The following is a 57671-nucleotide window of genomic DNA, read 5'->3' on the forward strand; positions in this document are numbered from 1 at the left end:
ATGGACGAGACCGCACTCGATCGCGACGCGCTGTGGGCCCAGTGCCAGCAGATTTTGCGCGCCGATGACTCGGTGTCGAATCGCCACCTCGCCTACGTCACGCTCTCGAGTTTGCGCGGATTTCTCGAGGATACGGCCCTTATTGCGGTGCCAAACGCGACCGTGAAGGACCTGTTTGAGATGCGGATTCCCGAGCAACTCCGCTCGGCTCTCTCTCAGGCAATTGGGAAGCCCGTCACCTTCGCGGTCACGATCGATCCCACGCTTGGTCTCGATGATGCTCCCGATTCGCCCGCGCCGGCCCCCGCTCCCGCCGTTGACAACATTGTGGATAACTCTGTGGATTCATCGGGAACAATCGGCATCCCCCCACGTCACGATGGGGATAACTCTGTGAATGCGGCGCCGACGGGAGCCCAGCAAGCGTCGGACCCTACGCCCTACTCTCCCTACGCCCCGGCCGAGCCCGCCACGAAAACTGAGCGGACTGACGCGCCGCACGCTCCCTCCGAGCTTCCCACGGGCTCTTCGCTCGGGAACGATTCGCGACTGAACCCGAAATACACCTTCGCGACATTCGTGGTGGGTGCCTCGAACCGCTTCGCCCAAGCCGCCGCCTACGCCGTGGCCGAGCAGCCCGCCCTCGCCTACAACCCCCTGTTCATCTACGGTGGCTCGGGACTTGGGAAAACCCACCTCCTCCACGCCACTGGCCACTACGCCAAGCAACTGCACCCGAACATCCAGGTGCGCTACGTGAACTCCGAGGAATTCACGAACGACTTCATCAATTCGGTGCAGTCGGGTCAGTTCGGTAAGGCCCAGGAGTTTCAGCGGCGCTACCGCGACATCGACATTCTGTTGATCGACGACATTCAGTTCCTCCAGCGCGCCCCCGAAACCCTCGAGGCGTTCTTCCACACGTTCAACACGCTGCATAACGCGAATAAGCAGATCGTCATTACCTCGGATCTTCCGCCAAAACTTCTCGGTGGCCTCGAAGATCGCATGCGCTCACGCTTCGAAATGGGGCTCATGACCGACGTGCAGCCGCCGGATCTCGAGACCCGCATCGCGATCTTGCGTAAGAAGGTGGCGGCCGAGAACAACGAGGAGGTGCCACGCGAGGTACTCGAGTACATCGCTGAAAACATCTCCTCGAACATCCGCGAACTCGAAGGCGCCCTCATTCGCGTGCAGGCGCTGCACTCACTGTCGAAGCAGCCCATGGACGTTGCCCTTGCGCAAAGTGTGCTCAAGGATTTGCTCACGCACGACGGCGGCGCGGAAATCACCCCGAATCTCATCATTGCGGAAACGGCGGCCTACTTCGGCTTCGGAGTCGACGAGATCAAAGGGACGGCCCGCACGCGCGCTCTTGTCACGGCGAGGCAGTGCGCGATGTACCTGTGTCGCGAGCTCACGGAAATGCCGCTCATGGCGATCGGCGATGCTTTCGGCGGGCGCGATCACACGACCGTGATTCACGCTTACAAGAAGGTCTCGACCCTCATGAAGGAGCGCCGAGCCCTGTTTAACCAGGTTACGGAGCTCACGGCGCGGGTGAAAGCGAACGCTCAGGAACAGGGTCGGCGCTAAGCCTTCGATAGTTGCGGCAAGTGCAACGCTCCTGCTCACGAGCAAGGTATCCAGAATTGTGGATAACTTTGTGGAGAATGTGCACGCACGGCATGACTCTTGTGAGTAGGGAGCGAGAGTGCACGCGAAAAAATGCCAGTTATGCCCAACACTTCCACAGCACCTCGTCGTTACTCGCACCGAATCCGAAACTTGTAGTTTTCAGCCTGACCTGCAGAGATACCGGTTATCCACAGCATCAACAGCCGTAATTAAGAGGGTTGTTTAAACTTGGGACACGGGTGATGGGGAAAACTCGCGTCGCTGCGAATGCTCGAGCCTCGACGGATGTGGAAGCCTTGGGGACGAGAATGACAAACGTGTAATTTTGACCCAGGCGCGAAGTCAAGAATTTGGCTAAAGTTGGAAAGTACGCGCGAGGGCGCGGGAAGCTTTTTCGTAAAGGAGCCGAGGCGTGAAATTTCATCTTGATCGGGACGTGCTGAGCGATGCCGTGTCGTGGGCAACCCGCACTCTCCCGCAGCGCCCCGCAATGCCCATCCTCCAAGGCGTGAGGATCGTTGCCGAAGATGGCGAACTCAAGTTTTCCACCTTCGACTACGAAGTGAGCGCCCACATTTCCGTCGAGGCGGAAATCGACGAGCCCGGTGAGATTCTTGTGCAGGGCAAGATGCTCAACGACATCGTGCGCGCGCTTCCCCACAAAACGGTCTCCGTCACCCACGAGGGCCCGAAGGTAGAGATCCTGTGTGGGTCCTCGCGGTTCTCACTCGCGACCCTCCCCGTCGCCGAATACCCGGTCCTTCCCGAGATGCCGCCCGTGGTGGGCACGATCGATTCGGGAACCTTTGCGCGCGCGATCGCGCAGGTCTCGATCGCCGCAAGTAAAGACGACGTGGTTCCGCTCCTCACGGGTGTGAAGGTCACAATCGAGGGCGAGAAGGTCATGATGGCCGCGACCGACCGCTACCGCCTCGCGGTTCGCGAGTTCACGTGGAACCCCGCGAATCCTTCGAGCGAACTGAGCGCACTCGTGCGTTCGCGCACCCTTACCGACGTTGCCCGCTCCCTCAGCGGGGGTAACGTCGAGGTCGCCCTCAGCGAAGGCGACTCCGCGAACCTCATCGGTTTTGAATCTTCGGGCCGCCGCACCACCTCGACCCTCGTTGATGGCGACTACCCGCCCGTGCTGCGCCTGTTCCCCGATGTCACTCCATACACCGTGAGTGTCGCGACCGCCCCGCTCATCGAGGCCGTCAAGCGCGTGAGCCTCGTGGCTGAGCGCAACACCCCCGTGCGCCTCACCTTTAGCGAGGGCCAGGTTGCTCTCGAAGCAGGCGACGGTGACGAGGCGCAGGCGAGCGAAGTTCTCGAGGCCAACGTTGAAGGCGGCGACCTCGTGGTGGGCTACAACTCGGGCTTCCTGCTCGATGGTCTCGGCGCGCTCGGCACCGATTTCACGCACTTCTCGCTTCCCGATTCGGTCAAGCCGACGGTGCTGCGTGGCCAAGAGTCGCTCGAAGCGTCGCCGGAGGAGCACTACCGCTACCTCCTCATGCCCATGCGCATCTGAGCGCCTGATCCTCGATGCACCTCAAGGCGCTCGAACTCACCAACTACCGCTCCTACGCGCATGCCTTCTTGCGCTTCACACCCGGGATCACCGTGTTCGTGGGGGCAAACGGCCAGGGCAAAACGAACATCGTTGAAGCCCTCTGGTACCTCGCAACCCTTTCCTCGCACCGCGTGGCACACGATGCTGCCCTCGTGCGCCGAGGCGAGACAACTGCGATCATCCGCGCGATGTGCGAGCGTGCTGGACGCGATGTACGGATCGACATGCAGATCGCCCCCGGTCGAACGAACGAGGTGCGCCTTCACTCACAGCCGCTTGCGCGCCCCCGCGAAATCCTCGGTCAGGTGCGCGCCGTGATGTTCTCGCCCGAGGATCTCGCCCTTGTGAAGGGCGAACCCGAAGGCCGGCGCCGCTTCCTCGACGAAATCCTTTTCGAAATCGCCCCCCGTTTTGCGAGCATCAAATCCGACTACGACAAGGTTCTTCGCCAGCGCAATCACCTTCTCAAACAGATGCGCGCGATGAATAAGGGCCGCGGCGGAAAACACGCTGCAGACGAGATTGGTGGCATGGACCCGCGCGAGGCGGCGGAAACGACGCTCGACGTGTGGGATGAACAGCTCGCCCGCCGCGGTGCTGAACTTATGCGTGCACGGCTCCACCTCGTCAACCGCCTTCGCCCCCACGTGGGCTACTCCTACTTGCGCGTTTCGAGCGACGAAGGCGCCGACCCCAATCTTGGCCTGGGCCCCGAAGGGCGCGGTGCAGTGTCGAGTCCCGCGAATATCCGCTACGCCTCGAGCGTTCTCGAGGGAGGGCTCGCCGCCGCGTCCGATGCCGAAACGACTCGTGACGAACCGCCCCTGCCGAGCCTCCAGCAGCTCCACGACGCCCTCCTCGCCCACATCGCTGAGCGCCGCGACGATGAAATTGACCGCGGCGTGAGCCTCGTGGGGCCCCACCGCGATGACCTCGAAATTCGCCTGAGTGACTTTCCCGCGAAGGGATATGCAAGCCATGGCGAATCGTGGTCCCTCGCCCTCGCGCTGCGCCTCGGCTCCTACGACCTCCTCACGATCGAGGAGGGCGACCTTGGCGACGGCGAACCGATCCTTATCCTTGACGACGTGTTCAGCGAGCTCGATGCTCACCGTCGCGAGCGCCTGGGGCGCATCATCAAAGGCGCGGCCCAAGTGCTCATCACGACGGCAAACGATGCCGACATCCCCCGTTCCATTGGCGACGACGTGCATGTGGTGGACGTCGTGAAGGGCTCCGCAACCGTGCGCGAAGGCGGGCCGCGCGGGGCGAGCGACATGGGGGCCACGTGGTGAGTGAAACCAGCGGCGGTCACGATCGGCAAAGGCCATCACTGAATCCCTATGCCCTCGGAACGTGGCAGCAGGGTGGTGGTGCCGAGCAAGGGCACGGTGTTCCCGAACAGGTTGCGGGGCAGCCCCGTGGCGAAGGTGGGGGCGAGGGCAGCGAAGCAAACGTCGGACCGCGAATGACCGATGAACTCGCGCCCGATACCGACGCGAAACCTCGTGACTTCTCGCGCCCCGATGAGCTCGGCCGGCGCGCCCTCAACCAGGCTCGTGCCGCCGCGAAGAAACACGGCTATCGGCCGCGCGCGAGCCGTCTCACGAAACCCAAAGGTGATCCGCGTGGTGAGCGAGCCCAGGGTGCCGGCTATTCGGGGGCGCGGCCCGATCCGCGCGATCCACAGCGCCTGAACACCGTGCTCGAGAAGATGCTCGTGAACCTCGGGTGGGATCGCGGTCTGAGCGCGGGGCGCGTGCTCGCCGAATGGGACGACATTGTGGGGCCGGCCATCGCACAGCACTCCCACATCGAAAGCTTCGAGGAAGGCATGCTCGTGGTGAGCACCGATTCATCGGCGTGGGCGGCGCAGCTGCGCATGCTGGGGCCGCAAATCGTGACCCGAATCCACGAGCGCGTGGGAGCGCAGGTGGTGAGCGAGATCAAGGTTGTGGGGCCGAGCACGCAATCCTGGAAGAAGGGCCGGCGCACCGTACATTGGCGAGGGCCGCGCGACACCTACGGGTAGTGCAGCCGCGATGAAAGTGGTGAAAAATCGCCCCCTCACGTAGGCAGATGGCGCTTTTTGGCTCTTTTTCACCACTTTCGTGATTCGGGGGTGGTGATGGGTGGGGGTGAGGAGGGGTGATGGCGGATGTAGGGGAGATGAGGCGGGGTGGGGAGGTAAGGAGGGGCGAAGGCTGGTGCGGGTGAGATGCAAAAGAGGGCCGAAGCCACTTGGCTCCGGCCCTCCTTTTTACAGGGCACCTATGGGATCAGGCCCGACGCTTGCGAGCGATCATCGCGCCACCAGCTGCGAGCAGCGAGAAGGCGAGACCCGCAACGGTGAGGCTCTCGGCACCGGTGCGCGGAAGCGGGCCGCGCGCCTCAGCGGGAGCAGCGGGCTTCGAGTGATCGGCATCGTCGCTCGAATCGTTGATCGGAATCGTCTTGCCGCCATCGGAAGCATCAGCGGAATCATCAGCTTCCCCGTCAGCGGGCGCCTCGTCGTTCGGCTCGTCGACGGGAGTGCCCGAGTCCTCGGAAGGCTGCCCCACCTCATCGTCGGCGGGAAGATCAACCGCGGGCGCGGCCGACGTGCTCACGTCCCAGTTCTTCGCAAAGAAGTTCGCCGGATCGATCGTGCTGTTCTTGGTTGCCCAGTCGATCATGAGGTCACGGATGGCCATCTGCTCGTCGTAGACGATTTCGGCATCCTTGACGGCCGGATAGCCCGAGCCGCCCGACTGGCGATAGTTGTTGAGCGCGAGGATGAACTCGTCGTTGTCCTTCACGGGGGTACCGTCGGGCCACGTGAGGTTCTCGATGCGTTCCCCAACGGGCTTGGAGATGTTGATGTGGTAGCTCACGCCCGAGAGAACGTCGTAGGAGTAGTCGGGAATGCCGCGGGTCATGCCGTCGTACTGGGCGTTCGTGACGGTCGACCAATCGTCGATCTTCGCGCCCTCCTCCTGCTGCTTGTAGTAGCGAGCCGAGTGCTCGAGGTATTCCTTGAGCTCCGCGCCATTCATCTTCACACCCAAGAGGGTGTTGTCGTAGATGTAGAGCGAGGCCATATCGGCGATCGTGACATCGCCCTTCTTGAACACGGCCTCGCGTGAGAACGGCGAGGCTTCCGCAACGATCGGCAGGCCTTCGTTCTTGGTGCCCTTCATCGCGCGCTTGATCTCTTCGGTTTGCACGTAGTTGATGAAGTCGAGGATCGCGGTGTCTTCCCATGCCGAATCGGCGGCGGGCATGTCTTCGGTTGCCTGTGCAACGACCTTCTCGACCCATTCCTTGGTCTTCTCGTGCCAATCGGAAATGAGCTTTTCAATTTCGGGGTCGGCGGAGTAATCCGCGGCATTGAGGGCAACGGCGCTCGGCTTCTCCTTCTCGTTCCAGTCAACGACGATCTCGCCGCCCTTATCGAGGCTCAGCGGGATCGTGATGTTCGAAAGGAAACGCCCGTGGTAGCCGGGCTGCGTGAAGAGAACCTCGTGACCGTCCTTGTTGGTGTAGTAGTTCTGCACCTGGTCGGTCTGGTGCGAGTGGCCGCCGATCACCACATCAACGCCGGTCGTGTTCTCGGCGATCGAGCGCGCGGCGTTTTCCTGGAGGTCCTTCGGATCCCATTTGTAGCCCTCCGGGTCGAGGCCAGTGTGGGCGAGAACGACAACGACATCCGCGCCCTGCTTCTTCACCTCGGGAACGTATTTCTGGACAGCCTCGACCTGGTCACCGAAGTTGAGGGACTCAACCTTTTTGCCATCCCAGCCGGGGATACCGGGCGTGACGACGCCGATCACGGCGATCTTCACGTCGTGGCCGTCGGCGGTCTTCTTGTTCACGAAGGTGTAGGGCTCGAGGTAGGGCTCGCCGGTCTTCTTATCGGTGACGTTAGCGCCGAGTAGAGGGAATTCGAGAGCGCTCTTGTAGTCCTGGAGTTCGTCGAGGCCGTAGTTGAACTCGTGGTTGCCCACCACGCCCGCGTCGTACTTGAGGTAGTTGTAGATCGTCGCGATCGGGTCAACGTCGCCACCGGCGTGATCGCGCTTGTAGACCGTCTCGAGGGAGGAGCCCTGGTTGGCGTCGCCGTTGTCGAGGAGCGCAACGGCGCTCTCACCCTTTTCGTCGCGTACCTGGTTGATCGCAGTGGCGAGGTGGTCCATGCCGCGAAGATTCTTCGGGTTCTCAGAGGTGCCGAAGGGCTCGCCCGTGAAGTAGTTGTAGTTGAGCGCCGTGCCGTGAGTGTCGGTCGTCGCAAGAATCGTGATGTCGTCGATGTCGGTTCGGTCGCCGTCGGCCGCGAACGCGGGGGCGCCCGCGGTCAAAAAGAGTAGGCCGGTGAGCGCAGCTGCCGTTGCTTTGCGCATGGGATCTCCTGGTGAATGTGGAAGGATAACGGGATTTTCGGAATTTAAGCGCAGAAAGTTACGGGTGGGTGAACGGCGGGGCACGGCACAGGGTCACTTTGACAGGGCCGGAAGGTTCCGACGGCTGACCAGGCCTTTCATTTTTTCCGTGTCATTTTTTGAGCAACTGGCCACTTAAGTCCCGCATTGTGTCTAGGCTTCAGTGATAACTGAGTCACATACTCTCCTCTCGTCTCTTCCCCGGCTTCGAGTCTGGCGTGTTGAAGATCCCGGTGTTCTCGGTTTGTTTCCTCGCAGTTTTATTCAAAGGAGAACAGCGTGTCCCCAGGCTTTATGCGCAAGGTGCTTGCCGCGTTGTCGGTGAGCGCCGTCGCCGCGGGTTTTGCCGTCCCGGCAGCGCTCGCAGCACCTACCGATGATCACGAATCAGCGCCGGCGATCTCGCCGATTCAGCGCGCGGCGATTCAGAAGCAGCGTGAGAAGCGGGGCACTCGCCCCGTGTCCAATGAACGCGTGCGCGTTGTCGTCATGCTGAAGGAGCAGCCGCAAGCCCCGAGCGAATCCGGCGAGAAGAGCCGTCTTTCGCACCAGGCAAAGTTGCTTGAGTCGTGGAAGGCGAAATACGAGCTGAAGGTGGATCGACAGTTCGGGTATCTCGTCAATGGCTTCAGTGCCGAAATGCCCGTGGGCAAGATCCAAAACCTCGCGACCGAGAAGCAGGTTGCGTCGGTGCGCCGCGAGCGCGTGTACTACCAAAGCGAATACTCGGCACGTGAGCTTCAGGGTGTTCCCGCGGCATACAAAGACTTCGGCGTTGACGGCGAGGGCACGGTGATCTCGATCATCGACTCGGGTGTGTATGCGGGCCACCCGGATATGCGCCTTGACGACGGCGTTTTTAAGAACGCAAAAATCAAGAGCATCAATCCCGAAGCGGCCGGCAAGTTCAACGAGAAGGTGCCGACGGGCTACAACTACGCGGATGACAACTTCGAGGTCATGGACCTCACCGATTCGCAGCACGGCCAGCACGTTGCGGGTATTACCGCGGCGAATGGCTCCGAGGGGGACACCCCCGACTTTGCCTCGACGGGCCGCATCGATGGCGCTGCTCCGAACGCGCAGTTGCTGGCGATGAAGGTCTTCTCGAACGACCCGAAGAAGTCAGCTAGCGCGAATGATGGCGACATCATCGCCGCGATCGAAGACTCGGTGAAGCTCAAGGCCGATGTCATCAACATGTCGCTCGGCAGCCCGAATGGTGTTCCGGATCTTTCCGACGGCGCCTATGAGGCCATGAAGAAGGCCCGCGAAGAGGGCGTGATTACGCTCGTGGCCGCGGGTAACGAAGGCCAGAACTTCTCGCTCGAGGGTGGGTCGAACGACGCGCTCGGCCGCCTCGATGACGGCACGACGGGCAGTCCCTCGACGAACGATTCGGCATTCTCGATTGCCTCGGTGAACAACTCGACCCTGAGTGTTCCGCTCGCGTACTTTGAGGCGAACGGTGAGCGCACCGACATTGGCTATCTCGAGGGCGTGGGCGAGCCCGACGCCAAGCCTCACCCGTACGAGTACGTGGGTCTCGGCCGCCCGGAGGACTACAAGGACGGTATCGATCTCAAGGGCAAGTACGCGCTTATTTCGCGCGGCGAGATTTCGTTCGCGGAAAAGTTCCAGTACGCCCTTGATCACGGCGCCGAGGGCGTCATGGTGTTCAACAGCGACGGCGAAGAGGGTTACCGCGGCATGGCGGGCATCGACAAGTTCGAGACCTTCGGTGCTGCCCTCACGAACGAGCAGGGCCACCAGCTCATCGACGCCCTTAAAGCAGACCCGAACGCGACCGTGACGTTCACGGACGAGATCAAGCAGGATCCCGCCCCCGATGGTCTCGAGCCCAGCTCGTTTACGTCGTGGGGCACCCCGAACGACCTGTCGTTTAAGCCGCAGCTCGCGGGCATCGGCGGCAACGTGTACTCGACCGTCGGCGAAAACGAGTACGAGAACATGAGCGGCACGTCGATGGCGACCCCGAATGTCGCGGGCCTCAGCGCGCTTCTCACGCAGAAGTTCGCGGAGCGCTTCCCGGGCATCACGGGTAAGGAACGCGTCGAGCTCATCGAAACCTCACTCATGAACACCGCGAAGATCCTCGAAAACGAGGACGGCACCCCGTACCTTCCGCGCCAGATCGGGGCGGGTCTCGCGGAGGTCGATCGCGCGCTCGCCACTGACGTCACGGCCACCGTGGATGGCGAGGCAGCCGTCGCACTCAAGCAGATTAATGGGCCGACGACCTTCACCGTCACGCTCACAAACCGCGGCGATCAGGACCGCACGTTCAGCATCCCCGCGCAAAAGGTGCTCGGGGAAACCAATGAGGCGGGAAAGCCCACTCTTGCCACGGTCTCGAATGAGACGCTGGCGGCGTCGGCCTCGAAGGTAACCGTGCCCGCGGGCGGAACCGCCACGGTGCAGTTCACCCTCACCCCGCACACCGGTGCGGGCAATCACTTCATCGAGGGCTGGGCCCAGTTCAAGGGCGAGAACGGTGCGCTTGACATTGCCGTTCCCTACCTCGGTTTTGTGGGCGACTGGAACGAGGAGAACATCATCCAGGAGCCGGGCAAGCCGTGGATCGACGATGGCCCCGCCGACAACACGAACCTCGTGGGCGCCCTCGGTGAGGACACCGCCCAGTTCAACAACCCGGATGAAGAGCCGCTTGCGCTTTCGCCGAACGGCGACGGCGTTCTCGACACGGTGACGCCGGGCATGCTGCTCATGCGTAACGCGGATGAGGTCGAATACGAGATTCTCGACGCGAATGGCAAGGTCATCGCGAGCCTCGGCAAGGATGAGATGCTTCGACGCATGATCGGCTCGAAGGTGCCGACCGCGTTCGACGGCGACCTTACGTTCATGGGTCGCTCCTTCGACGGCACGCTGTGGGATAAGTCGACGGGTGAGCAAACACCACTTGCCGATGGCTCCTACACGTTCCGCCTCAAGGCACGCATTGCCGAAGGGTACGAGCCGCAGATCACGGACCTGCCGTTCACGGTGGACACCGCGGCGCCTACGGTCGAGATTCTCGACAAGGAACCGGGCCGCGTGCACTTCACGGCCGTGGATAACGACGGCGGTTCCGGCCTCCTCGACGATCCCATCGTGCTTGATGCGAACGGCGACCAGGTAGAGGTCGAGAAGCAGACCGATGGCAGCTTCGTGGCAACGTTCGACCCCGCCACCCCGTATGTGACGGTGGGCGCGCTCGACAACGGCTTCAACGAGGGCTCCACGATCGTCACCTTCAGCACCGAACCTCTGTTCGTGAACGTCAACGGATACAGCATCCCCGAGGGGGAGAGCGCGTACGTGGGTAAGGATTCCGACGGTGCCCTCGAAGTATCGGGTGTTGTGCAGGGAGAGGTTTCCCGCGTCACCGTGAACGGTGAGGAAGCGAAGATTACTGATGGCACGTTCGAGTACGTCGATAAGGCCTATAAGGGCCCGAAGCCGTACACGCTCGAGGTCATCGCCTACGACGCTTCCGGCAAGGAAATCGCGAAGCGCACCATCACGGTGGAGCAGGATGCGAAGGCGCCCACCATCACGATCGACAAGAGCGCGCTCAACGACAACGGCAAGCTCGTTGTGGCCGAGGACGGTAGCTTTACGCTTTCCGGCACGATTGCCGATGAGCGCGAGAACGCCGACCTGAAGGCGTGGATCTTCAACGAACCCGTCGAGGTCAAGCCGGATGGCACCTTCACGTACACCGGGACGGTCGATCCGAGTGTTCCCGTCGTGACCGTGGTGGCGAGCGATGGCGCCACGGAGGGCACCCTCGATGTCGAGATCGAGGGCCGCGAGGCGCCTGCGCCCGAAGAGCAGCCCGAGGACAACGGCTTTGCTCGCCCGACCTACGACATCGAGACGTGCGATGCGGAAGAGAACTGGTGTGACATCAGCTCGAAGAGCGAGGGTGTGAGTGAGGATGGAAAGACCCTCCACCTCACCGGCAAGATCCAGGATCCCGTGAGCTCGATCGAGTTCATTCCCACCTCGCGTGCGAAGGACGGCACGATCACGAGGAACGAGCCGATCGCCGCCACGATCGAGGGCGACACGTTTAGCGTTGACCTCCCGATCGACGTGGGCATCATCGATTTCCACCAGATCGTGAAGGACGACAAGGGTGAGGAGCAGTTCAGTGGTTCGTTCCGCCTGTGGGTGGATATCAAGCCGCCGAGCCTCCACTTCACGGAGCCGGGTCTCGTGGGTGGCACGCTCTACACGAACACCGATGACGTCACCTTCAAGGGATCGATCGGCGATGACGGCTGGGGTCACTACCTCGCGATCAACAACGAGTACCTGACCGACTTCGTGCGGTACAACCACACCGGTGAGGCGGTTAATCGCCAGGAGTTCGAGCGCCTCGTGACGGTTCGCGACGGCGACAAGCTCCTCGTGTACTCGAACGACTCGATGGGCAATGAGCTCGGCGCGGTCATTCCCGTTGTTGTCGATAAAGAGGCCCCCACCGTTGGCGTCGATACCGTCAAGGACATGGAGGTGATCCGCGACCAGCGTGAGCTCGAGGCGTGGGGCGAGGATTCCAACCTCGCCAATGTTGCGGTGAGCCTCAACGGTAAGGAGATCTACAACGCGGACACCGAGCTGACGAGCAAAGCCGCAACGATCGACGGCGTGCTCGCGCCGCCCGAGACGACCGACGGCGACAATGCGGAGGAGGTCACCCCGAACAGCGAGAATGCTGAAGAGGCGGCTTCCGATGCAGGCGACAGGAGTGCGCCTCGGCCAACGACCGTCGTGGATGGCACCGAGACGAGCACCGCGCAAACCCGGCTCGGCACGAAGATCACGACGGCAGATCTCCCGGCTGGTTTCTACACGGCCAGCGTGAAGGCGACCGATCTTGCCGGCAACGTCACGACGCACACCACGACGTTTATCGTCGACGACGACGCCGTGATCGAAGGACCCGACACGGTGGCCTTCGAGGTCGAACACGGTGCGCTCGCTGACCAGGCAGCCGCCGCGAAGCAGGTTCTCGACCACTACACGGTGACCGACGACGGCTCGGCGTTCAAGGACGGCGACACGACTCTCGCGCTCGCGCCCGGCACGGTCCTCGTGCCAGGCGAGCAGAAGGTCACGCTCGTCGCCACGGATGCCGACGGCCGCGCGGTTGTGCGCGTCGTGACGGTGACCATTACCGAGAAGCAGAAGGCCCCCGAGCCGAGCACGCCGGAGAACCCGGCGAACCCGGGCGATGACGCTCCAGAGCGCCCCGCGAACCCGGATACGGATGGCGGGAGGAACCCCTGTAAGCCACCCGTGAATGGTGGCGGCGAGGGTTCTCAGGCACCGGGGAAGTCCGACGGTTCCTCGGCCGAACGTCCGTCGAGGATTCCTTCGCGGGATGCCTCCTCGCCTCGTGGCTCGCATATGCCACGTACGGGTGCGGAGATTGCGGCGACCGCGGGCGTTGCAGCGCTCATTGTGCTCGGCGGCGTGGCGATCGTTGTGCTAGCGAGGAGGCGAGGCAAGAAGTAACGGATGGGCATTCGAAGGCATGTGCTCTCGAAGCAGTGATGCCCTGAGGTAGGCCCGGGAACGGGCCAAGAATTGGTGGGGTGCTGAAGGCCGGCAAGCGTCGGACTTCGCGCCCCACCTTTTTTCCTCGAATTGCATAGGGGTTGTGGGGGTTATTCCGCCCCGGCTTCCTTGAATTGCATAGGGGTTGTGGGGGTAATTCTGGTTTGGTCCGGTCTGGTCCGCCCCGCCCCTTTGGATTGCATAGGGGTTGTGGGGGTAATTCCGTTCTGGCCCGGCCCGGCCGCCCCGGGTGGTTCAAACCCCCGCTCGCCCTATGCAATTGGAAGGTGGGAGCGCTTTAAACCCCCGTTAGCCCTATGGAATCCGGGGGCTGCGATCGCCCAAACCTCCACAACCCCTATGGAATCCGGGGGAGGGGGCTGTGCTGACCGACACACGAGACCGCGATATGCACACATGAACCCATTTCTGGGGTTCCCGTGCGGTAAAATTTGAGGGTTGAGAGTGGTCGAGTCCCGCTCAGCGGCCCGCAAATGGCCCTGAGAGGCCACGGGCCCCCGATATGGGCCCCGCCCCGTACCCAGGGGTTGCGATGGCTCACGGGCCCTCGATCCTCACACCCGGGTTCAACCGACCCGGCATTGACCATCAAGGAGATTCCTTCGTGAGCGAAGCCCAGGAAAACGCACCGCATTACGACGCCTCGGACATCACGGTCCTCGAAGGCCTCGAGGCGGTTCGCAAACGCCCAGGCATGTACATCGGTTCGACCGGCGAGCGCGGCCTGCACCACCTCGTGTACGAAATCGTCGACAACTCGGTTGACGAAGCGCTCGCGGGCTACGCGAGTGAGATCACCGTGGACGTGCTCGAGGATGGCGGCGTGCGCGTGATCGACGACGGCCGCGGCATCCCGGTGGCGATGCACCCCACCGAGAAGAAGCCCGCCGTTGAGCTAGTGCTGACGGTGCTCCACGCGGGCGGTAAGTTCGGTGGCGGCGGCTACGCGGTTTCGGGCGGCCTTCACGGCGTGGGCTCCTCCGTGGTGAACGCGCTGTCGAAGCGTCTCGAGGTTGAGATTAAGCGTGACGGTTACGTGTGGCGTCAGCAGTACACGCACGGCGTACCGAACGCCCCGCTTGAAAAGGGTGAGGAAACGACCGAGACCGGCACGAGCGTGACGTTCTGGGCCGACGGCGACATTTTCGAGACCACCGAGTACGAGTTCGAGACGCTCCGCAAGCGTTTCCAGCAGATGGCCTTCCTCAACAAGGGCCTCAAGATCACGCTCACCGACCACCGCCCGGTGGAGGATCCCGTTGACGACGATCTTCCCGATCTCGACAATCTCGACCAGGACGTCGACGAAAACGACGGCATCAACGATGCGGCGCGCCCCACCGAAGCCGGCGTCGACACGGCCGAGAAGCCCAAGACCAAGTCCGTGACGTTCCTGTACGAGCAGGGCCTTGAGGACTTCGTCAAGTACATCAACAAGCAAAAGCGTGCCGAGGTGATTCACCCGGAGATCATTAGTTTCGAAAGCGAAGACACGGACCACATGATCTCGGTGGAGATCGCGATGCAGTGGACCTCCGCGTATTCGGAATCGGTGCACACGTACGCGAACACCATCAACACCCACGAGGGCGGTACGCACGAAGAGGGCTTCCGTAGTGCCCTCACGGGCGTGATCAACCGTTACGCGCGCTCGAATAACCTCATGAAGGAAAAGGACGCGAACCTCACGGGTGAAGACATCCGCGAGGGGCTCACGGCGGTCGTGTCCGTGAAGCTCGGCGAGCCGCAGTTCGAGGGCCAAACGAAGACCAAGCTCGGTAACACGATCGCGCGCACGTTCGTGTCGAAGGTGATGACCGACAAGCTCGGGGACTGGGCCTCGGCCCACCCGAACGAAATGAAGACGATCGTCACGAAGGCGCAATCGGCGGCCGCAGCCCGCGAGGCAGCCCGCAAGGCGCGCGATGCGACCCGCCGCAAGTCGCCGCTTGAAACGGGCGGCATGCCCGGCAAGCTTCGCGACTGCTCGAGCCGCAACCCTGCGATCAGCGAAATCTTCATCGTCGAGGGTGACTCGGCAGGCGGCTCGGCGGTTTCTGGTCGCGACCCGAAGACCCAGGCGATCCTCCCGATCCGCGGCAAGATTCTCAACGTGGAAAAGGCCCGCCTTGATCGCGCTCTTGACAATGCCGAGGTGCGCTCGCTCATCACGGCATTCGGCACGGGCATTGGCGAGGATTTCGATCCCACGAAGCTGCGCTACCACAAGATCATTCTCATGGCCGATGCTGACGTTGATGGCCAGCACATTTGCACGCTTCTGCTCACGCTGCTGTTCCGCTACATGCGCCCGCTCATCGAGCTCGGGCACGTGTTCATCGCGATGCCGCCGCTGTATCGCCTCAAGTGGACGAACTCGCCGCACGAGTACGTGTTTAGCGACGAGGAACGTGACCGCAAGCTCGAAGAAGGCCGTGCCGCCGGCAAGCGCATTCCGAAGGACAACGGCATTCAGCGCTACAAGGGCCTCGGCGAGATGGACTGGCGAGAGCTGCAAACGACCACGATGGACCGTGACCTGCGCACCCTCAAGCAGGTGACGATGGCTGAGGCTGCCGACGCCGACGCGGTGTTCAGCGTGCTCATGGGCGACGACGTTGATGCGCGCCGCCGGTTCATTCAGGAAAACGCGAAGGACGTGCGCTTCCTCGATATCTAAACCGGCGCCCCGAGGGGTAAGCCGCGGTTATTGAGAGAGCATTCACGCGAGGAAGACTAGGGGAGAAGACATGAGCGACGAGAACATCGAAGATCAGGGCCCGCGAAGCGCCGAGGATCTCGAACACGCGATTCCGCAGGGCCTCACCACAACCGTTGACGCGATCGACGAGGACGAGGGCGATCAGATCTTCCAGGTTGATCTGAACAAGGAGATGCAAAAGAGCTACCTCGATTACGCGATGAGCGTGATCGTGGGGCGTGCACTCCCCGATGTGCGCGACGGCCTCAAGCCGGTGCACCGCCGCATCGTGTACGGCATGTACGACGGTGGCTACCGCCCCGAGCGTTCCTTCAGCAAGTGCGCGAAGGTCGTTGGCGAGGTCATGGGTACCTACCACCCGCACGGCGATTCCGCGATCTATGACGCGCTCGTGCGCCTCGTGCAGCCGTGGAACTTGCGCTATCCGCTTGTGCTTGGGCAGGGCAACTTCGGTTCGGCGGGTGACGACGGCGCCGCAGCCTCGAGGTACACCGAGTGCAAGATGTCGCCGCTCGCCCTCGAGCTCGTGCGCGATATCAACGAAGACACCGTGGACATGGTGGGCAACTACGACAACACGGTTGATGAACCCGTGGTGTTGCCCTCGCGTTTCCCGAACCTCCTCGTGAATGGCTCGGCGGGTATCGCCGTGGGTATGGCCACGAACATCCCCCCGCACAACCTTCGCGAGGTCGCCTCCGCGGTGCAGTGGCTGCTCACGAATCCTGAAGCCACGAAGGAAGAGCTTCTCGAGGCGTGCATCGAGCGCATTCAGGGCCCGGATTTCCCGAACGGCGCGACCATCACGGGTCGTAAGGGGATCGAGGAGGCGTACCGCACGGGTCGCGGTTCGATCACGCAGCGTGCCGTCGTCAAAACTGAAGAGATCAACGGCCGCCTCGCACTCGTGGTGACCGAGCTTCCCTACCAGGTCAATCCCGACAATCTCGCGCGTAAGATCGCCGAGCTCGTCAAGGCCGGCCGCATCCAGGGCATCGCCGACATCACCGACGAAACTTCCGGTAAAACCGGTCAGCGCCTCGTGCTCACCCTCAAGCGTGATGCCGTGGCGAAGGTTGTGCTCAACAACCTGTACAAGCAAACTCAGCTTCAGGAGAACTTCTCCGCGAACATGCTCGCGATCGTCAACGACGTGCCGCGCACGCTCTCGATCGATTCGTTCGTGCGCGAGTGGACGAAGCACCAGATCGACGTCATTGTGCGCCGCACCCGCTTCCGCCTGCGCAAGGCGGAAGAGCAGATCCACATCTACCGCGGCTACCTCAAAGCACTCGACGCGCTTGATGAGGTCATCGCGACCATTCGCCGCTCGCCCGACGTGGACGAGGCCCGCACGGCTCTTATCGCCCTTCTCGACATCGACGAGATCCAGGCGAACGCGATCCTCGCGCTCCAGCTTCGCCGCCTCGCCGCGCTTGAGCGCCAGAAGATCACCGAAGAGCACGATCGCCTTGCCGCGTTGATCCTCGAGTACGAAGAGATCCTTGGCAGCGAGCAGCGCCAGCGCGAAATCGTGAGCGAGGAGCTCGAGGCGATCGTCGAGAAGTACGGCGATGAGCGCCGCACCCAGATCGTGCCGTTCGACGGCGATGTTTCCGTTGAGGATCTGATCCCCGAAGAGGACATGGTCGTCACGATTACGCGCGGCGGCTGGGTTAAGCGCACCAAGACCGACGAATACCGCGCGCAAAAGCGCGGCGGTAAGGGTGTGCGCGGCGCGAGCCTGCGCGAGAACGACGTGGTCGACCACTTCTTCACGACCACGACCCACAAGTGGCTTTTGTTCTTCACGAACTTCGGCCGCGTGTACCGCATCAAGGGCTACGAGCTGCCCGAGGCGCCGCGCGACTCGAAGGGCCAGCACATCGCGAACCTTCTCGAATTCCAGCCGAACGAGTCGATCCGTTCCGTGCTCGTGATCAGCGACTACGACGAAGCTGAGTACCTCGTGCTCGCCACGAAGCACGGCATCGTCAAGAAGACCGCGATGAGCGCGTTTGACTCGAACCGCAGCGCTGGCTTGATCGCGATCAACCTGCGTGAGTTTGAGGGGTCCGACGGTTCCCTCGTCACCGATGAGCTTGTGGCGGCCCGCGCTGTCAACGGTGACGATCACCTGTTGCTCGTTTCGAAGAACGGCCAAAGCGTGCGTTTCCCCGCTTCCGACGACGTGTTGCGTCCCATGGGCCGCGTCACGGGCGGCGTGACCGGCATGAAGTTCCGCGGTGACGATGAGCTTCTCGCGATGGATGTTGCCCACCCCGACACGTTCGTGTTTACCGTGACAGATTCCGGCTTCGCGAAGCGATCCTCGATTGATGAGTACCGCGTGCAGGGCCGAGGTGGCCTGGGGATTAAAGTCGCGAAGCTGCCGAACGACCGCGGTCACCTCGTGGGTGCCGCGATCGTTGAAGAAACTGACGAAGTTTTCGTGCTCATGGAAAAAGGCAAGGTCGTGCGGTCCTCCGTCGCGGGCGTGCCTTCCAAGGGCCGTGACACCATGGGCGTTGTGTTCGCAAAGCCCGACCAGAAAGACTCGATCATCCTCGTCAATGTGTTCAAGGAAAGCGAACCGGATGACGAGGCGGAAGAAGCTGGCAGTGATGATGCCGGCGATGCCGTAGTCTCGGACTGATCGAATGAGCGAGGAGAACACCGTGAGTTCCACTAGCGACGACAAGACCCAGCCGATTGCGAAGCAGGGCGGGCCCGAGCAGAGCGCCGAGTCCCGCAACGCCACCGCCGCGCTCTCGGAGGGCGTCACGAGCCGGATCGACGCGATTAAGAGCGGCGAAACCGACGAGCCGAAGTCGACCTCCCGCACCAAGAAGAATGCTCAGGCACAGGGTGCGAAAGAAGGAAACGCGGCAAGCGAGCAAGCGTCGGACCGCGCTGCTGCCCCCCAAGCCGGGCAGAGCCACGGCGCAAAAGCCGGTGGCCAGAGCCGTGGCGCGCACGATGCCCAGGCAAACCGCGCGCAGACCGGTGCGCAGCCGGTGCCGCGCAGCCGCACAACCCACCAGCCGGCCGCACGGCCCGTGCCCGGTGCACACGAAACGGCACCCGCGCAGGAGGCACCCCGCCAGGGTGGCCGCCGCGTCAAACTTACGCTTTCGCAGCTCGACCCGTGGAGCGTCATGAAGCTGTCGTTCCTCGTGGCGATCGCCTTTGGTATCGCGCTCATTATCGCCGTGGCGATCCTGTGGCAGATCGTCGATGCGATCGGCTTGTGGGATCAGATCTACCAGATCGGTTCTGACCTCAACAGCGGCAAGCCGCTGCCGTTCATGGAGTACTTCGAGTTCTCGAAGATGCTTTCGTACTCGGTGATCGTGGCCGTGCTCAACGTCGTGATCATTACCGCGCTCGGCACGCTGTTCGCGTTCCTGTACAACATCGTGGCCTCGCTGCTCGGCGGCTTGAAGGTCACGCTGACGGATAACTAATTCTTGTCGTGAGGAAAGGGCCAGGCTTTTCGGAGCCTGGCCCTTTTGCAATGCTTCGCGCGGAGCGTCCTCACGTACGATAGGAGCATGATTCAAGGCGAGCTACGCAGCAGAATTGACCGGGTGTGGGACGCATTTTGGTCGGGAGGTATCAGTAATCCTCTTGAGGTGATCGAGCAGATCACATACCTGCTGTTTTTGCGGCGCCTCGATGATCTTCAGGACAATGCTGAGCGGAAGGCACGCTTCACGGGTAGTCCCATCGAGAATCCTGTCTATTTGCCGGGTCAGGAGCATTTGCGGTGGAAGAACCTGAGAGAGCTTTCTCCCGATCAGATGTTTGCGCGCATGAGCGGGGAGGTTTTCCCGTACCTGCAGAACCTCGGGCATCAGTTCTCCGGTGGGGATTCCACGTTCACCCAGCACATGAAGGGTGCCCGGTTCACGATTCCGAATGCGCAGCTGCTCACGAAGGTCGTGGACATGCTCGATCAGGTGCCTATGGAGAACCGGGATACGAACGGTGACCTGTATGAGTACATGCTCAGCAAGCTTGCGACGTCGGGAACAAATGGCCAGTTCCGCACCCCTCGGCACATCATCGAGTTGATGGTCGATCTGATGGCGCCGAAGCCGGGGGATCGGATTGTTGACCCGGCGTGTGGAACGGCGGGTTTCCTCGTGGCGGCCTCGGAGTATCTGCGGGAGCATCACGAGGAACTTTTCCGCGATGCGACGCACCGCAAGGCGTTTCACACCTCGATGTTTAGTGGCTTCGATTTCGATTCGACGATGCTGCGTATTGGCAGCATGAACATGCTCATGCACGGGGTTGAGAACCCGGAGATTGCGTACCGTGATTCGCTTTCGGAGGGTGCTGCGGGCGAGGAGAGCCGGTACACCCTTATTCTTGCGAATCCTCCTTTTGCGGGGTCTCTTGATTACGACACGACCTCGAGTGACCTGCTGCGCATGGTGAAGACGAAAAAGACGGAGCTGCTGTTCCTTGCTCTTTTCCTCCGCCTTCTTGAGCCCGGTGGCCGGGCGGCTGTGATTGTGCCCGACGGCGTTCTTTTCGGGTCGAGCAGGGCACATAAGACTCTGCGCAAGACGATCGTGGAGGAGCAGAAGCTCGATGCCGTCATCAAGCTTCCCTCGGGCGTTTTCCGCCCCTATGCGGGTGTTTCCACCGCGATTCTTTTGTTCACGAAGACCGATTCGGGTGGTACCGAGGACGTGTGGTTCTATGACGTGAGGGCCGACGGTTTCTCGCTTGACGATAAGCGCAACCCGATCGACGACAGCGATCTTCCCGACGTTCGCAAGCGCTGGGCCGAGCGCCACGGCAGCGAGAAGGACCGCGCCCGCACCGAGCAGTCGTTCTGCGTTCCCAAAGCCGAGATCGTCGAGCAGGGCTACGACCTCTCCCTCAACCGCTACAAAGAGATCGAGTACGAGGAAGTCGAGCACCGCGACCCTGCCGACATCATCGCCGACATCAAACAGCTCAACGCCGAGATCGACCGCGAGCTCGCGGAGCTGGAGGAGATGCTGCGATGAGGATGGTGAAGCTGGGCGAAATAAGTAGTCCTAAGCAATGGCGCTCTCTGCCTAAGTCAGCGATGACAGCGACGGGATATCCCGTCTACGGAGCAAATGGGCGTATTGGGTGGTATTCCGAGTACACACACGAGCATCCCGTCATTGCTATAGGTTGTCGGGGGTCTATTGGGAGCGTTCACCTATCTGAGCCACGCAGCTACATCACGAGTAACGCAATGGCACTGGATTCTTTGCGAACTGATCTAGTAGATCGAAATTTTCTTCTTAGATTCCTCTCCTGGCGTGGATTCCGGGATGTAACAAGTGGTTCGTCGCAACCGCAGCTAACGCGTCAAAATATTGTCAAAATCGATGTCCCCCTGCCTACGTTGACTGAACAAAGACGGATTGCGGCGATCCTGGACAAAGCCGACGCCATCCGTACCAAGCGCCGACAGACGCTCGCTCGACTCGGTGAGCTCAAGGTCTCACTGTTTGACTCTATGTTCTACGGAAAGGGGTATGCCACCGCGCCTTTGAACGATGTATGTCTCAGGCGTGGAGAGTACGGTTCTACCGTTGCCAGTACTGAAATCAGTGATGATCTTCCTCGATATGTCAGAATTACTGACATTCAAGAAGACGGAAATCTCTCAGGCGAAGCTCGTGGGCCAGCGGGTGCGTCTTCGGAATGGAATCGTTACCTGCTGAACGACGGCGATATTCTCTTTGCAAGATCAGGCGCAACAGTTGGCAAAACATTTCTTTATCGAAGCTCGGACGGCCCATGCGTCTTCGCCGGCTATTTGATTCGCTTCGTCCCGAATACTAAATTAGTCGACCCAGCGTTTCTCTTTTCGTTCACCCGCACCTCAAGGTATAAATCCTGGGTTGCTGCCCGGCAGAATGTTGTGGCGCAGCCGAACATTAACGCCAAGCAATATGGATCTGAGCTTATGGTTCCTTTGCCCCCAATCGAATACCAAAAAGAATTCGCTCGTCGTGTTAAGGCGATAGACAACATAAGCGCTAACGTCAAGGAGATCCTTGAGCAAGACGATGCTCTCTTCGCCTCCCTCCAATCCCGCGCGTTCAAAGGAGAACTCTGATGGGCAACTTCGACTTCTTGCGGGCTGAGTGGCCGCAGATTCATGAGAGCTGCGCGAAGGCGGAGTCGTATGTGACGAACGATCCGTCGACGGCGTGCATTCTCGCCCGCAGGTCGATCGAAGTGCTCGTGATGCACCTGTACCGCTTGCTCGATCTGCCGGAGCCATACAAGCGCGACCTTGCGGCGCATATCGCGGATCCTCGCTTCAAGCGGATCACGGGAGATGGCATCACCACGAAACTGATGCTCATCAAAAACGTGGGCAACAAGGCCGTGCACTCCCCGCAGCCAATTCCCGCGGGTGCCGCCCTGCAGGTCATGAGGGAGCTCTACCTCGTCATGGTGTGGGCCGCGTTTCGCTACTCGGCCTCGCCCGATGCCGTGCCGATGGGACAGCAGTTCGACCCGAAGCTCGCTGCGCAGGCTGCGCCGCTGTCCCGCGCGGACGTCGTGAAACTCGCCGAAAAGTTCAGGGAACAAGACGAAGCGCACGCACGCGCACTCGAAGAGCGCGACAGCCTCATCGCAGAACTCGACGCGGAAATCGAGAAGATGCGCGCCGAAGTCCGGGCCGCGCAAGCAGAAAAAACCCGCAGCGACACCCAGGACTACCGGGAAGACGAAACCCGCGACCAGTTCATCGACCTGCTGCTCAACGAAGCCGGATGGCCGCTCGACAAGCAGCGCGACCGCGAATACCCCGTCACGGGAATGCCGAGCGCAACCGGCAAGGGGTACGTGGACTACGTGCTGTGGGGGTCCGACGGTCTCCCGCTTGCCGTCGTCGAAGCAAAACGCACGCGCCGCTCACCCCTCGAAGGCCAAGAACAAGCCCGCCTATATGCCGACGCCCTCGAACGAGAATTCGGGCGAAGGCCCATCATCTACTACACCAACGGCTACACGCACGAGATCTGGGACGATGCCTCGGGCTACCCGCCGCGTGCCGTGCAAGGGTTCGCGACCGCTGAACAGCTTGAGCTTCTCATCCAGCGCCGCTTGACCCGCCGCCCGCTCGCCACTGAACCCGTGGATCCCGAGATCGCGGGCCGTTACTACCAAGTGCGTGCCATCAGCGCCATAGGTAACGCGTTCGACAGCAAGCAGCGCCACGCCCTGCTCGTCATGGCGACCGGCACGGGCAAGACCCGTACGTCCGTGGCCCTCGTCAAACAGCTCATGAACGCTGGGTGGGTGAAAAACGTGCTGTTCCTCGCCGACCGCACGGCTCTCGTGGACCAGGCGCATAAGGCGTTTCTTGCGCACTATCCCGAATCGGGGCCCGTCAACCTCCTGAAGGACCCCGATAAGTCGGGCCGAGTGTCTTTCTGCACGTACCAGACGATGCTCGGGCTGATTCAAAAAGTCGACGGCGAGCAGCGACTCTTTGGCCCCGGGCACTTCGACCTCGTGATCATCGACGAGGCCCACCGCAGCGTGTATGCGAAATACGGCTACATCTTCGAATACTTCGATTCGCTTCTGCTTGGCCTTACCGCGACCCCGAAAGACGAGGTCGACCACAACACCTACCGGCTGTTCCAGCTCGAAGACGGTGTTCCCACCGACGCCTACTCCCTCGACCAGGGCATCACAGACGGGTACCTCGTGCCGCCGAAGGGTGTGTCCGTGGGGACGACGTTCTTGCGCCGCGGCATCCGCTATAGCGATCTCAGTGAAAGCGAAAAAGACGACTGGGACATGATGGACTGGGGCGAAGACGGGCCGCCTGACAGCATCGAGGCCGATGAAATCAACCGCTTCCTCTTCAACGAGGACACGGTGGATAAGGTTCTCGCGCTCCTCATGGAATCCGGCCACAAGGTTGCCGGAGGAGACCGCCTCGCTAAAACCATCATCTTCGCGAAGAACCAGCGCCACGCCGATTTCATTGCCCAGCGATTCGATGCTGGCTGGCCGCATCTCGCGGGGGAGTTTGCGCGCGTCATCACGCACGGCGTTTCCTACGCGAGCTCGCTTATCGAAAGTTTCGAGAACGCGGATTCCGCTCCGCATATCGCGATCAGCGTGGACATGCTCGACACCGGCATCGACGTTCCCGAAGTGGCGAACCTCGTGTTTTTCAAACCCGTGCGCTCGAAAACAAAATTCTGGCAGATGATCGGCCGCGGCACCCGCCTGTGCCCCGGCCTCTACGGCGAAGGTGAAGACAAGAAAGACTTCTACGTCTTCGACTTCTGCGGCAACCTCGAATTCTTCAGCCAGAACCTCCCTACCGTCGAAGGTTCTCTTCAAAAGTCGCTCACCCAGCGCATTTTCGAGCACCGCGTGGCGCTCGTGCGCGGCATTGACATGTCGAACGGCGACCCCGATCTTCGCCGCGACACCGCCCAGCTCCTCCACGAGTTCGTCACCGGGATGACTCTCGACAACGTGCTCGTGCGCCCACATCGTCGGCTCGTGGAAAAATTTAGCGACGGCAATGCGTGGGACGATCTCAGTGCCGAAGACGCCCACGACGTGCTCACACTTGGCGGCTTGCCGAGCAAAGCAAACGTCGGACCCGAGCCCGCCAAACGCTTTGACCTGCTGATCCTGCGTGCCCAAGTGGCCCTTCTGGACGGTGACACCGCTGGTGTTGACCGCATTCGCGAAACCGTGCAGGCCATCGCGACGGACCTGCTAGGCCGCACCAGCATCCCCCTCGTCGTCGCCCGCGCCGATCTGCTCGAGGACGTCGCCGGAGACGACTGGTGGGTGGACGTCACCCTGCCAATGCTCGAACTCGCCCGCGTGCGCCTGCGCGACCTCGCGGGGTTTGTGGTGTCCGACGGCGGCCGCAACCCGGTGTACACCGACTTTGAAGACACCCTCACCGATGCCGTCGACATCGATCTTCCCGGCACAACGCCCGGCATGAACTGGGATAGATTCCGCGACAAAACCAGGGCCTACCTGCGCGAACACAGCGACCACCTCGCGATCCAAAAGCTCCGCCGCAACAAGCAACTCACCGAGACCGACCTTGGTGAGTTCGAGAAAATGCTCCAACAACTCGGGGCAGAACGAACCCACATCGACAGGGCCGTTCACGAAAGCGGAAGCCTCGGCCTGTTCCTCCGCTCCCTATCGGGACTCGATCGTGCCGCAGCGGTTGAAGCCTTCGCACAGTTCCTCGACGAGTCCACGCACACCGTCGAGCAGATTCGCTTCGTCGACATGATCGTTTCCGAACTCACCGTGAACGGCATCATGGAGCCGAGCCGAATCTTCGAATCCCCGTACACGGACGACTTCCAACCCGTCGATACTCTCTTCCCTGAAACGGACGTCGAGAGCATCGTGACGAGCCTCCGAGTGATCCGCGCGAACGCTGATCCTGAACAGAAACGCGCCTGACCGTAGGCGCCCCGGAGATCGCGTCGTGTGGCGTGCCCTACACGTGCCACTAAGCGTTTGTGTGAGGGGCCTGAACTGGGTTAGAGTGTTTCCTCGTTGGAGTTGCGCAAGTTGCTCCAGGAGGGCCTATAGCTCAGTCGGTTAGAGCGCTGTCCTGATAAGACAGAGGTCGCTGGTTCAAGTCCAGCTAGGCCCACTCAACGAACGGAGGCACCGTGAAGTATCTACGCGCACTTCTCATGCTCATCGCCTCCGCCGCCGTCGGCCTCATCGCCTGGCGGAAAGTTGAAGAAAAACAGTTGAGGGATGATCTTTGGCAAGAAGCCGAAGAGCAGACTCGCTGATATACCGGGGGCTATGGCGCAATTGGTAGCGCACCTGCTTTGCAAGCAGGGGGTTACGGGTTCGAGTCCCGTTAGCTCCACATAGGACGAGATAATCGGAACTTGCCCCGCCTGGTGGCGGGGCAGTTTTGTTTCTGCGGTCACGTGGGCCGCAGTATCGATGTTGATGTAGACGAGAACGGTGTCGGTGGTCTGCTCGAGGGTGCAGGTGGCGAGTTCTTCGTCGTCGATGGTGATCGGGGGACCGAGCGCGGTCGAGGATGCATCGTTTGGTTTCGCGTGTAGCGCTAACTATCCACGACCAAGAGATACGAGACGGCCAGTAGCATTGCCAGTACCCCGCACTTCAGCGGAAGACGCGTATGTTTCCTGTTCAACACGATGCTGGTCGGCATGTGCGGTGCGAGAATTTGCGCGTGTGGACGTTGGCAAACTAGATCGGGCAAAACTTGAGTTGGGTCCCTTCCGTGTCGCCGTCGACAACGAAGCAAGAAGGATCACTCAGGCTGAAGCCACCAGGCCGATAAACGTATCCAACGATGAGCCACAAAGGTTAAATGGGCCCATACCGGTCGTCTTTGCCCTTTGCAGAACGACGGTGTTCGGTTCCGATTCGCCTCGATTTCAGAGATACATGCGATGCTTAGATGGGACGACCATCAGGAACAGGAAGTGGTGCGAGCATGGCAAACGGGTTCAAGATAAACAAGAAAGTTATGCGAAATTTGACGCGTGAGATTGAGCGCGACTTTGCCAAAAACCCTGTCCGGGTGCCGTTAAGAGCAGACCACAGTACCGTCGCACTTCCCGCTGCTAAGACTGTCAACAACTACCACGGGCCGGTCGTCTTTACCGTAAACGGCGATAACGCCCAGGTTGCATGGGGCAACCAGAGCTCCACGCAGGTTCAGAAGCACGCTGATCAGGTTGCCGCTGGCTACGAGCAACTAGCAGAACTACTTACCGACATCCTTGCGAACCTGCCGACCTTTCAACTTGATGGGACTGATGGGGAAGTGCTTCGCGAGAATGCCAACCTCGTCCTTCAGGAAGTGGTTAAGTCCGAACCTGACCAGAGCGTCGTGCGCCGCGGAGTCACTTTAATCAAGGGACTGCTCGCTCCGCTCAGCGCAGGTATCGGAAAGGCTGTGACCGAGGAGGCCGTCGAAGCCGCACGCCAGGCAATCTATGCTCTAGGGTCCTCATTGCCTTTCTGAGAACCTGTGTGTCATGACCGCGAATCTCTAATTACGACAGACGGTTCTGAGAGACAGTAGCTACACCCGATGCGGTGTCCGGTTCGCCTTTAGAATGCGAAGAGTTGATTTCGAGCAGCTCACTAGGTACCAGGTTCAGCAGGGACGAGATGGCGCCCAGGAGATCGGGCAATTGATGGTCGTAGTTTCGTTAGCCGTGCTGGTCGGGTGTGTATCGCGCATTTTTGGGTAGTGGCGTTCCTTCGCGGGTATGTAGGGCCTGTGAGGCATCAAGCCTTGCTGTCACTGTTAGTACCAGGTCGGACAGTGGTTCCGTATGTGGTAGAGGCGTACATGCTGTTAAGTTGAAGGATGGCCATTGCGCTGATGAGTTCCTCAGCCTGGGTGTCGAAGGGGAGGCCAGTGACTGGCCTGAGTATTACTTCGGACAAGTACGTGGAAACGGTACCCGCCTCCTCGGCCTCTACGTGTTGCTGGAGGAGGGACAGTGCGGCTTGGATGTCGGCTGATTCACGACTTTGCGGCCGGTCCGTGGCGCGCCGCTGCGCATCTGTAACGGCGAAGGAAGGTTGCTGGTCGCCTTGTGCAGTGACTGGTTGGGGCAGGCGTCGCATCCTGTGCCGTGCTGCTTCGTGAGATCGGTAAATGAGTTGCTCAGCGAGTGTCGCTGAAGACGTGGTGTGGTCTAGTTGGTCTAGGCCAGCTGCTTGAGCCCACTCCGCTGCGGAGTTGGGTGGGATGGGTAGAGCAGGGCGTGCGGCGCTTGAACTGAGTTGGTAGCCGAAGCCGAGGGAAACGCGTTGATCTGAACCAGCCGGAGTGGCGGCCGCGGATGTGTGGACAGCGTCGAAGGTGCACAGAACGACGAGGTGGGACCCGAGTTGTTCGCGTGCGGCGTCGTCCAGAGTCTCCAGCAACGCAAGCGTGTCGTCGAGGACGTGCGTTGGCGCCATGACAATCCAGCTTCGCGAATCGAGCGCCCACGAAGCAGGATTGGGATCTTCGACGAGTTTGTAGGTTACTTCCGACACGGGTTCGAGGAGACTCTGCAAGACTGCCTCGGAACGGCTCTGTTCCATGTCTGTGACCTTCTTCCATATCTCGGTGGCTGAGGGGAGAGGATCTTTGGCGCTAATGAGTCGTGCCAGTTCCGGATGGCGGTGAAGCGCGGTAGCTAGGTCTGCGCTGCGCCGCATCGCGTCACTGAGGTCGTTAGGCAGAACTGACCCGCGGCCCTGTAGGAAAGTGCGGGTGTTTCGACGAGCTTGGTCGATCTTGTCCGCGGCCGCCCGCAGAGCGATGGCAATAGCTACGAGATTCTGGCTACTCGTCTCGTCGCCTGAACAAGCATTGTCCATCGCATCGGCGGAGGCGCGTAGCACGCGTGTTGTCTGGTCTTCGCCTCGGTCTGCGGCGTCTTCGAGAGCGTGCACGGACGCGGGCCCAGAGTGTGCGGGAAGCGGGGGAGGCTGGAGGGCGCCGAGACGCCTGCGGACGTCGGCGAGCTGGGCGCGCCAGGCAGCCCGGCGCCGCTGGTTATCATGAGGCTTAAACCGGAGCGGTAGATCTCTGGCGGCAGTTGTCAGGTCGGCTGCAGCACTGATCTGGGCAGTAATCACTTCCGTCCACGTCTGGGATGAGATGGCGCGGCGAAGGGCCGCCTGATAGCCAACAGCTTGGCGTACGGCAGTACGCTCAGGAAACCTAGCGCGCGACATGTCCTTATGGCCGGGCTCGGAGTCCCGCACTCGGTACGGGATTCCGGACGCAGTGACAGTCGTGATTTTAAATCGCTGCAATTCGGGGCAGGCATCCGCGAGTCGTGTGAGGCAAGCGATAGTGGATTCGTTGAGGTCATCCTTTGTGTCGGCTCCCGGTATGTCCCATGGCAGGCGTACTTGCGGGACTTCGTCGAAGTCTAAGGGCAGCAGTCGCGTGACGCACACGGATGACATGTCTTCATCAACGACGGCATCGAGAATCGACTGGTCTGCTGCGCAAATGAGGGTGACTCGGTTGTCTAGGGGCCCAAGAATCTCGATGGTCTCTGTCTGTGAGAGATGAGCGTGGCAGATAGCTGCCAGGCGGGACCAGATGGTCGCAGTCCAGACGTTGTGCGGTGTTGGCATTCGTTTGAAGAGAGAGCGGACGAGATCGATAGGAACACTGAGGTGCGGATGGCCAGCTTCTAGGATGCGGATAGCATCGAGCAGATCCGCATCTGTGAGGATGCTGTGGAGCCGTTCACTGTCGATTCCAGTGCAAGCCGCCTGCAGGGTCGTTTCGTAATCAGATCGCGCCGGCAGTTGATTCGCGATGTTCTTGATGCGGCGGGCCATGTTGTCGAACTGCTTCACGCCTATCTCGTCGAAGCGTAGATTCTGGTTACGCTGTGAATAGACGAAAGTTGCGAGCATCTCAAGCGGTAGACCTGAAGGCCGTGCTCGTTCGAGGATCGGCAGCGTTGCTCGAGCATATAACGCGTTATCGGCGCGCTCGGCACCTTCGAGGAACGCAGCGAGGTCACTTGCCCTATTGCTGTAGATGCTGAGAGAGTGCCCGAGAGCTTCAACGACTTCGTCCACGCAATTGGGATAACGCTCGGCGACGCGGCGCAGCATCCATCCTGCCTGCTGAGGATGGATCAAGGCAGCGACTCGCGCGAGTGTGTTCCCAATCCGAGGGGGAGGGTTGTCGTGAAGCAGCTCACTGATCGTTGTGGAGCGGAGTTCGTGAAGCCCACGCCAGTTGTCGCCGTCCCTGACCGCGATGTGCTCGTCACGTAACACGCCGAGCGCGTCACCCACGCTTGCGCATTCGGTGACGGATCGATCATCAGCAAGTGCAGAACCAAGGCGATCTGCGCTCAGTGTGAGACCGAGTGTGTGTGCTGTGGTGACCAGGCGTGCTGCTTCCCTCTGGATTCGACGGTCAGTGGACTGGAGGTCGGCAACCTGGGTAGCCAGCACCTGCCGCAACCGTTGCCCTGTGGTCAGCAGTGCGATGTACTCCATTAGCAGACCTTCGGATCGCTGGAATGCTTCGTCCGGATCCATGCGGAGTGGGATGCTTTGCTCGCGTATCCGTTTGCCCAGCGTAGCAGCCAGAGTTGCATCGAGTTGCGGTTCGATCAAGCGGGTGGAGCCGACGAGCAGCGCTGGTGAGAAGTCCTCAGCGCGCGCGGCGCCGAGGAGCAGCGCCGAGGGGATTTCACGCAGTAAAGCTGCAGCATGCGGCCATCCGGTGGTATGTGGTCGGCCGAGATCATCAGCGACTACCACCACCGGTGACGTTTCGCTCGGACGTAGAAGCCGTACGTGCCGGGCAAGCACTCTTGCGTCGTCCTCGCCCTCGACCCGATTGACCCGCAAAACTCTTGCCGCAGGGATCAGGTCACGCGCAGCGCGCCAGAGAAGCACTGACTTGCCCGCGCCCGAGGGGCCGACGAGCAGGACGCTTCCCTCTTTCCTGAGCCCCTCAGCGCAGGCAAGTAGTTCACCACGTCTGATCACGTCCAGGTTCGCTGCGATGTGTGCTGGACGTCCGTCGACGCCAAGGTAGAAGACCCGAGCCGGAACCTCTTCTGCTGCCAGGAAGCTGACGGGCGCGCAGACGCCCGAGGCAATGGCCACGTCGAGGCCGGACACGTCAACGGCATCTTGGACCTCGACGATAATGGCGTCAAGGTCGCTTACCCGCACCCGAGCTGCAGTCTGACTGGTCGCATGTCGCTGATCACCCGAGGCTCGTGCCAGCACATCCGTGAGGCGATTGACAGCGATGCCTGCGACGCTGGGATGGACATTCACTGCTTCGGACAGTAGGGCTTCGCTAGCCTGGCCGATCCTGTAGGGGAGGCGCACAACACGGGCGCGGGCAAGGACGCTCAAAGCGTCAACATCGTCGTACCCGCGGTCGATCAGCTCGGCCAGAACCTTGTCCACGCTTGGGCCGGATTGATCGCTGAGCACGCTGTCCCATCCGGTGAAGGAAAGACCGGAGCCGAGTGAGCCATCAGTGAGAACAACTATCTCCGCGCCCCTAGCGCTCACCTCTGCGTGGGCAAGGGCCTCGGCTAGCTTCCCAGGCCCCATCTTGCCACGGCCACCATCGAGTTCCTTCATTTGGACGAAGGTGCGCGTTCCGTCGGCCGCGACGCAGTCCGCATCCTCATACCCCTCGGGAATTAGCTCGACGAAGGGCAGCTGCCCGGCGCGTGAAGCGGCCAGCAAATACCCGCAGACAGCGACTTGCCAGTTGACGCCAGCTACGTTGCGCGACCCTTGCCGAAGGTCGAACCACAGGTCGTCCGTATCCATCTCGCGACGCCTATGGAGGGTCTTCTTTGACTTTGCGGACGGCGCCACAGACCGCTGTGACACTCGGCTAACACGATCGATGCTACGGTTGTCGCTACGCCGGTTCCGCCGATTACTCATAGAGATTATTCTGCCCGACGTATGCCGTCGGCAATTAAAACCTCAGTCCTCTTTAAAGTGTCTCGGCTGTCGATGGGCCGGCAGATCGCTCCTTACTCGGTACGAAATCTAAACAGCTCTGCCGCATAAGCATGTGTTAGGGTGCACTGCATTGTCATCGCCAGCCGATGTGAGGGTGTGGCGAAATTTCGCGTGTTTGGCCGACCCCTAGGTCGTCCTAGCACCCCTCGCGTGAGGTTGGGAGCCATGCAAGCGACCCCCTTGGATATAGGGCTGTGATCGAGGCCGGGGTCTGCTTTTTCGATCCGCACGCCCGGTGAGGCGTTGGCGATGGGCACTGCTGACTGATCCAGCTAGCCTTGAGACTTGTGGCGACCTAGAATGATCAGGTCCCCTCCACGGATGTTGCGGCATCGGCCGAGTTTTTCAGGTCCGCTTTCTGGGTTGAATATCTTGCCTAAGGAACGCAGTACACCGATTTGCAGATCGGTGATAGGCAGACTCTTGGCTTCCAAGACGACCTGACAGGCGTCCCTCGGGACCCTTGAGAGTGTTCGAGGTCGACGACCTGAAGCGCGCCCGCGCCTGCATTGAGTCGGCCGGAGCCCTGTCACGTGCGAGCCCTTCTCGCTCCCCGATGGGCGTCGGTGCCATTTCCGTGAGCCCGGCGGCAACAAAATTGCTGTCTGGGTGCGCGGCTGAAAATGCTGGTCTGATGGCTGCAGCGTTAGTAGAGATGTCGAGAGAAGAAGCTCTAGGCCGCATCGACTGTTGACAGATCCACCATTGCCCCCGATCGTCCATTTGGAAGACCCCCGTCATCCCCTTCGAACTACCTGCGTAGTTTCATATGGGTTCCCCGGGTGTTAAGCAGGCTGTGCTAGCCGAGTTGCTGCACCCCGTGGTCAACATACCGTGGGCCCACCAGACGCAGCGAGGACGAGTAGTAAGAGCAGAGCATTTATGCTGCGACGTAACTAGCTAGCTCGATTGAGTCTACTTCGAGAATGAGCGGGCCAAAAGCGACTGTTGTCAGTTGGATTCCGCAGGTGCACGGCTGAAATACGTCATATTTTGGAATCAGCGAACTTGAACGATAGATCCCCACCCATCGCGACCTTCTCCACCAGCGCGCAGAGTCTCCGTGCTACGGTCCGACGAGCCCGCGCTGTTTTCCAAACCAACTCCGGTTCTGATCCTCTGGAATCCTGGTACCTAGCAGTCCGACATGGTTACCGGCCCCCGTCCATGACTGGCGTGCCTTCTCTGACCAGTACAAGCAATGCCGCTAACCGCACCGGTGCCGAGCTTCTTCATGGCTGCCCGGTTTACTTTGGGGTCAAGAGGAAACAACGCTTGTCTTATGTGGTGCGTACCTGCCGCCTCCGTGAGTTGCGTGAGGAAGCCGAAGCGCAACCGTGGGCCCAAAGCGCCCCGCAGTCGAGTGAAAACCTGGCAATCCACCCGCTGTCCGGCGAGAGACCGCGGTAGGGTCACGTTCTCCTCGAACCAGAGGTAGTTCACGAGGTTGTATTGCTGGAACATGAACCGATCCGCTACCACAGGGACGGCTCCCGCGTTCGGCGACACGTAGCATAGAAGTCCCCCAGCCGGCACTTGATGACCCTCGGTTGGGGCATCCAACCTGCTCAAGCTGTACATCAGTGACATCTTCTCAGCTTTGATGGCACCTACAATCGCCATCTACAATCCCGGAGGGAAGATTACAAACACTATTGCAAAACCCAGTCGTGTCTGGCGATCAACTGGCCCATAGCAACAACGAACGCCGCGCTGGCATCGTTTGTCTACGTCCCCCACTCTTTCGACATTAGCTCTCCCTTCGAAGATCTATGACGACCAAAGCCGCGCGTGCCCCTGGCTTCGGGCTAAGAGTAGACATCTTCATCATCGTTGGGTAGGAACAGTGCTTAGATCCGCGCAGGTAAACTCAGGACATCGTAGATGTCTCTCACCTCAAGCGAGGCGTTGCCCCCAGAGCCACGGCGGCATCTGCCACCCAGCGACGAGAGCGCGGCTCGCTTCGCCCAAGGCTCAGTAACGGATTGGATGAGTGTCCTGGCGGCGCATATTGCAGTTCAGCGACGGCTCTGCATAGTCGTCAGGCCTTCTCCACGCCTGTGCGTTTCTCGTGTCACGACGCTGAGGATAGTGAAATGCTAGCGGACTGTCCCACTGCGTCGCTGAACCTGCTGCCCCGCGCGCTGAAGTGAAGCCTAGCGCGCACACATAGATCGCATTAGCCGAATCCAAGCTGGTCGACAGTGAATGACTGCTGAGGACGACACCGTGTTCGCGCAGGAAACTAGACGGGCGTTAGTGCCAACGCCGGCGTGCCAAGCCACAGATTTGAGCGACCGGACGGTAAAGTGGGTAGCTTCCGCTTGCTGGAGGAAGTTTTCGGATCGTCTCGGCGCCTGCAGTGGTGGCGCAGCTCGCGATGTGACGTGTGCAGTCGGTGCGGTCGACCGGTGCGCTCGCACCACTTGAATCTTCGGTGGGGCAGTTTTGACAAACTTCCTGCTAGGTTCCGAGGGACCCCAGGAAGGCCTCGAGCCCGCCTGGGGTTTCTTCATGCCCTCAAACGCGTGACCGGTGCTGCCAAACCGAGGTGGCGAATCCCCGGAAATGGGGTGGCAAATCCCCGCGCTGAGGGTGGCGAATCCCCGGAAATGGGGCGGCAAATCCTCGCTTTTTATATGGGGCGGCGCTTAGAATGACCGCATGAACTCGGTAAACGCCCACATTCCCCGGCATGCGGTGTCAATCGCGCGGGAGATCCTCGAGGACTCGCCCCTGCTCGTTGTTCAAGGCGCGCGCCAGGTGGGGAAATCAACGCTCGTGGGGCAGGCTGTCGATCCACAACGCGCTCATATGGTCACCCTCGATGATCCACTTGAGCGAGCGTTCGCGGAAGCGGACCCGGCATCGTTTTTACAACAGGCCCAAGGTAAGACTCTTGTGGTCGATGAGGCGCAGCGCGTTCCGGCGCTCGCACTTGAGTTGAAACGCACAATCGATGCCGACCGGCGCCCGGGACGATTCGCGATCACCGGGTCGTCCGATCTGCTGCGCACCCCTGGTGTCTCTGATTCTCTCGCGGGTCGCGCGGAGTTTCTTCGCGTGTATCCGCTTACCGCTGGCGAAATTATGGAACGGCCAGAGCCCGAGGATTGGGTCTCGTGGATTCTTGATGGCGCAGCGGGAGCAAATGCTGGCAAGGTCTCCTACTGCGGCGGGGATGAGCTTCGAGGCATGGTCCTCGCTGGTGGCTATCCGGTTCCCGTGCAGCGTGAAGGGGAGCGTCGCAAAGCACGGTGGTTCGATTCGTATGTCACTTCACTCATCGAGCATGATGCGCCTCAACTCGCGGGCGGCCAGTTCCCTTCCCAGTTGCGAGCACTCTTGCGGCACGTCGCGGAGCAGGGCCAATCGGAACTCGTGAAGGCGAAAACGGCACGTGCTCTCGGGGTTGGCGAGACGGCACTCGGGGACTATCTCGCTCTCGCTGAGCGCATGTACCTTCTTGATGTCACGCCCGGGTGGGGAGTGGGTTTCACCAATCGCGTGGTCAAGCGCCCGAAAGTCGCCGTGGCTGATTCGGGCCTTGCCGCGTTTTTGTCGGGGCTCACGCTCGAAAAGACGCGCGTCGCGGGAGGCGCGGAGCTTTTCGGGGCAACACTTGAGTCGTTTGTGGGGGAGCAGCTGCGCGCGCAATCGACCTGGTCACGGGAGCGATTCAGCCTCCACCACTATCGCGAACGAGATCGGGAGATCGACGTTGTTGTTGAACTTGCCGATTCTCGCTTGATTCTCATCGAAGTAAAGGCGGCCGAAACCGTGACGGAACGCGCGTGGAAAAACCTTAATGCGGGGTCAGCTCCCTACAAGGATCGAGTCGCGGCGCGCGTGGTGCTGTACTCGGGAACACGCGCAGTCACCATGAAAAACGGAGAAGTCCCCCTCCACGTTCTGCCGGTCTCGAGTCTTTGGCAGCACCCTTAAAACGACGCATTTCTCCAATTCGCGGAGCTTGAAGACAAAGCCCTAGCGCACAAGCTCACCGAAGGTCGCTAAGGTACGCCAGGGCTTTTGTGCCGCGCATCAGGCGGCATGCCTCTCAATTAGAAGTAGGTCACGCACCACGGCTCGCGGCGGCGCTGCAGGAGGATGCCGAGCTTGTCGACCGCGTCCTCGTCACCGCGCACCCAGCCCACCGTTTCGAGGGCCTGGATGTTGACGCCGCCAAGGAGAGTTGAGCCGAGAGCCGGAACATCGATCTCCACTTGTGGCTCTCCCTCGTACGGCTCGCACGTGCCCTTGCCATCTTTCACGGTGAGGCGCCAGGTGCCGTCGGCAAACCCCATCGAATCCACCACGCGGAAGGTGACGTCACCTTCGGTGTAGTAGTTGCGGGCCTCGAGCAGCGCGGCCGGGTCGATCACGCGCAGCCACAGGAAATCATTGTGCTCGTTGATCTGGTAGCGGCGGCGATCGGCGAGAGCCCACGGGAGATGCTCGTCGTTGCGGGCATTGTCGAAGCGGACTCGGCGCACGAGATCGAGGGAGCCGAGGAACTCCCACATGGCGATGCTCGCGTCGGTCGTGCAGGGCACGAAGTCGATGACGTCGAGGGCGCCGCCGCGGCTTTCAAGGCGCCACGTCGCGTAACCGTCGAGTTCGCCCTTCTCGTTCCAGTGGCCGATCGCGCGGGTCTTGTTGTTCGTTTCGCGCGTGGGCTTGTCGATGGAGCCGTTGCGGATCTCCATCTCGGGCGCGCAGCGGCTGATCGAGCCGGTCTGGCGCGCGTGGAACTTCTCGAAGACATGATGGGAGGCTTCGGCGAGCTGGGTGACGTCGATGTATTCGCACGTGCCGGTGATGGGTGCGGACACGCTGAAGCCGGAGCCGGCGTGCAGCTCGACGGAGGTGCTGAAGATCGCGGGGCCGAAACCGAAACGCCCGTAGATCGCCGCTTCGGTCGCGGTGAGGGCCGCAACGGCGAGCCCCTTTTCCTTCGCGTCTGTGAGCGATTCCGTCATGAGGGTCGTGGCGATGCCTTGGCGGCGATGGGAGGCGAGCACGGTGACTTCGCTGATCTGGTGGCAGTCGATGACCTTGCCGCCAACGTTCAGTTCACCGGTCCAGTCCATGAAGGTGGCAACGGGAATATCGTTGCCGAGGCCGTAGGTGCGTCGTTCGGAATCGAGAACGGTGCGCGCGGTCGCTTGGCGCTCCGCGTCGATTTTCAGTTGATGCTCGAGAAATTTCTGCGAGGGGTAAGGATCGTGAAATCCCTGCTGGACGGCGGTGAGCCAGGCGGGATACCAGGGATGGTCGTCGGGATTTGAGCTCGTGACGTGATGGGTTTCATATTTGAGATTCACGCCTGGAACACTAGCAAGGTAGGGTTTGGGGGAGCTGTGCCTGGGGAGAGGAGCGTGCGATGTCTGCACTTGTGTTCGATGCGGTGTCGTTTTCGTTCACGTCGCGCCCCCTCCTTGATCGGGTGAGCTTTCGGGTGGGGGTAGGCGAGCGTGCATTCCTGGTGGGCCCGAACGGCTGCGGAAAAACGACGCTTTTGAGGCTCGCGCTCGGGGAACTTCTCCCGGATAGTGGCGCGGTTGTGTGGGAAGGAATGAGGTCCGACGCTCGCCAGCCTCCGTCGGCAGAAAATTTCACGGGGCGCGTAAGTGAGTATTTTGATGAGGCATTCGCACCCGTTCGTGCCCTTTCTGCGAGATTCGAGCAAGTCACGGCGCACATGGCGCAAGCTGCGGGTGAAAGCTCCGGTGACGTGCGCGAGTATGACGCGCTGCTCGCGGAAATGACCGCGCGCGATGTGTGGTCGCTTGAGTCGCGCATCGATGAAGTGCTTGCGGGGCTCGGCCTTCCGATGCTCGCTGGGGAGGGCCGCGATCGTGAAGTGGTAACACTTTCCCCCGGTCAGCGCGGGAGGCTCCCGCTCGCGGCGATGCTTATCGCGCGACCCGAGGCGCTCATTCTCGACGAACCCACGAACCACCTCGATGCGAAAGGCGTGGCCTTCCTCGCCGATACGATTCGCGCGTGGGAAGGGCCGGTGCTGATGACGAGCCATGACCGCGCCTTCATTGAGGAGACCGCGACCGCGATTTACGACCTGGACATCGCGACCTGGCAAGCCCTTGCGACGGCCGAAGGGCACGATCTGCACGGCGTGTATCGCACCAATGGCGCGTACTCCGCGTTCCTCGAGGCGAAGCAGAAGGCTCACCGGGCGCACGCCGACATCCACGCCGAGCAGCAGAGCGAGAAGCGGGAGATTCGTGCACACAGGAATGCCGCGCAATCGATCGCACGCGGCGGGGTGCGGCTCTCGGAAGCTGAAGGAATGGCGAAGAAGTTTTTTGCCGATCGTGCGCAGGCAACCTCCACGCGGCGAAAGCGAAGTGACGACAGGCGCCTAGAGGCACTCGAGGAGCGGGAGGTCCGTCGGCCTCGTTCCTACAATCTGACGTTCCCACTGGCGCCCGCGAACCACGCCCCCGGTCTCGCCCTTTCGGCGCGTGAAGCCGCCGTGCACGGGCGCTTGGCGCCGCTTACCCTCGATCTTTCGCGCGGGGAGCACCTACTCGTGACCGGCAGCAACGGTGCCGGGAAAACAACCTTTCTCAATTGGATCGCATCGGGAGCCCCGCCCGAAGGAGCAGGGGCGAGCGGCAGTATTTCGAGCGACCGCCCCGTAGGGTTTGTGCCGCAGCGACTGCCGCGCGTTGTCGACCCCGATTTCACGCGCGAGGTATGGACTGAGGGGGTGGGGGAGCGCGGCGCCGGAATGCTCCACCCCTCGATGTGGCACACACGAATCGAGGAGCTTTCAGCGGGCAATCAACGACGCGCCCAGCTTGCCCTCGCGCTTGCCGGGGCGCCGTCGTTCCTCGTGATCGATGAACCCACCAACTTCCTCGACCTTGCCACCGTCGAAGCGCTTGAGCGGGCCTTCAATGAATGGACGGGGACCCTCATCATTGCGAGCCACGATCGCTGGCTCATTGAGCATTGGGCGGGGCGGCGGCTCAATCTCGCACCTGCGCCCGCTATTGGTGCTACCGGGTGAGGGTCTAGCTGAGCCGCCGGGTGGAAGTGGTGAAAAATCGCCGTGTCGAAGCCGTATTCGGGTCTAACCGGGTCGTTTTCACCACCTCGGCCACAGCCGCTCCGTAAGGAGCCAGATTTAGGAGCCAGAGGTTAGGGGCGCCAGAAGGTTGCGACGTCCTTCTTCGTGGCAATTTGGTAGTCGATGAATGCCGCAATCAGCTCGTAATCGACGGGCGTATTCCACGGCTGGCGGGCAAGCATCGCGGTGCGGTCGGTGCCCCGCTCTTCCATGAAATCTTCGAAATGCTGCATTGTCGCTTTCTCGGGGGACACGGACATATGCATCTTCGCGGCTGAAAACCCCACGATGAACGTGCCGTGATGCGTGAACATCGGCGTGCTCCACGCGATCCGCATCTCCAGGTCCGGGTACGTCGCCTGCACCCATTCGAGCACCTCGATCATGCGCTCGCGTTTGGGGCCGTCGGGGATGGTGTCGAGGAATTCATCCAACGTCCTGATCGTCATGACTTCACCCTAGCCGTCAAGGCGAAATAGAGATACGCGGGGGACGAGTAGGATTGTTGGAACTACGGTTCGCAGGGGCCTCGGGAAGTGGCACTTTCTAGAATGATCGCTGACCATTCATTCCTGCGAGGAGGAGAAGCATGAATGCACCAAGCGTGCTCTTCGTGTGCGTGAAAAATGGCGGCAAGAGCCAAATGGCGGCAGCACTCATGCGTCACCATGCACACGGTGCGATCGAGGTGCATTCAGCGGGCACGAAGCCGGGAACGGCGCTCAATGAAGCTTCTCGCGCGAGCGTGGCAACCGTCGGAGGAAATTTTGACGGGGAATTCCCGAAGCCGATCGACCCACGCATTCTGCGCGCTGCAGACCGCACCGTCATTGTGGGTGGAGATGCGCACGTCGAACCGATCGAGGGAATGCGCGGCACGATTGAAAAATGGGATATCGACGAACCATCCCTGCGCGGAATCGAGGGGGAGGAGCGCATGGCCCTCATCCGCGACGATATTGATCGACGCGTGCGGGCCCTGCTTGCAGAGCTGACCGCAAGCGCCGAGTAAGCGAAAGGAATAATTGTGCAGGATAGCGCCGCACCCCGACTGTCCATCCTTGACCGCCTTTTGCCGCTTTTCATACTTGCCGCGATGGTCGTGGGAATTGCGCTGAGCGTGTGGGTTCCGCAAACCGCGGAGGTGCTCAACCACGTAAAAATTAGCGACATTTCGCTTCCGATCGCTCTCGGCCTCCTCGTCATGATGTACCCGCCTCTTGCGAAGGTGCGGTTTGAAAAAGCGAGACAAATCGTCCGCGACAGGCGGCTCATGATCCTCTCGCTGCTCCTCAACTGGGTGGTGGGCCCACTCGTGATGTTCGCACTAGCGTGGGTGTTCCTACCGAATGAACCAGAGCTTCGAACGGGCCTTGTGATCGTGGGTCTCGCGCGCTGTATTGCAATGGTGCTGGTGTGGAGCGATCTTTCGTGCGCGGACCGTGAAGCTACGGCCGTGCTCGTAGCGATCAATTCCGTGTTCCAGCTCGTCATGTTCTCGGTTCTCGGCTGGTTTTACCTGCAGGTCCTGCCCGGGTGGTTGGGGCTAGATACCGCCAGTGTGCACTTCTCCTTCGCGGCGATCGCGAAAAGCGTGCTCATTTTCCTCGGCATCCCGCTCGCCCTCGGCGTGCTTTCACGCATCCTCGGTGAGCGATACAAAGGCCGGGAATGGTTCGAGCACTCCTTCCTCCCGAAGGTCTCGCCACTCGCGATGATCGGGTTGCTCTACACGATCGTGGTGCTGTTTTGCCTCCAGGGCCGGCAGATCTTGCAGCACCCCTGGAGCGTCGCAAGTGTTGCCTTGCCACTGCTCGCCTATTTCGTGCTCATGTTTGGAATCTCGCTTATCGCCGCCCGCGCATCGGGCATGAACTATGCGCAGAGTGCCTCCACGGCTTTCACCGCCGCCGGAAACAATTTCGAGCTCGCGATCGCCGTGACAATCGGAACCTTCGGGGCGGCATCCTCCGAGGCTCTCGCGGGCACGATCGGTCCGATGGTGGAGATTCCCGTGCTGGTCGCGCTCGTGTACGTGATGCGCGCTGTGGGGCCTCGCCTTTTCCCTGGGGATCCGACGCTACCGCGCGTCTCGCACGGCAGTCGGGCTTGAGCGCCCGGAGCCTGTCGCCGCGGCGCGGTTAGTGGGTGGAGTTGGCCTGGATTTCGCGCAAGCTGTGCATGAGGGAGCGTTGGTCGATCCCGAACGTGTCGTGAATTGCGCGGTAGTGGGTGTAGATCTCGTTGTAGGCCTCGTGGGCGGTGGGGTTGGGCCGGTAAACGGTCGCGATCGCTGACTCGGCTTTGCCGGCGCTGTCCCAGGTCAGTTCACCTGCGGCGATCGCGCCGTGGAGGGCCGCGCCGAGGGCGGAGGTGTTCGCGGAGGAAGACACCTCGACCGGCATTCCGATGACGTCGGCCAGGATCTGCATGAGTAGGGGGCTCTTGGCGGGGATTCCGCCGCATACGATGAAGCGGTTGATAGGAACCTCAGCCTCTTCAAATGCTTCGAGGATGATCCGTTGACCGAAGGCCGCACCTTCGAGGAGCGCACGGTAAATGTGGTAGTCGCGCGTGTCGAGGGTGAGCCCGACGATAGCCCCGGAGAGGTTCGAGTCAATGAGCGTGGAGCGGTTGCCGTTCATCCAATCCAGGACGATGAGGCCAGAGCCGCCGGGTTGCAGGGCCTGGGCTTTCGACTCCAGGACCTCGAAGGTGGAGGTCGCGGAAATGGAGGCAAGGTCGGCGATGTCGGCCGAGGTCATGTTGCGGGCGAACCACCCGAAGGTGTCGCCGAAGCCCGCTTGGCCCGCTTCGTAAGCCCAGTGGTTAGGCAGGATGCCGTTCTTGACGACTCCCTGGATTCCCCGCGGGGTGCGGTGTTCTTTGGAAACGACGAGGTTGCACACGCTCGTACCCATGACGGCGACCATGGTTCCGGGCAGGGCGGCGCCAGCACCGAGGAAGGCGGCATGCGCATCGATGTTGCCGGCGGCAACGGTGACGTGAGTGTCGAGCCCGAGCCGCGTGGCCCACTCAGAGGTGAGCGTCCCGGCGCTTTCGCCCGGGTTGAGGAATTCGTGCCCCAGTTTGTCGAGAACGCCCGCGAAGCCGGGTTCGAGCGAATTGAGGAACTCGGGGGAGGGGTAGCCCCCTGCTTCTTCGCGGTAGTTGCCTTTGAAGCCTGCGACGGACGCTCCGCGCACCTCCGTGCCCACGAGCGTCGAGACGATCCAATCCTCTTGCTCGATGATGCGCGAGGTAGCGTCGTACACCTCTCGATCGTCGCGGAGGGTTTGCAGAGCTTTCGGAAGCACCCATTCGGATGAAAGGCGCCCACCGTATTGCGGCAGGAAGAGGCCACCTTCGGCTTCGGCAGCGCGGTTGATTTCTTCGGCGTGGCTTTGCGCGGCGTGATGCTTCCACAGCCGCGCGTAGGCCAGCGGGTGCTTCTTCCAGCGCGGGGAGCGCGAGAGTGGAGCCAGGTCGTCGTCTGTCAGCACGATCGTGCAGGCGGTGGTGTCAACACCGAGGCCAACGATCTTCTCAGGATCCACCCCGCTTCGGTCGACAACGGCGCGCACGACCTTTTCGAGGGCGACGAGGTAATCGTCGGGATCCTGCAGTGCGGTGTTGGGGGCGAGCTTTTCCCCCGAGGCGGCGAGCGTTTCGGTCATCACGCCGTGTTCGTAGAGGTGGGCCGCGGTTTCGATTTCCGCGCGATCGGCAAGCCGCACCAAGACTGAACGTGCGGATTCGGTTCCGAAGTCGACGCCGATCGCGTATGTGCTGCTTTCTGCCATGTCACTCCTCTTCGAGTGGGTGTGTGCGGGGGCCTCGGGCGGGTGGCCCGCTGCCCCGGCGTAACGTATGCTCAAATGAGCGCCCTCGGCTGCTCACATGAGCACAGTAGTCCTTAGTGTGACCCATGTCAATCACGGTAAAGTGCGTGGAGCAGGCCAGGCGCCTGACCAGACCAGGACGTTTGAGGAGAGAGGCACCGATGGATGCCGAGTTGCCCGAGCCGCAATTGATTGCGTCTCTCGCGCGCCGCCACTACCTCGAAGACGTCTCCAAGGTGCAGCTCGCCAAAGAGTTCGGCATCTCGCGGTTTCGCATCGCTCGGCTCCTGGCCAAGGGCCGCGAAGAAGGCATCATTCGCCTTGAGATCATCGATCCTTCCACTGACCTGCCCATGCTCTCCGAGCCCCTCGCGAGCCACCTCGGCCTCCGCTACGTGCGGGTAATCGGCTCCAACGGCACAGACACCGACGTGCGCACGCAGCTCGGATCAATGGGAGCGCAACTGCTCGGCGAACTCGTGAAACCCGGGGATAACCTGGGCCTCGGGTGGGGGCGGACGGTGGCCGAGGTCGCGAAGAACCTCCGACACCTTCCTCCCATCACCGTCATCCAGATTTCTGGCGCCCTAGCGGCCGCACATGCGTCGTCGCCAATCGACAACATCCGCGAGGCTGTTCTCAGCGCCAACGGCTACATCCACGACCTCCCGGTTCCCTTCTACGTGCGTTCGCCCGAAATGCGCCGCCAGCTCTTCGAAACCCACTCCTATGTGCGCGGGCAATTCGAACACCTTGACACGGCCCTCGTGTCGATCGGCTCATGGGAACACAAAGAAACGCAGCTCTATCGCGAATTCCCGCCCTCGGTGAGGGCACGGCTCGATCAGGTCAAGCCCGCCGGCGAACTCGCAGGCATCTGGTTTGACGAGACCGGCAGGGTCCTCGCTCCCGAAGTCACCAGAATGTGCATGACTCTCGAAACTCACCACTTGAGCCAAACCCCCCGCGTCATTGCGGTCGCCGCGGGGGCAAAGAAAGTGTCGGCCATTCTCGGTGCGGCTCGCACCGGCCTCATCACGGGCCTTGTGACCGACCGCGACACGGCCGAGGCTCTTCTCGACGCGCATTAGGGCGAGCGAGGCTGCCCGGTAACGTAGATGCAGACAGTATCGTTACCGCGCCCTGGAGCTGCCATGCCGAAGCCTCTCGTTCTTTCCGATATCCGCAATCGCGCGGGCGCGTTTGTGTCGGATTGGCGTGATGCGGAGGGTTATGAGAAGGGCGAGGCTCAGGAGTTTGTGCGCGGACTTCTTCGATGCTTCGGTATTAGTGGCCGTACGGCCGCCGTATACGAGAAGCGCGGTGGACCTGCCCTGAAGGGCATTCGTTCAAGGCTCGCATCCTAGATGTCACGAATGACTATTTCTCCTGTCCTGAGTGTCAGGAGATCCGGCGGGTCGCCTGGGAAGAGAAAAGAGCTTCTTTTGCAGGTAAGACTATCGCTGATGTACCCGAGCTGTTGGCCGCTTGGGACGACGACCTCCCTCCTGAGGGTGTTCGAGTCGACGAGAACCACTGGGGTTCGGGTTATAGATTCCGGTGTCCTGCTGGTCACCGAAACACGCGTCAACCTCTCAGCTATCTGTTTGGGGGCTGTTCTGCTTGCAAGGCAATTAAGACCAGGAAAGCAAATGCGGATGCTGCGGCAGCCGATCCCTCCGCGAGTAGGTTGACACCAGAGATCAGCAGCCAGTGGCACCCCACCAAGAATGGCAATTTGCGCCTTGCGGACGTCTCTCCCGAGTCCCGTCGCATGGTCTGGTGGCGTGACCCCGTCTGCGGACATGAGTTCCAAGCCACTCCCCGAGAACGCGATAAATATGAGCGGTGGCGCTGCCCGGTGTGCCATACAATCCTTGATTCGCTGGCATACCACTATCCAGAGGTTGCCGAGGAATGGTCGCCAGACAATCCGCTCTCGCCGTGGGAGATCCGTCCGAACACCTCGCAACTGGCTGAGCCACCCCTTTGGGTATGCAAAAACGATCCGGCTCATGTGTGGCGAGCCATGCCCGCAGCGCGAGTCAATGGGTCGCAATGCCCGGAGTGCATCGAAACAGGAAAATCACGGATCGAGACCGAGTACTATTCAGCAGCTCTTGCGCACTGGGGAAATGCGAAATCTGGTTCCCGCATTCATTCCGCAAAGTTCCAGACTCACTCCTCCTGGACTGTTGATATTTGCGTGGATCTTCCATCCGGGAAACGATTCGCCATCGAATATGGCGGCTCGTACTGGCATCGCAACAAAGCGGACGTTGATCGCGTCAAGACCTTAGATCTCCTAGCAGATGGGTTCCTTGTTGTTCGACTCCGTGAAGCCCCACTCCCTTCGCTGAACATCGCACACCCGAACTACCGTGAAATCACCGTGTACTCCGGCGCCCAAAACCCTGTACACAATGTCGCAGTTATTGCTGAGACGATCAGTTCTTGAGTGTGATCGCCTGCGACCTTGCGTCCCTGAATGTGGAGGTAATGGTGGAGTCGACGCTGATTTTGGCGTGGTCGACGAGGGTGTGCCATAGGTATGGGGTGAACTCGATGTGGTCGATGTCGAGTTTGTCGAGTTCTTCCTGGTAGTGGCAGTAGGCGGCTTGCTGGTTGTCGAGGTCGCTGATCTGGTCGAGGAGCCGGTGGTACTCCTCTAGGAGGGTGGCGTGTTTGCTGGTGAGTTTGTCGAAGCGGCTCTGGTATTCGGCCTGGTCTTGGGCGATGCGGGCGTTGCGGGCTATCAGCGCGTCGATCGTCTCGGCGGTCGCACCGACGCGCGCGAAGAGTTGGTCGGTTTCGATATGAAGGTCGGTGGAGTCCAGTTCGGCTCGTACGGCCTTGTCGACCAGCTCGTCGACCTGGTCCCGGCTGGCGAGGAAGTGGTGGACGGCGTCGAGGAACGCGGTGGTGATTTGTTCGTCGCTGACGTGAGGGGGTCGCACACGGGGTTCCACCTGCGTATTTGTGGTTGCACTGCCAGATGCGTTTTTCGTATTTGGTGCCGGCATGCCAGGTTTTCGACCCGTACCAGACCCCGCACTAGGCGCACCTGATTTTGCCGGAGAACGTGGGGTCTGCTGAGGGGTTGGTTGACTCCTGTCCACTCGTGCATGCGGGTGGGGTGAAGGAGAATGATTAGTGATGAAGTACGCAGAAGAGTTCAAGTAAGATGTCGTCGCGTTGGTGCGGGCAAGTGCCACGCAACGCGAGGTGTGTCGCGATCTTGGTATCTCGAGATCAGCAATGTCGAAATGGGTCGCTGATGCTGACAGACGTGACGCTGGCCTGCCGGTAGCAAAAGACGTGACCCCGGGGCGAGGATGCGCAGATTCGTGAATTGATGCGTCGGAACCGGCTCCTCGAGCAGGAGAACGAGGTACTCAGGCGTGCGGCGGCGTATTTGTCGCAGATTCATATCACGCCCCCAAAATAGTGTTCCCACTCGTCCAAGAGATGGCCGCGCCCGGTGCCCGCATTCGAGTGCCGGTGGCGGTGGCGTGCCGGGTGCTGGGGTTTACGAAGCAGGCGCATTACCAATGGCTGAAACAGCCGTTGTCTGCCCGAAAGATTGCTGACGCGCAGATCATTCAAGTATTGGGTGAACTCCACGAGGACGACCCCGAGGGCGGGTGCCGGGTGCGCGATCGATTCCCGCATGAAAGCGTCGCTCGCGGTTCGAGCGTTGGAGAACGCGCTCATGCAGCGTGGCTGGGTAGAAGGCGTGGTGGCGCGTAGCGATAGGGAAAGCCAATTTCGGAGTCGGAAGTTCCAGAAGGCGCTTAAGAAGCACAAGTTGAAAGGTTCGATGGAGCGTGTGGGGATAACGCAGCCATGGAGTTATTTTTCAGTTTGTTGCAGAAGAACGTGCTTGATCGGCAGCCGTGGCGTACCCGGCAAGAGCTCAGGCTCGCCATCGTGCACTGGGTTGAAGCGAAGTCTCACCGTAAACGCAAACCACGGGGCCTGGGAAAGTTGACACCGGTCGAGTGTGAGGGTATAAAGAGAGATGTAGTCGGTTTGGCTGCCTAATAGTGGAAACCCGAGTCAACCAAACCTTCAGCAGATCCTAGTTAGTTTTTTTCAAACCTTCAGCAGATCCTAGTTAGTTTTTTTTGCAGTACCCCTTGTTGGGTGACTATTATTTGTTATGCGTTGATGGGGTTGCGTTGTCGAACCTTTTTGGCGGTCCTCTCCAGTACGCTTCTTGACGGTTGACGGACAACTGAAAGGGGGGGATGCTGAGTGGTACGGTCAATCTCGACAAAACTTCAGCAGTCTCCAACGCGTAGAATCGCGCTCACGGTTCTTGCCGCGTTCATCGCGGTCATCATGGTTTTCTGTTCGCAAGTGGTATACGCCTTAGGTAGTGGCGATACAAACGGCGACACCAAGGCTTATGAGCTAGAAGGTGTATGGAAGAACCAGCCAGAGGTTGTTACCTCGGGTCTCGATGTTCTTTCGATGGTGTGGCACCTGGACATCAACGATTCGGCGCCAGCGCCAGGCAACAAGCCCACTGCTGACAACCTCCTGTCTGTCACGGTGAAGAATGCGCACTTTGGCGAGATCCCCGCTGAATGTCTCAGTGGAGATAAGGGTGCTTCAAAGATTTCAGAAGATAAGCGCACTCTGACTTGTGACATCGGTGAGCGCGATGAGGGTACAGCTCAGATGGTGCTATCGGGTGTCAAGGTTGATGGCCCGGCTGAGTCGAAGGTCTCTGCGAAGGCAACCTTCCGGGGTCTTGAAGCTGAGCTGCCAGAGATCCCGATCGTCGCGCCGTTCATCATGGACGCTAAGTTTGATGCTGGCGCACCGAGCTCATTGACTGGTCAGCCAGACACGTACCAGGTCATGTCTTTCCCGTTTTCGTTGGCGCATTCAACGGGATCCGCGGCGGGCCCGGAAAGCGTGAGTTATGACATCACGATCAATGGTGTCCGCGGTGAAAGAATCACTACGCAGGATGTAGCGTGTGCGCCTATCGATCGTGTGCATTCCGGCTACCCGTACTCCGCTCCCGGTAAGCCGCAGGAACAGACCGCGAAGTTCCCTACGTGTGAGTTCACTCTGGTTGATCCTGAGACGAACACTTTCCGACTGACGTTGTCTGATCTGGATTATGTTTCGAAACGTCCTGAGCTTGACTCGAATGGTGTCCGTTTGCCGCAGGTTCAGCCGAAGCATCCGCGCGAAGTTATCGCCGCTGGAGAGCTGCGCATCAAGGTTCCGTATAAGGCCTCCGGATCTGATTCGAACCGAAACACCAACGTGACGCTGAAGGCATCGACGCCGACGTACACCGCCGTCGACGGTTCAACGAGTGAGGACGACCCGTCGAACAACCAGAACCGCGCCCCGATGATCCGCGGCAACTGGACCGGTGCGTGGGTTGTTGGGTCACAGTACCCGAAGGCATACCCAGGTATCGGATGGTCTGATACGTCTCGCGCACCCGTGGGTGCCACTGTGATGTCGGTGTCCGGAATCGCCCCTCCGCGCGTTGAGGGCTTTTCTGACAACTGGATTTGTAACACCCTGGATACCGAGCGCGTCGATTTCGTCAACGCCCGTGTTGTTGCTGACCCCTACGCGAAGCCGAACGTCTACTATGGCGAAAACGTGGACGGCCTTAAGATCCTCTACTACACGGGTGAGGTTGAGGACCCTAACCTTTTCAAATGCGGAACCGAAGAAACCCCGTTTGATGAAGGGAAAGATGAAAAAGACGGCTGGAGCTACACCAAGCCTGCAGATCTTTCCACGGTGAAGGCTGTCAAGTTGCGTGTGCCTCGCGATAAGGGCCACTTGTCGAAGCTCCCGCAGTCGTACTTCTACCTGGTTATCGAACAGAAGATTCACGATGACGTAGAGATTGGCGCAGACGTGTGGGCGTGGACTTCTGTTCTCAACGAGACACGAACCGACTGGACGATGGGTCTTGACGCGAAGATTGCTTATGACCGCGTCACTAACGAACGGGAGATCACTCCTGGGTTCGCATCCCCTGGCGTTATCACCGACGGGGTCCGCTATCCATATGCAGGCCCGGGGCGTGACCTTCTACGCGTGGTTCCCTCGCTGCCTGTTGTAGTCAAGGACGTCGCCCAGCCGGAGTATGGTCCGGGTGAGGAAGCTGACTATACGATTCGTTATGGCCTCGAATCCGAGGTTGCGAACATGCCTAAGGATCAGGTGGTTATTGAAGACACCCTGCCGGCGGGCATGGAGTATGTTCCGGGTAGCGCTGACGTTGAGCCTGACGTGAAGACCAACGCTAACGGCCAGCAGGTTTTGACGTGGACGAAGGATGGCGTTGAGCCTAATATCCGCGTCTTTGAGGACGGCAACGCTTACGTCATTAACTACAAGGCGAAGTTGCCTAAGGACGCAAAGCCTGGAGCGGTTTACACCAACGAGGTCGCGGCATCGAGCCAGGGCCAGACCCGCAAGGCGACAGCTAAGGTGACGGTGCCGCGGGCCGGCTACACGTCGCTGAAGAAAAACGTTGAAACGCCTGTTGTTGAGACGACTCGGAACGGTGTTGCGGCTAACGAGTGGACGCTTAGCCTGACGTCGAATGACCCGACACGTTCGAACCTCACTGACGTGATCGATGTGCTTCCGTCAAACGATGATTCCCAGGGTTCGAAGTTTGATGGCACACTCAAGGTGACCGGAGTTGAAGGTGCTGAAGGCGCGAAGGTCTACAGCACCACTGTGGACCCAGCTGAGATTGATGAAGACCCGAATGCCAAGGTCAATGGTGGCACCGGAACGCCGTCTGACATCTGGGAAGAAGGCGTGAAGGAGGACGCAACCGCGCTCCGCGTTATCACCAAAGCCCCGCTGGCATTTGGGGATAGTCAAACGATTACTGTGAAGACTGAGCTGCATCAAGCCCAGCATGGCGATGTTGTTGTCAACAAGGCCGTGGGTCGTGCTGAGAACACGAAACTGCGGATGCGTACGTCTGCGCAGTTCACGGTGCGTACGCCTGTCGACGTCAGCGTTGAGAAGGTGTGGAAGGACGAGAACGGCGAAGCCCTTACGGAGACTCCGGACTCGGTGCAGGTGCAGTTGATGCGCCAGCAGGGAGATAAAAGCACCCCGGTGGGCGAGAAGGTTGTGCTTTCGGCCGCAAATGGTTGGAAGCACACGTTCGAATCGCTACCAGCCACGGTCGACGATGAGCCGGTCAGTTATACGGTGCAGGAAGACTCGGTTGAGGGCTACACCTCGCAGGTCAAGGTGGCGGACGCCGGTAGCGTCTTCGAGGTGACGGTCACGAATACACGTGAACCGGATCCGACACCGGATCCGACTCCTGAGCCGACTCCTGATCCGACTCCTGAGCCGACACCGGATCCGACTCCTGATCCGACTCCTGATCCGACACCGGATCCGACTCCTGAGCCGACACCGGATCCGACACCGGATCCGACTCCTGAGCCGACTCCTGATCCGACTCCTGAGCCGGCGCCAGAACCAACACCGGAACCAGGTGAGGAACCAACGCCGGAGCCGACGCCGGAGAAACCGGGGGTTCCTGAGAAGGGGCTGCCTCGAACTGGTGTGGAAGTTGCAGGCTTCCTCGCGATCGCGACCACGTTGCTCGGTGTTGGATTGTTCCTCAGGAGGCGACCACGTAAGCAGTGAAACTGCTGTGGTGAGAACCTGGAGGGATAAAACGAACTGACGAGTATACCTCTGCAGGCTACAAAAGGGCTGGGCATGGACTTCAAAATCCATGCCCAGCCCATTTCGTTGTTAGCCGATTGGTTCTAGCATTGGTTTGATGGTGTAGGCGATCGCGATGGTGTCGTCGGTGTCTGGGTTGGTCATCGCCACGCGCCATGCGTTCGCGAACTGGTTGACCTCGCCATCTATAGGGATGGCGCCGGAGATCAAGATGGTGCCTTCTTCCGCGTCGCCGCGTTCGGTGACTTTCTCGATCCAATACTTTGGTGGCAGAAGCTCTGCGAGGGTTCCGTTCTGGATCTGTTTTCCGTTGCGGTCAGCAGCGGTGACGAACGCTTCAAGGCGGATCGCGTCGAGGTTTTCTTCAACGTCCTTCAGGCGCCATGCTTTCTTGCTCAGCACGTCTGGGGACGTTTTCTTGCTCCAGGCAACGCCGTTCTCTTCCAACGCGCGGTCGGTGAGACCGCAGGCCACGGTGGGCAAGACGTCGTTGGCGGTGAAGACTATGGCCCACTTGGCTTTGCCGATTGGGGTTACCCGCAAATCGTGGACACGTAGTGGAGCTACCTAGTGGTTAGGCAGCTATTCCTTTTCTGCTAGTGATTAGACCAATTTGGTTCTCAAAGTCGACGGGGCTGACCATACCGAGTGCGGAATGTCGGCGTCGACGGTTGTAGACGACTTCAATCCAGTAGGCAACGGCCTTGCGTGCAGCATCACGGGTCGTCCAGCGCTTACGGTCGTAGAACTCGGTTTTAAGCGTCGACCAGAACGACTCAGCCATCGCGTTATCGAAGCACACACCAGTACGCCCCACGGACTGAGCAATGCTCAGGCTGCGGCAAACCTCCCAGAGCTGCTCGCTAGTGAATTGAGCTCCGCGGTCAGCGTGAAACACCAGCCCATCAGGAACGTCACCACGCAACGTGTGCGCCATCCGCAGGGCTCGCTCGACCAGGGAAGTATCTTGAACGCTATCCATAGCCCAGCCCAGCACCCGGCGGGAATGGCCATCGCGGACCGCGCACAAGTACAACCAGCCTTCACCGGTGCGCAAGTAGGTAATATCTGACATCCACACCCGGTTGAGCTCACCAGTATCAAACATGCGCTTGACCAGGTCAGGAAGCGTGGACTTACGCTTAGCTTGAATCGTTGTCACCGGGACAAAGGCCCGCGGTGAAATCCCCTCAATCCCCATCATGCACATCCGTTTAGCCACAGTCTTACGGTTAAGCGCAATGTGGTAGCGCTCGGCAAGTTCTGCGGTGATCCGCGGCGCACCATAAACCTCATCGGAGTCTTTCCAAATCCGGTGAATCTTGCGGTCAACATCATCGTAAAATGCTGCACGATCATCTTCGCCCGATAGTCGCTTCTGCTGCGTATGGGCCCATTTGTAGTATCCAGACCGAGACACTTTTAAAAGCCGTGCCATGCGCTTGATGCTGTAGTTCGCCTTCTCCTGCTGCATCAATTCGAACTTTTCTGCTCGCGTTGCTTCGCAGCGAAGAAGGCTGTCGCTTTTGACAAAAACTCGTTATCCATCTTGGCTTCAGCCAGCTCCCGACGAAGACGAGCATTCTCAGCACGAAGATCAGCCTCGCTCATCCCATCTGATGCTCCTCGGCGCTCACGCTCGAGTTTGACCCACCGGCCTAAAAGCCCGGCGGACACACCAATCTTCTTAGCCACATGAGCAATCGGACGCCGCGACTCTATTACCAGGTTCGCGGCTTCACGCCGATACTCCGGCGTGTACTTCTTGCGCTGTTGACTCACAATGAACATCCTCTCCTACGGACACAAGATCCGCACTAATAGGGTGTCCACTAAACGAGGGTAACCTCACTTGCTGAAGAACCCTCAGTTGTAAGCGATCCACCATTCCGAGAATACGCAAGCGCCCACCAAGTAGAGGCGGGCGCTTAGACATAGATACTGGGTTACTGTTTGATGGCTACTACTTGGGTGCTGCCGTCGCGGAATTGAAAGGTGACCCTGCCGTCGACATCGACGGTGCCTTTGTCGAGCAAAGCTACGCAGAGGTATGGGCTGAAGACCAACTGTTCAAGTTCAAGGTTGGCGGTCTCTTGCCTGTAGTAGTGGTAGGTGGCCAGCCGGTTGTGCTTGTTGTGGATTTCGTCGACCACGGCAGCGTGCTCAGCTAACAGCGCCTGGTGCTGTTCTTGGCTAGCGTTGAACGCCTTCTCGTAAACCTGTTGGTCTTGCGCGACGCGTGCGTTGTGGGCGATTAGTGATTCGAGCTTTTTCGCTACCTGGTCGATCTGGGCGATCAGTCCGGCTGCTTCGACTTCGAGGTCGCTGGTGTCGAGCGCGTCGAGTACGGCGTGGTTGACGGTGTCATCGGCAGGTGAGCCGAAGCGGAGGCGGATAGCCTCGAGGAACATGTACTTGAGTCGTTCATCGTTGATGTGCCCAGTAGTGCACATGGTGTCGCCTTTGTATTTGTGGCCGCAGCGCCAGATGACCTTTTCGTATTTGCTGCCTGCGTGCCAGGTTTTCGAGCCGAAGAAGTGCCCGCACTGGCCGCAGACAAGGGTGGATGAGAAAGGTCGGGTGCGGTGTTGGGCTCGCTGATTCGCGGTGCCTTTGGCGAGTTCTGCTTGGACGAAGTCCCACACTGCGGGGCTGATGATGGCCTCGTGGTTTCCGGTGACGTAGTACTGGGGTACTTCGCCCTCGTTGATGACTTGCTTCTTAGTGAGGACGTCTGCGGTGTAGCTCTTTTGCAGGAGTGCGTCTCCTTTGTATTTCTCGTTGGTGAGAATGGAGCGCACGGACTGGTAATGCCAGGTTTTATTCCCTGCTGCCGTGTAGGTTGCTGGCTCGTCTGTCAGGGTGTGCGCGATATGCCTGATGGAGTGGCCTTCCAGGTACATGCCGTAGATCCGGCGCACAGTTTTGGCTTGCTCGGGGTTGATGACGAGGCTGCCGTCTTCACCTTTGTCGTATCCGAGGAACCGAGAGTATGGGACGGTGACCTTGCCGTCGGCGAAGCGTTTGCGGTGCCCCCAGGTGACGTTTTCGGAGATGGAGCGGGCTTCTTCTTGCGCCAGCGAGCTCATGATGGTGATGAGGAGCTCGCCCTTTGCGTCGAAGGTCCAGATGCCTTCTTTTTCGAAGAAGACCTCCACGCCTTTGTCTTTGAGCGCTCGAACGGTGGTGAGCGAGTCGACGGTGTTGCGGGCGAAACGGGACACGCTCTTGGTGATGATCAGGTCGATCTTGCCGTCGAGCGCGTCGGTCACCATCTGCTGGAATCCGGCGCGGTGTTTGGTTGAGGTGCCGGTGATGCCTTCATCGGTATAGACCTTGACGAACTGCCAGCCTGCGTGGTCGCTGATGTAGCGGGTGTAGTAGTCGACTTGGGCTTCGTAGGACGTGACCTGATCGTCGTGGTCGGTGGACACGCGGGCATACCCGGCGACCCTGCGCAGGGTTGTTTGTCCAAGTGGAGCACCAGTGTGGAGCGCTCGGGTGGCGGGGATTGCTGTGACGGTGCGGGCCATTTAGCGTTCGCCTCGCTCGGCGCGCAGCCGCTCAGCCTCTGCCTTGGCCACGGCCCGGTACTTCGCCAGCGCTTCTGGTGGTGTTGGTGCTTGCCGTGGGTTGTCCAACCCGAGCCTTTTGGCTTCGGCCCAGCGAGCACGCACGAGTTCACCCCAGGCGGCTTTTCTTACTGGGGTCCACGAGCTCTTCTTCAGGTTTGGTCGCCACGTGTGCGAGCTGCTGGTGCCATCGGTGTCGTGGAACGTGTAGCGGTCTTTTCCCTGCACGTCGATGTGGTCGATACGCTCGGTGAACACGTCCTCGTCGAAGGCCTCGATACCCAGGACTCGGGCGATGAAGCCTTTGAGTGCCGTGTCAGAGATCTCGCAGGTGCCGCATCCGGTTTTCCGGCCTTTCTTGCGTTCGGTGCAGATCCAGTGCTCGGTGGAGATCGAGTTTTGGGTTTTCGGATTGCGTACGTTGCGCACGAACGAGCAGCTGCAGGACACGCATTTGATCTTCGACGTCAACGCCACAGTTTCTATGGACCAGTTCGCCCGGGCCCCGAGTTCGCGTCGGCGTGCAATCTCGGTTTGAACCGCGACGAAGGTGTCGCGGTCGATGATGGCGGGGATCGCGTTTTCCACCAGGTATTGCGGCAACTGGCCGGTGTTGCGCACTGCTCGTGCAGGCTTACCCTCCGGAGTGGACCATCGCCCTAACAGGAGGTCGCCGGTGTAGTGCGGGTTCTTCAGGATGTGACGGACCCATTCCCCGGGCAACTTGTTATCAGCCTGGTGCGGAACCCTACCGTCAGCGATGAGCTGTGCGGCCATCTTTTCGCACGAGGTCTTCTTCATGTACTGGTCGAATATCCAGCACACCACGGCTGCTTCTTCTTCGATGATCTGGACGTCGGTGCCGTCAGCGGAGTCGGTGTAACCGTACAGGTGGAAGCCGTTCGCTTTTCCTTCTTCGAAGCCTTTCCAAATGCGCCACTTCACGTTTTGGCTGATTTGCTCTGATTCTGCCTGCGCGAAAGAGGCCAGCAGGGTGAGCATGAGTTCTCCGTCAGCGCTGGTTGAGGAGATGTTCTCTTTATCGAATCGCACCTCCACCTCGAGGTCTTTGAGCTCGCGGACGGTTTCGAGCAGGTCGACGGTGTTGCGAGCGAATCGCGAGATCGACTTGGTGAGGATCAGGTCGATTGCCCCTTCCCGGGCAAGGGCCAGCATTTCTTGGAACTGGGGTCGATGCGTGGGCTGCGTCTCTGCGCAGGCTCAACGTCTAGCTCAAGGGACTTGACCCCGGTCGGGAGTTAGGTTAGGCTAACCTAAGTGAAAGGAGGTTTGCTGTGACAGACCGATCCGGTACAGTTCGACGCTCAGCTCGCGGGGGATTAACCGACTCAATTCTAGGTACCCGAAATCTCATGATGGTGGCCTCCCTGTCGGTGGTCGGCCTCATCATCCTCATCCCACTGAGCTACATCGCGCCGGCGGGTGCGGCTTCGCAGAGCGCAGTCTGGCTCGGGGTGTCCCTTCTCGGACTTTGGGTCATTCCCTACCTCCTTCCTCTGGCCGTTGTGCGAAGGCCGGGCGCTTCGCTGCTGGCCGCGCTGATCATCGGAGTTGTGAGCGTATTTACTACTCCCACTGGGCCTGCCGCGATTGTCGGTAACGTCATTGGCGGGCTCCTGGTTGAGTTTCCCATGGCGTTGATGCTGTACCGGAAGTGGACGTGGTGGGCGTATCTGATCTCCGCCGCATTCTTCGGGGCATTTAACAGCCTGTTGTACCTCACGCTGCTCAAGCACGCGGTGGGAATCTCGGTATCGGGACTGATCGTGCTGGTGGGAGTCACGTCGTCCGTCATTGGCGGTTTGGCCGTCGTCGGACTAACCCGTTTGCTCAACAATGCAGGCGTAGGCGTAGGCGTAGACCATCGTGAGTGAAAGGCTGGCCTCCACTTTGAGCAGCGAGCAACGGTCTGTGAGCGAGTCCGCGCGGGCGCTCCTGGCGGTTGAGGATCTTTCCGTTCACTACTTGGGTCAGGACCGGTGGGTGCTGCAACGTCCAAGCCTGGTCCACCTGAGCGGTCAGGTAACGGCCGTCATTGGGCCCTCTGGATGCGGTAAAACTACCTTCGTCCGAGCCGTGTGCGGCCTTGTGCCCCACTGTCTGCCGTCCGAATACTCCGGCAGCGTTCAAATTGCCGGCGCCGAAATCGCCGACGCCACGGTCCAGTTGATCGCTACCAATGTCGCCTACGTGGGACAAAATCCGGATGCCGCAGTCATTACCCGTACGGTGTATGACGATGTCGCGTTTGCGCTGCAGAACCTCTGCCTGCCTGTTCCTGAGATTGATCGACGGGTACGCGAGGCATTGGCTGCGGTTGGTCTGGAGACCAAGCTGTGGGAGAGCCCATGGAGATTATCGGGCGGCCAACGCCAGCGCCTAGCGATCGCGGTAGCACTGGCTATGCAGCCCCGCTTACTTGTCCTCGATGAGCCAACATCGACTATTGACACGCAAGGCACGGACGAGTTTTACAGCGTCATCCAACAGCTGGTTAGCGATGGCGTGGGCATCGTGGTGATCGACCATGACCTCGACCCGGTCCTACCCCTGTGCGATCACGTCATAGCGCTCAACGCGCAGGGCGCGGTGATCGCGCAGGGAACTCCACATGAGGTTTTTCTCAGCCATACCGCGGAACTTGAGGCGTGCGGAGTGTGGCTGCCCCGTGCGTTACGCGACGAATCCCCGCACCACGCCTTGACCTGCGAGCAGGCGGGCATTCGAGTTCCCCGCATCACGGATATCTGTGGTGATTCGGTGCAATATCAGCGGCGCACCGAAGCAGGATGGGAAACCATCGATGCGATTGACACGCTCGACGGTGGAGGCAGCGCCACGGTAGAGCTGGCAGATTTCTGTGTTCCCGGACGTTCCCCAGCTATCTCTATGCGGCTACGGGGTGGCGAGTTTATCGCGCTTATAGGGCCGAATGGCGCAGGCAAAACATCCCTGCTCGCGGCGCTGGCGGGTCTCATACCATCAAAGGCACAACGCGCTACGGTCTGCGGAGAGGTTGTGCGGCGAGGGCGGCACCAGGTCGGCTACGTGTTTCAAAACCCGGAACATCAGATGGTTTGTTCCACCGTGGCTGGCGAAATCTCCACGGGGGATGTTTCCGCGTCTAAAGCCGAGGCTATTGTGGAGCAATTCCATCTCTCCCAGTATCGAGACCAACACCCGTTGACTCTCTCAGGCGGCCAGATTCGTAGACTATCGGTGGCTACGATGGTCGCCGAGAGCCGCGATGTGATTGTCCTTGACGAGCCCACGTACGGCCAGGACTGGGCGAATACCTGCGAACTCATGGCCTTCATCGACGAACTGCGCGCTGAGGGCAGAACCGTCATCATGGCCACCCACGACCTAGAACTTGCCCTATCACGCTGCAGCCACATCATCGCGCTACCTGCTGCCGTTAGCGAAACTCGTGAAAACGCCGCATCCGCAGCACCAGCGAACCCGCCTTCGCCGTCCGTGCCCCGTGGACTCTTCTCATCGTTCAATCCTGTGACGTTGCTATTGGCGCTAATCCCGGCGATGGTCATGGTGTTCGTATGCAAGGACCCGGCCGTCAATGTTGGAGTGCTCATCGCAGCGAGCCTGGCCATGGTAGCCGCGAGAGCGAGTCGCGCTCGAACGGTCATGTCACTGCTAGCACCCTGGGTCATCGCAGCTGTGCTACTGCCGGTGTTCCGCTACAACTACACCATTGAAGAGGTCAGCCCACTCTACAATCACGGTGGCGAGCTTGCGGCAGCGAGCGGTATCGGGGCACTGTTGTCCCTCATGCTGCTTTCAGGCATCAGCACTCATCCGGAAGCGCTGCTTCGCACGTTGACGACGACGTTCAAGCTTCCCTATCGGGTCACTGCGGCGGGAGCTGCGGCTGT

At 60.5% G+C, this 57671-nt stretch carries 33 protein-coding genes, 2 tRNA genes and 2 pseudogenes (1 of these 37 running past the window's edge); 26 read left to right on the top strand and 11 right to left on the bottom strand.

Annotated elements, in window-relative coordinates; genetic code table 11:
• The 4 genes from dnaA to DAD186_RS00020 all read left to right on the top strand — a co-directional run bounded on the left by dnaA (position 1) and on the right by DAD186_RS00020 (position 5246).
• Positions 1-1599: a chromosomal replication initiator protein DnaA gene (gene dnaA, locus DAD186_RS00005; protein ID WP_065246981.1), complete on the top strand. Its 1599-nt coding sequence runs from the start codon at positions 1-3 to the stop codon at positions 1597-1599.
• Positions 1600-2053: 454 nt separating this feature from the next.
• Positions 2054-3172, top strand: a complete 1119-nt coding sequence (gene dnaN / locus DAD186_RS00010; RefSeq protein WP_065246982.1) for a DNA polymerase III subunit beta — start codon at positions 2054-2056, stop codon at positions 3170-3172.
• 14 nt (positions 3173-3186) lie between these two features.
• Positions 3187-4509, top strand: a complete 1323-nt coding sequence (gene recF, locus DAD186_RS00015; RefSeq protein ID WP_065246983.1) for a DNA replication/repair protein RecF — start codon at positions 3187-3189, stop codon at positions 4507-4509.
• Positions 4506-5246: a DciA family protein gene (locus DAD186_RS00020; RefSeq protein WP_082991208.1), complete on the top strand. Its 741-nt coding sequence runs from the start codon at positions 4506-4508 to the stop codon at positions 5244-5246. The genes recF and DAD186_RS00020 overlap by 4 nt, the downstream gene beginning before the upstream one ends.
• 247 nt (positions 5247-5493) lie before the next feature.
• Here DAD186_RS00020 and DAD186_RS00025 read toward each other — a convergent pair whose 3' ends face one another.
• Entirely contained in the window at positions 5494-7593 is a 2100-nt protein-coding gene (locus tag DAD186_RS00025) for a bifunctional metallophosphatase/5'-nucleotidase (RefSeq protein ID WP_065246984.1), read from the bottom strand.
• Between the two features lie 318 nt (positions 7594-7911).
• Between DAD186_RS00025 and DAD186_RS00030 the strand changes: the two genes are divergently transcribed.
• From DAD186_RS00030 to DAD186_RS00070, 11 genes are all read left to right on the top strand, one after another.
• Entirely contained in the window at positions 7912-13182 is a 5271-nt protein-coding gene (locus tag DAD186_RS00030; RefSeq protein WP_157457045.1) for a S8 family serine peptidase, read from the top strand.
• Between the two features lie 667 nt (positions 13183-13849).
• Positions 13850-15925 (top strand): DNA topoisomerase (ATP-hydrolyzing) subunit B, encoded by a 2076-nt coding sequence (gene gyrB / locus DAD186_RS00035; RefSeq protein ID WP_082991209.1) that lies wholly within the window; start codon positions 13850-13852, stop codon positions 15923-15925.
• 70 nt (positions 15926-15995) lie between these two features.
• Positions 15996-18623 carry a DNA gyrase subunit A gene (gene gyrA / locus DAD186_RS00040; RefSeq protein WP_157457046.1) on the top strand — a complete coding sequence of 876 codons (2628 nt, stop codon included), beginning with the start codon at positions 15996-15998 and terminating at the stop codon, positions 18621-18623.
• Positions 18624-18645: 22 nt separating this feature from the next.
• The gene (locus DAD186_RS10510) at positions 18646-19434 is read left to right on the top strand and encodes a DUF3566 domain-containing protein (protein WP_236886258.1); all 789 of its coding nucleotides are present in this window, start codon (positions 18646-18648) and stop codon (positions 19432-19434) included.
• 87 nt (positions 19435-19521) lie between these two features.
• Positions 19522-20994, top strand: coding sequence for a class I SAM-dependent DNA methyltransferase (locus tag DAD186_RS00050; protein WP_065246986.1), 1473 nt, complete (start codon positions 19522-19524; stop codon positions 20992-20994).
• Between the two features lie 2 nt (positions 20995-20996).
• Positions 20997-22085, top strand: a complete 1089-nt coding sequence (locus tag DAD186_RS11340; RefSeq protein ID WP_257737095.1) for a restriction endonuclease subunit S — start codon at positions 20997-20999, stop codon at positions 22083-22085.
• The gene (locus DAD186_RS00055) at positions 22085-25447 is read left to right on the top strand and encodes a DEAD/DEAH box helicase family protein (RefSeq protein WP_065246987.1); all 3363 of its coding nucleotides are present in this window, start codon (positions 22085-22087) and stop codon (positions 25445-25447) included. The genes DAD186_RS11340 and DAD186_RS00055 overlap by 1 nt, the downstream gene beginning before the upstream one ends.
• Positions 25448-25569: 122 nt before the next feature.
• Positions 25570-25643 (top strand) — tRNA-Ile (locus tag DAD186_RS00060).
• 19 nt (positions 25644-25662) lie between these two features.
• A complete protein-coding gene (locus DAD186_RS11005; RefSeq protein ID WP_208854258.1) occupies positions 25663-25791 on the top strand; it encodes a DLW-39 family protein in 129 nt (42 codons plus the stop codon).
• A gap of 7 nt (positions 25792-25798) precedes the next feature.
• A tRNA-Ala gene (locus DAD186_RS00065) sits at positions 25799-25871 on the top strand.
• 603 nt (positions 25872-26474) lie between these two features.
• On the top strand, positions 26475-27008 hold the full coding sequence (locus DAD186_RS00070) for a hypothetical protein (RefSeq protein WP_065246988.1): 534 nt from the start codon (positions 26475-26477) through the stop codon (positions 27006-27008).
• Between the two features lie 269 nt (positions 27009-27277).
• On the opposite strand, the gene DAD186_RS00075 is transcribed toward DAD186_RS00070, so the two are convergent.
• Positions 27278-31327, bottom strand: a complete 4050-nt coding sequence (locus DAD186_RS00075) for a hypothetical protein (RefSeq protein WP_065246989.1) — start codon at positions 31325-31327, stop codon at positions 27278-27280.
• 2865 nt (positions 31328-34192) lie between these two features.
• On the opposite strand from DAD186_RS00075, the gene DAD186_RS00085 reads away from it, so the two are divergent.
• Positions 34193-35473, top strand: a complete 1281-nt coding sequence (locus DAD186_RS00085) for an ATP-binding protein (protein WP_065246991.1) — start codon at positions 34193-34195, stop codon at positions 35471-35473.
• A gap of 119 nt (positions 35474-35592) precedes the next feature.
• Here the strand turns inward: DAD186_RS00085 and DAD186_RS00090 are convergent, their stop codons facing one another.
• On the bottom strand, positions 35593-36855 hold the full coding sequence (locus DAD186_RS00090) for a GNAT family N-acetyltransferase (protein WP_065246992.1): 1263 nt from the start codon (positions 36853-36855) through the stop codon (positions 35593-35595).
• 59 nt (positions 36856-36914) lie between these two features.
• Here DAD186_RS00090 and DAD186_RS00095 point away from each other — a divergent pair, with 59 nt between their 5' ends.
• Positions 36915-38567: an ATP-binding cassette domain-containing protein gene (locus DAD186_RS00095; protein WP_065246993.1), complete on the top strand. Its 1653-nt coding sequence runs from the start codon at positions 36915-36917 to the stop codon at positions 38565-38567.
• A 131-nt stretch (positions 38568-38698) separates the two neighbouring features.
• Here the strand turns inward: DAD186_RS00095 and DAD186_RS00100 are convergent, their stop codons facing one another.
• A complete protein-coding gene (locus DAD186_RS00100; RefSeq protein WP_065246994.1) occupies positions 38699-39076 on the bottom strand; it encodes an iron chaperone in 378 nt (125 codons plus the stop codon).
• A 140-nt stretch (positions 39077-39216) separates the two neighbouring features.
• On the opposite strand from DAD186_RS00100, the gene DAD186_RS00105 reads away from it, so the two are divergent.
• Together DAD186_RS00105 and arsB are read left to right on the top strand one after the other, a co-directional pair.
• Positions 39217-39639 carry an arsenate-mycothiol transferase ArsC gene (locus DAD186_RS00105; RefSeq protein ID WP_065246995.1) on the top strand — a complete coding sequence of 141 codons (423 nt, stop codon included), beginning with the start codon at positions 39217-39219 and terminating at the stop codon, positions 39637-39639.
• A 15-nt stretch (positions 39640-39654) separates the two neighbouring features.
• A complete protein-coding gene (gene arsB / locus DAD186_RS00110) occupies positions 39655-40740 on the top strand; it encodes an ACR3 family arsenite efflux transporter (protein WP_065246996.1) in 1086 nt (361 codons plus the stop codon).
• Positions 40741-40768: 28 nt separating this feature from the next.
• Here arsB and DAD186_RS00115 read toward each other — a convergent pair whose 3' ends face one another.
• Complete coding sequence (locus tag DAD186_RS00115; RefSeq protein ID WP_065246997.1) at positions 40769-42430, bottom strand: ribulokinase; 1662 nt, start codon at positions 42428-42430, stop codon at positions 40769-40771.
• 200 nt (positions 42431-42630) lie between these two features.
• Here DAD186_RS00115 and DAD186_RS00120 point away from each other — a divergent pair, with 200 nt between their 5' ends.
• The 3 genes from DAD186_RS00120 to DAD186_RS10520 all read left to right on the top strand — a co-directional run bounded on the left by DAD186_RS00120 (position 42631) and on the right by DAD186_RS10520 (position 44927).
• A complete protein-coding gene (locus tag DAD186_RS00120) occupies positions 42631-43560 on the top strand; it encodes a sugar-binding transcriptional regulator (RefSeq protein WP_016663557.1) in 930 nt (309 codons plus the stop codon).
• A 63-nt stretch (positions 43561-43623) separates the two neighbouring features.
• The gene (locus DAD186_RS00125; RefSeq protein WP_016663558.1) at positions 43624-43836 is read left to right on the top strand and encodes a hypothetical protein; all 213 of its coding nucleotides are present in this window, start codon (positions 43624-43626) and stop codon (positions 43834-43836) included.
• Positions 43837-44159: 323 nt separating this feature from the next.
• The gene (locus DAD186_RS10520; protein ID WP_074298512.1) at positions 44160-44927 is read left to right on the top strand and encodes a zinc-ribbon domain-containing protein; all 768 of its coding nucleotides are present in this window, start codon (positions 44160-44162) and stop codon (positions 44925-44927) included.
• Here DAD186_RS10520 and DAD186_RS00130 read toward each other — a convergent pair.
• On the bottom strand, positions 44917-45492 hold the full coding sequence (locus DAD186_RS00130) for a DUF3450 domain-containing protein (RefSeq protein WP_147594882.1): 576 nt from the start codon (positions 45490-45492) through the stop codon (positions 44917-44919). The genes DAD186_RS10520 and DAD186_RS00130 overlap by 11 nt on opposite strands.
• Before the next feature lie 172 nt (positions 45493-45664).
• On the opposite strand from DAD186_RS00130, the pseudogene DAD186_RS10525 reads away from it, so the two are divergent.
• Together DAD186_RS10525 and DAD186_RS00140 are read left to right on the top strand one after the other, a co-directional pair.
• Positions 45665-46513: pseudogene (locus DAD186_RS10525) on the top strand (transposase family protein).
• A 213-nt stretch (positions 46514-46726) separates the two neighbouring features.
• The gene (locus DAD186_RS00140; protein WP_065246998.1) at positions 46727-50143 is read left to right on the top strand and encodes a Cna B-type domain-containing protein; all 3417 of its coding nucleotides are present in this window, start codon (positions 46727-46729) and stop codon (positions 50141-50143) included.
• Between the two features lie 111 nt (positions 50144-50254).
• Here DAD186_RS00140 and DAD186_RS00145 read toward each other — a convergent pair whose 3' ends face one another.
• The 5 genes and pseudogenes from DAD186_RS00145 to DAD186_RS11215 all read right to left on the bottom strand — a co-directional run.
• The gene (locus DAD186_RS00145; protein WP_082990992.1) at positions 50255-50728 is read right to left on the bottom strand and encodes a DUF2848 family protein; all 474 of its coding nucleotides are present in this window, start codon (positions 50726-50728) and stop codon (positions 50255-50257) included.
• Positions 50729-50759: 31 nt separating this feature from the next.
• Positions 50760-51976, bottom strand: a protein-coding gene (locus DAD186_RS00150; RefSeq protein WP_157457048.1) for an IS3 family transposase whose coding sequence is annotated in 2 segments (ribosomal slippage) — positions 50760-51715 and positions 51715-51976 — 1218 coding nt in all. Because the reading frame shifts where the segments join, the coding sequence is not laid out codon by codon here.
• A 155-nt stretch (positions 51977-52131) separates the two neighbouring features.
• A complete protein-coding gene (locus DAD186_RS00160) occupies positions 52132-53718 on the bottom strand; it encodes a recombinase family protein (RefSeq protein WP_065247000.1) in 1587 nt (528 codons plus the stop codon).
• A complete protein-coding gene (locus tag DAD186_RS00165) occupies positions 53719-54702 on the bottom strand; it encodes a recombinase family protein (protein WP_257737096.1) in 984 nt (327 codons plus the stop codon).
• Positions 54676-54945: pseudogene (locus DAD186_RS11215) on the bottom strand (recombinase family protein); the annotation flags it as partial. The pseudogene DAD186_RS11215 and the gene DAD186_RS00165, both read right to left, overlap by 27 nt.
• 185 nt (positions 54946-55130) lie before the next feature.
• Between DAD186_RS11215 and DAD186_RS00170 the strand changes: the two are divergent.
• Positions 55131-55652 (top strand): ECF transporter S component, encoded by a 522-nt coding sequence (locus DAD186_RS00170; RefSeq protein WP_236886259.1) that lies wholly within the window; start codon positions 55131-55133, stop codon positions 55650-55652.
• Positions 55653-55689: 37 nt separating this feature from the next.
• Positions 55690-57671: the 5' portion of an ATP-binding cassette domain-containing protein gene (locus DAD186_RS00175; RefSeq protein WP_082991210.1), read on the top strand. It continues 301 nt past the right edge of the window; 1982 of the gene's 2283 nt are visible here — the first part of the coding sequence; its start codon is at positions 55690-55692; its stop codon lies off the right edge, out of view.

The sequence above is a fragment of the Dermabacter vaginalis genome (assembly GCF_001678905.1).
GTDB lineage: Bacteria > Actinomycetota > Actinomycetes > Actinomycetales > Dermabacteraceae > Dermabacter > Dermabacter vaginalis.

Bases quoted from the DNA above. Each gene is read 5' to 3' on its own strand.
- DAD186_RS00050 (WP_065246986.1), top strand. From the start codon at position 19,522: ATGATTCAAGGCGAGCTACGCAGCAGAATTGACCGGGTGTGGGACGCA.
- recF (WP_065246983.1), top strand. From the start codon at position 3,187: ATGCACCTCAAGGCGCTCGAACTCACCAACTACCGCTCCTACGCGCAT.
- DAD186_RS00115 (WP_065246997.1), bottom strand. From the start codon at position 42,430: ATGGCAGAAAGCAGCACATACGCGATCGGCGTCGACTTCGGAACCGAA.
- DAD186_RS00070 (WP_065246988.1), top strand. From the start codon at position 26,475: ATGGCAAACGGGTTCAAGATAAACAAGAAAGTTATGCGAAATTTGACG.
- DAD186_RS00170 (WP_236886259.1), top strand. From the start codon at position 55,131: ATGATGGTGGCCTCCCTGTCGGTGGTCGGCCTCATCATCCTCATCCCA.
- DAD186_RS11340 (WP_257737095.1), top strand. From the start codon at position 20,997: ATGGTGAAGCTGGGCGAAATAAGTAGTCCTAAGCAATGGCGCTCTCTG.
- DAD186_RS00025 (WP_065246984.1), bottom strand. From the start codon at position 7,593: ATGCGCAAAGCAACGGCAGCTGCGCTCACCGGCCTACTCTTTTTGACC.
- DAD186_RS00105 (WP_065246995.1), top strand. From the start codon at position 39,217: ATGAATGCACCAAGCGTGCTCTTCGTGTGCGTGAAAAATGGCGGCAAG.
- DAD186_RS00095 (WP_065246993.1), top strand. From the start codon at position 36,915: ATGTCTGCACTTGTGTTCGATGCGGTGTCGTTTTCGTTCACGTCGCGC.
- DAD186_RS00085 (WP_065246991.1), top strand. From the start codon at position 34,193: ATGAACTCGGTAAACGCCCACATTCCCCGGCATGCGGTGTCAATCGCG.
- DAD186_RS00100 (WP_065246994.1), bottom strand. From the start codon at position 39,076: ATGACGATCAGGACGTTGGATGAATTCCTCGACACCATCCCCGACGGC.
- DAD186_RS00125 (WP_016663558.1), top strand. From the start codon at position 43,624: ATGCCGAAGCCTCTCGTTCTTTCCGATATCCGCAATCGCGCGGGCGCG.
- DAD186_RS00120 (WP_016663557.1), top strand. From the start codon at position 42,631: ATGGATGCCGAGTTGCCCGAGCCGCAATTGATTGCGTCTCTCGCGCGC.
- dnaA (WP_065246981.1), top strand. From the start codon at position 1: ATGGACGAGACCGCACTCGATCGCGACGCGCTGTGGGCCCAGTGCCAG.
- DAD186_RS00160 (WP_065247000.1), bottom strand. From the start codon at position 53,718: ATGGCCCGCACCGTCACAGCAATCCCCGCCACCCGAGCGCTCCACACT.
- gyrA (WP_157457046.1), top strand. From the start codon at position 15,996: ATGAGCGACGAGAACATCGAAGATCAGGGCCCGCGAAGCGCCGAGGAT.
- DAD186_RS00130 (WP_147594882.1), bottom strand. From the start codon at position 45,492: ATGCCGGCACCAAATACGAAAAACGCATCTGGCAGTGCAACCACAAAT.
- DAD186_RS00055 (WP_065246987.1), top strand. From the start codon at position 22,085: ATGGGCAACTTCGACTTCTTGCGGGCTGAGTGGCCGCAGATTCATGAG.
- DAD186_RS00075 (WP_065246989.1), bottom strand. From the start codon at position 31,327: ATGGATACGGACGACCTGTGGTTCGACCTTCGGCAAGGGTCGCGCAAC.